Source organism: Pseudomonas sp. DVZ6, from assembly GCF_024259445.1.
Lineage (GTDB): Bacteria > Pseudomonadota > Gammaproteobacteria > Pseudomonadales > Pseudomonadaceae > Aquipseudomonas > Aquipseudomonas peradeniyensis.
Genome location: NZ_JANCLM010000030.1, coordinates 1 through 56,139, shown reverse-complemented (window position 1 = coordinate 56,139; position 56,139 = coordinate 1). Strand labels below are relative to the sequence as shown.

General features: G+C 62.3%; 54 protein-coding genes, 2 tRNA genes and 2 pseudogenes (1 of these 58 only partly in view). 20 read left to right on the top strand and 38 right to left on the bottom strand.

From position 1 onward, the window contains the following. From NMG10_RS17630 to NMG10_RS17600, 7 genes are all read left to right on the top strand, one after another. Positions 1-664: the 3' portion of a sugar ABC transporter substrate-binding protein gene (locus tag NMG10_RS17630; protein WP_254464816.1), read on the top strand. The gene continues 647 nt to the left of window position 1, outside the view; 664 of the gene's 1,311 nt are visible here — the last part of the coding sequence; its start codon lies beyond the left edge, outside the window; the stop codon is at positions 662-664. 70 nt (positions 665-734) lie between these two features. Continuing rightward, positions 735-1,658, top strand: a complete 924-nt coding sequence (locus NMG10_RS17625) for a carbohydrate ABC transporter permease (protein ID WP_203647207.1) — start codon at positions 735-737, stop codon at positions 1,656-1,658. A 10-nt stretch (positions 1,659-1,668) separates the two neighbouring features. Further along, a complete protein-coding gene (locus NMG10_RS17620) occupies positions 1,669-2,502 on the top strand; it encodes a carbohydrate ABC transporter permease (RefSeq protein ID WP_011533227.1) in 834 nt (277 codons plus the stop codon). A 180-nt stretch (positions 2,503-2,682) separates the two neighbouring features. Next, positions 2,683-3,795, top strand: a complete 1,113-nt coding sequence (locus tag NMG10_RS17615; protein WP_254464815.1) for an ABC transporter ATP-binding protein — start codon at positions 2,683-2,685, stop codon at positions 3,793-3,795. A gap of 365 nt (positions 3,796-4,160) precedes the next feature. Further along, entirely contained in the window at positions 4,161-5,636 is a 1,476-nt protein-coding gene (locus tag NMG10_RS17610; protein WP_254464814.1) for a mannitol dehydrogenase family protein, read from the top strand. A gap of 16 nt (positions 5,637-5,652) precedes the next feature. Further along, positions 5,653-7,143: a xylulokinase gene (xylB, locus tag NMG10_RS17605; RefSeq protein ID WP_254464813.1), complete on the top strand. Its 1,491-nt coding sequence runs from the start codon at positions 5,653-5,655 to the stop codon at positions 7,141-7,143. A 41-nt stretch (positions 7,144-7,184) separates the two neighbouring features. Further along, positions 7,185-8,132, top strand: a complete 948-nt coding sequence (locus tag NMG10_RS17600; RefSeq protein ID WP_254464812.1) for a carbohydrate kinase — start codon at positions 7,185-7,187, stop codon at positions 8,130-8,132. Positions 8,133-8,196: 64 nt separating this feature from the next. On the opposite strand, the gene NMG10_RS17595 is transcribed toward NMG10_RS17600, so the two are convergent. The 14 genes and pseudogenes from NMG10_RS17595 to NMG10_RS17530 all read right to left on the bottom strand — a co-directional run bounded on the left by NMG10_RS17595 (position 8,197) and on the right by NMG10_RS17530 (position 21,570). Continuing rightward, complete coding sequence (locus NMG10_RS17595; RefSeq protein ID WP_232857126.1) at positions 8,197-8,610, bottom strand: hypothetical protein; 414 nt, start codon at positions 8,608-8,610, stop codon at positions 8,197-8,199. Beyond that, positions 8,611-10,389, bottom strand: coding sequence for an FAD-dependent oxidoreductase (locus NMG10_RS17590; protein WP_232857127.1), 1,779 nt, complete (start codon positions 10,387-10,389; stop codon positions 8,611-8,613). It lies immediately after the preceding gene. A 41-nt stretch (positions 10,390-10,430) separates the two neighbouring features. Beyond that, positions 10,431-11,222, bottom strand: coding sequence for an SDR family NAD(P)-dependent oxidoreductase (locus NMG10_RS17585; protein ID WP_254464811.1), 792 nt, complete (start codon positions 11,220-11,222; stop codon positions 10,431-10,433). After that, positions 11,219-12,988: an FAD-dependent monooxygenase gene (locus tag NMG10_RS17580; RefSeq protein WP_203647219.1), complete on the bottom strand. Its 1,770-nt coding sequence runs from the start codon at positions 12,986-12,988 to the stop codon at positions 11,219-11,221. The genes NMG10_RS17585 and NMG10_RS17580 overlap by 4 nt, the downstream gene beginning before the upstream one ends. Positions 12,989-13,045: 57 nt before the next feature. Continuing rightward, complete coding sequence (locus NMG10_RS17575) at positions 13,046-14,464, bottom strand: 3-deoxy-7-phosphoheptulonate synthase class II (RefSeq protein ID WP_203647221.1); 1,419 nt, start codon at positions 14,462-14,464, stop codon at positions 13,046-13,048. Between the two features lie 41 nt (positions 14,465-14,505). Beyond that, a complete protein-coding gene (locus tag NMG10_RS17570) occupies positions 14,506-15,105 on the bottom strand; it encodes a chorismate lyase (RefSeq protein ID WP_232857128.1) in 600 nt (199 codons plus the stop codon). A 36-nt stretch (positions 15,106-15,141) separates the two neighbouring features. Continuing rightward, on the bottom strand, positions 15,142-16,377 hold the full coding sequence (locus tag NMG10_RS17565; protein WP_232857157.1) for an FAD-dependent monooxygenase: 1,236 nt from the start codon (positions 16,375-16,377) through the stop codon (positions 15,142-15,144). 368 nt (positions 16,378-16,745) lie between these two features. Next, complete coding sequence (locus tag NMG10_RS17560) at positions 16,746-17,669, bottom strand: LysR substrate-binding domain-containing protein (protein ID WP_203647229.1); 924 nt, start codon at positions 17,667-17,669, stop codon at positions 16,746-16,748. A gap of 155 nt (positions 17,670-17,824) precedes the next feature. Continuing rightward, positions 17,825-18,769, bottom strand: a complete 945-nt coding sequence (locus NMG10_RS17555) for an LLM class oxidoreductase (RefSeq protein ID WP_203652672.1) — start codon at positions 18,767-18,769, stop codon at positions 17,825-17,827. Between the two features lie 47 nt (positions 18,770-18,816). After that, complete coding sequence (locus NMG10_RS17550) at positions 18,817-20,049, bottom strand: MFS transporter (protein ID WP_254464810.1); 1,233 nt, start codon at positions 20,047-20,049, stop codon at positions 18,817-18,819. A 188-nt stretch (positions 20,050-20,237) separates the two neighbouring features. Next, positions 20,238-20,401, bottom strand: a pseudogene (locus tag NMG10_RS26030) (IS21 family transposase); the annotation flags it as partial. 110 nt (positions 20,402-20,511) lie between these two features. After that, positions 20,512-21,018: a HipA domain-containing protein gene (locus tag NMG10_RS17540; RefSeq protein WP_254464809.1), complete on the bottom strand. Its 507-nt coding sequence runs from the start codon at positions 21,016-21,018 to the stop codon at positions 20,512-20,514. Continuing rightward, positions 20,945-21,307, bottom strand: a complete 363-nt coding sequence (locus tag NMG10_RS17535; protein WP_254464808.1) for a HipA N-terminal domain-containing protein — start codon at positions 21,305-21,307, stop codon at positions 20,945-20,947. The genes NMG10_RS17540 and NMG10_RS17535 overlap by 74 nt, the downstream gene beginning before the upstream one ends. A 2-nt stretch (positions 21,308-21,309) precedes the next feature. Continuing rightward, entirely contained in the window at positions 21,310-21,570 is a 261-nt protein-coding gene (locus NMG10_RS17530; RefSeq protein ID WP_254464807.1) for a helix-turn-helix transcriptional regulator, read from the bottom strand. Between the two features lie 623 nt (positions 21,571-22,193). Between NMG10_RS17530 and NMG10_RS17525 the strand changes: the two genes are divergently transcribed. After that, entirely contained in the window at positions 22,194-22,757 is a 564-nt protein-coding gene (locus NMG10_RS17525; RefSeq protein WP_028692035.1) for a hypothetical protein, read from the top strand. Then, on the top strand, positions 22,754-23,143 hold the full coding sequence (locus tag NMG10_RS17520; protein WP_254464806.1) for a hypothetical protein: 390 nt from the start codon (positions 22,754-22,756) through the stop codon (positions 23,141-23,143). Before NMG10_RS17525 ends, NMG10_RS17520 begins: the two co-directional genes overlap by 4 nt. Before the next feature lie 110 nt (positions 23,144-23,253). On the opposite strand, the gene NMG10_RS17515 is transcribed toward NMG10_RS17520, so the two are convergent. Both NMG10_RS17515 and NMG10_RS17510 read right to left on the bottom strand, forming a co-directional pair. After that, positions 23,254-23,562 carry a DUF3077 domain-containing protein gene (locus NMG10_RS17515; RefSeq protein ID WP_203647240.1) on the bottom strand — a complete coding sequence of 103 codons (309 nt, stop codon included), beginning with the start codon at positions 23,560-23,562 and terminating at the stop codon, positions 23,254-23,256. A 76-nt stretch (positions 23,563-23,638) separates the two neighbouring features. Further along, the gene (locus NMG10_RS17510) at positions 23,639-23,875 is read right to left on the bottom strand and encodes a hypothetical protein (RefSeq protein WP_028688843.1); all 237 of its coding nucleotides are present in this window, start codon (positions 23,873-23,875) and stop codon (positions 23,639-23,641) included. Positions 23,876-24,347: 472 nt separating this feature from the next. On the opposite strand from NMG10_RS17510, the gene NMG10_RS17505 reads away from it, so the two are divergent. Next, positions 24,348-25,439 (top strand): HNH endonuclease signature motif containing protein, encoded by a 1,092-nt coding sequence (locus NMG10_RS17505; RefSeq protein ID WP_254464805.1) that lies wholly within the window; start codon positions 24,348-24,350, stop codon positions 25,437-25,439. A gap of 350 nt (positions 25,440-25,789) precedes the next feature. After that, a pseudogene (locus NMG10_RS25965) lies at positions 25,790-25,921 on the top strand (transcriptional regulator); the annotation flags it as partial. Between the two features lie 82 nt (positions 25,922-26,003). Here NMG10_RS25965 and NMG10_RS17495 read toward each other — a convergent pair. Together NMG10_RS17495 and NMG10_RS17490 are read right to left on the bottom strand one after the other, a co-directional pair. Further along, on the bottom strand, positions 26,004-29,807 hold the full coding sequence (locus NMG10_RS17495; protein WP_254464804.1) for an SIR2 family protein: 3,804 nt from the start codon (positions 29,805-29,807) through the stop codon (positions 26,004-26,006). Positions 29,808-30,604: 797 nt separating this feature from the next. Continuing rightward, positions 30,605-30,817 (bottom strand): DUF2158 domain-containing protein, encoded by a 213-nt coding sequence (locus NMG10_RS17490; protein WP_254464803.1) that lies wholly within the window; start codon positions 30,815-30,817, stop codon positions 30,605-30,607. A gap of 334 nt (positions 30,818-31,151) precedes the next feature. On the opposite strand from NMG10_RS17490, the gene NMG10_RS17485 reads away from it, so the two are divergent. Then, positions 31,152-31,598, top strand: a complete 447-nt coding sequence (locus NMG10_RS17485) for an integrase core domain-containing protein (protein WP_254464802.1) — start codon at positions 31,152-31,154, stop codon at positions 31,596-31,598. A 326-nt stretch (positions 31,599-31,924) separates the two neighbouring features. Here NMG10_RS17485 and NMG10_RS17480 read toward each other — a convergent pair. From NMG10_RS17480 to thrS, 9 genes are all read right to left on the bottom strand, one after another. After that, positions 31,925-32,001: transfer RNA gene (locus tag NMG10_RS17480), tRNA-Pro, on the bottom strand. A gap of 99 nt (positions 32,002-32,100) precedes the next feature. Next, complete coding sequence (locus NMG10_RS17475; protein WP_011533210.1) at positions 32,101-32,457, bottom strand: MerR family transcriptional regulator; 357 nt, start codon at positions 32,455-32,457, stop codon at positions 32,101-32,103. Beyond that, positions 32,438-32,740, bottom strand: coding sequence for an integration host factor subunit alpha (ihfA, locus tag NMG10_RS17470; protein ID WP_009394049.1), 303 nt, complete (start codon positions 32,738-32,740; stop codon positions 32,438-32,440). The genes NMG10_RS17475 and ihfA overlap by 20 nt, the downstream gene beginning before the upstream one ends. Positions 32,741-32,744: 4 nt before the next feature. Then, complete coding sequence (gene pheT / locus NMG10_RS17465) at positions 32,745-35,126, bottom strand: phenylalanine--tRNA ligase subunit beta (RefSeq protein ID WP_254464801.1); 2,382 nt, start codon at positions 35,124-35,126, stop codon at positions 32,745-32,747. A 31-nt stretch (positions 35,127-35,157) separates the two neighbouring features. Next, complete coding sequence (gene pheS / locus NMG10_RS17460; RefSeq protein WP_028691467.1) at positions 35,158-36,174, bottom strand: phenylalanine--tRNA ligase subunit alpha; 1,017 nt, start codon at positions 36,172-36,174, stop codon at positions 35,158-35,160. Between the two features lie 111 nt (positions 36,175-36,285). Then, on the bottom strand, positions 36,286-36,642 hold the full coding sequence (gene rplT / locus NMG10_RS17455) for a 50S ribosomal protein L20 (protein WP_003250671.1): 357 nt from the start codon (positions 36,640-36,642) through the stop codon (positions 36,286-36,288). Between the two features lie 27 nt (positions 36,643-36,669). Continuing rightward, positions 36,670-36,864: a 50S ribosomal protein L35 gene (gene rpmI / locus NMG10_RS17450; RefSeq protein ID WP_003250667.1), complete on the bottom strand. Its 195-nt coding sequence runs from the start codon at positions 36,862-36,864 to the stop codon at positions 36,670-36,672. A gap of 63 nt (positions 36,865-36,927) precedes the next feature. After that, positions 36,928-37,479 carry a translation initiation factor IF-3 gene (gene infC, locus NMG10_RS17445; RefSeq protein ID WP_172670897.1) on the bottom strand — a complete coding sequence of 184 codons (552 nt, stop codon included), beginning with the start codon at positions 37,477-37,479 and terminating at the stop codon, positions 36,928-36,930. Next, a complete protein-coding gene (gene thrS, locus NMG10_RS17440; protein WP_254464800.1) occupies positions 37,479-39,401 on the bottom strand; it encodes a threonine--tRNA ligase in 1,923 nt (640 codons plus the stop codon). The genes infC and thrS overlap by 1 nt, the downstream gene beginning before the upstream one ends. 333 nt (positions 39,402-39,734) lie before the next feature. Between thrS and NMG10_RS17435 the strand changes: the two genes are divergently transcribed. Next, the gene (locus tag NMG10_RS17435) at positions 39,735-40,040 is read left to right on the top strand and encodes a hypothetical protein (protein WP_110738971.1); all 306 of its coding nucleotides are present in this window, start codon (positions 39,735-39,737) and stop codon (positions 40,038-40,040) included. A gap of 163 nt (positions 40,041-40,203) precedes the next feature. Further along, positions 40,204-40,416: a cold-shock protein gene (locus NMG10_RS17430; protein ID WP_007956027.1), complete on the top strand. Its 213-nt coding sequence runs from the start codon at positions 40,204-40,206 to the stop codon at positions 40,414-40,416. 211 nt (positions 40,417-40,627) lie between these two features. Here the strand turns inward: NMG10_RS17430 and NMG10_RS17425 are convergent, their stop codons facing one another. Continuing rightward, positions 40,628-40,948 carry an I78 family peptidase inhibitor gene (locus NMG10_RS17425; RefSeq protein ID WP_186732542.1) on the bottom strand — a complete coding sequence of 107 codons (321 nt, stop codon included), beginning with the start codon at positions 40,946-40,948 and terminating at the stop codon, positions 40,628-40,630. Positions 40,949-41,235: 287 nt separating this feature from the next. Between NMG10_RS17425 and NMG10_RS17420 the strand changes: the two genes are divergently transcribed. Continuing rightward, positions 41,236-41,448 (top strand): hypothetical protein, encoded by a 213-nt coding sequence (locus NMG10_RS17420; RefSeq protein WP_232857148.1) that lies wholly within the window; start codon positions 41,236-41,238, stop codon positions 41,446-41,448. Here NMG10_RS17420 and NMG10_RS17415 read toward each other — a convergent pair. The 7 genes from NMG10_RS17415 to NMG10_RS17385 all read right to left on the bottom strand — a co-directional run bounded on the left by NMG10_RS17415 (position 41,420) and on the right by NMG10_RS17385 (position 48,545). Next, entirely contained in the window at positions 41,420-42,430 is a 1,011-nt protein-coding gene (locus tag NMG10_RS17415; RefSeq protein ID WP_232857149.1) for a nucleoside hydrolase, read from the bottom strand. The genes NMG10_RS17420 and NMG10_RS17415 overlap by 29 nt on opposite strands. 147 nt (positions 42,431-42,577) lie before the next feature. Further along, the gene (gene rbsD, locus NMG10_RS17410) at positions 42,578-42,982 is read right to left on the bottom strand and encodes a D-ribose pyranase (protein WP_254464799.1); all 405 of its coding nucleotides are present in this window, start codon (positions 42,980-42,982) and stop codon (positions 42,578-42,580) included. Continuing rightward, positions 42,979-43,887 carry a ribokinase gene (gene rbsK / locus NMG10_RS17405; protein WP_254464798.1) on the bottom strand — a complete coding sequence of 303 codons (909 nt, stop codon included), beginning with the start codon at positions 43,885-43,887 and terminating at the stop codon, positions 42,979-42,981. The genes rbsD and rbsK overlap by 4 nt, the downstream gene beginning before the upstream one ends. Positions 43,888-43,896: 9 nt before the next feature. Further along, a complete protein-coding gene (locus tag NMG10_RS17400; protein ID WP_254464797.1) occupies positions 43,897-44,922 on the bottom strand; it encodes a LacI family DNA-binding transcriptional regulator in 1,026 nt (341 codons plus the stop codon). Between the two features lie 4 nt (positions 44,923-44,926). Next, positions 44,927-45,919 carry an ABC transporter permease gene (locus NMG10_RS17395; RefSeq protein WP_254464796.1) on the bottom strand — a complete coding sequence of 331 codons (993 nt, stop codon included), beginning with the start codon at positions 45,917-45,919 and terminating at the stop codon, positions 44,927-44,929. Next, complete coding sequence (locus NMG10_RS17390; protein ID WP_254464795.1) at positions 45,916-47,469, bottom strand: sugar ABC transporter ATP-binding protein; 1,554 nt, start codon at positions 47,467-47,469, stop codon at positions 45,916-45,918. The genes NMG10_RS17395 and NMG10_RS17390 overlap by 4 nt, the downstream gene beginning before the upstream one ends. A gap of 131 nt (positions 47,470-47,600) precedes the next feature. Beyond that, positions 47,601-48,545: a sugar ABC transporter substrate-binding protein gene (locus NMG10_RS17385; RefSeq protein WP_254464794.1), complete on the bottom strand. Its 945-nt coding sequence runs from the start codon at positions 48,543-48,545 to the stop codon at positions 47,601-47,603. A gap of 341 nt (positions 48,546-48,886) precedes the next feature. Between NMG10_RS17385 and NMG10_RS17380 the strand changes: the two genes are divergently transcribed. The 3 genes from NMG10_RS17380 to NMG10_RS17370 all read left to right on the top strand — a co-directional run bounded on the left by NMG10_RS17380 (position 48,887) and on the right by NMG10_RS17370 (position 51,141). Beyond that, the gene (locus NMG10_RS17380; RefSeq protein ID WP_050705237.1) at positions 48,887-49,975 is read left to right on the top strand and encodes an asparaginase; all 1,089 of its coding nucleotides are present in this window, start codon (positions 48,887-48,889) and stop codon (positions 49,973-49,975) included. Between the two features lie 227 nt (positions 49,976-50,202). Continuing rightward, positions 50,203-50,445, top strand: a complete 243-nt coding sequence (locus NMG10_RS17375) for a DUF1654 domain-containing protein (RefSeq protein WP_050705218.1) — start codon at positions 50,203-50,205, stop codon at positions 50,443-50,445. A 6-nt stretch (positions 50,446-50,451) separates the two neighbouring features. Next, on the top strand, positions 50,452-51,141 hold the full coding sequence (locus NMG10_RS17370; RefSeq protein ID WP_050705217.1) for an endonuclease: 690 nt from the start codon (positions 50,452-50,454) through the stop codon (positions 51,139-51,141). Between the two features lie 6 nt (positions 51,142-51,147). Here the strand turns inward: NMG10_RS17370 and NMG10_RS17365 are convergent, their stop codons facing one another. Then, on the bottom strand, positions 51,148-51,573 hold the full coding sequence (locus NMG10_RS17365; RefSeq protein ID WP_203647254.1) for a bifunctional (p)ppGpp synthetase/guanosine-3',5'-bis(diphosphate) 3'-pyrophosphohydrolase: 426 nt from the start codon (positions 51,571-51,573) through the stop codon (positions 51,148-51,150). A 136-nt stretch (positions 51,574-51,709) separates the two neighbouring features. After that, positions 51,710-52,279 (bottom strand): SPOR domain-containing protein, encoded by a 570-nt coding sequence (locus NMG10_RS17360; RefSeq protein ID WP_203647255.1) that lies wholly within the window; start codon positions 52,277-52,279, stop codon positions 51,710-51,712. A gap of 158 nt (positions 52,280-52,437) precedes the next feature. On the opposite strand from NMG10_RS17360, the gene NMG10_RS17355 reads away from it, so the two are divergent. Continuing rightward, the gene (locus NMG10_RS17355) at positions 52,438-54,495 is read left to right on the top strand and encodes a hypothetical protein (RefSeq protein ID WP_254464793.1); all 2,058 of its coding nucleotides are present in this window, start codon (positions 52,438-52,440) and stop codon (positions 54,493-54,495) included. A gap of 70 nt (positions 54,496-54,565) precedes the next feature. On the opposite strand, the gene NMG10_RS17350 is transcribed toward NMG10_RS17355, so the two are convergent. Further along, positions 54,566-54,642: transfer RNA gene (locus NMG10_RS17350), tRNA-Val, on the bottom strand. A 203-nt stretch (positions 54,643-54,845) separates the two neighbouring features. Here NMG10_RS17350 and NMG10_RS17345 point away from each other — a divergent pair. Further along, the gene (locus NMG10_RS17345; RefSeq protein ID WP_203647257.1) at positions 54,846-56,129 is read left to right on the top strand and encodes an FAD-binding oxidoreductase; all 1,284 of its coding nucleotides are present in this window, start codon (positions 54,846-54,848) and stop codon (positions 56,127-56,129) included. Positions 56,130-56,139: the final 10 nt, after the last annotated feature.

Here is a 56,139-nt window from a genome sequence, read left to right as displayed (position 1 = left end):
CGGCAGCGAGTGGAAGAACGCGCTGAATTTCTATGTGAACACCCTCAAGCAATACGGCCCGCCCGGCGCCTCCAGCAACGGCTTCAACGAAAACCTCGCGCTGTTCAACAGCGGCAAGTGCGCGATGTGGGTCGATGCCAGCGTCGCCGGCTCGTTCGTCACCGACAAGACCCAGAGCAAGGTCGCCGACCAGGTCGGCTTCACCTTCGCGCCCAAGGAAGTCACCGACAAGGGCGCCACCTGGCTGTATTCCTGGGCGCTGGCGATCCCCACCAGCTCCAAGGCCAAGGACGCCGCCAGGACCTTCGCCACCTGGGCCACCTCCGAGGCCTACGGCAAGCTGGTGGCCGAGCAGGAAGGCGTGGCCAACGTGCCACCGGGCACCCGCGCCTCGACCTACAGCGACGCGTACCTGGCCGCCGCGCCGTTCGCCAAGGTCACGCTGGAATCGCTCAAGCGCGTCGACCCCAACCACCCCACCCTCAAGCCCGTGCCTTACGTGGGCATCCAGCTGGTGACCATCCCCGAGTTCCAGGCCATCGGCACCCAGGTCGGCAAGCTGTTCGCCGCCGCGCTCACCGGGCAGATGAAAGTGGACCAGGTGCTGGCCTCGGCCCAGCAGTCCACCGAACGCGAGATGAAACGCGCCGGTTACCCCAAGTAGCTCGCACCGCCGTAGACCGCGCCAGCCTGCGGCGCGGTGACCGCCCCTTTCCGAAGCACACGGAGTCGCCATGAATACCTCGGCCCTCGACACCCCGAGCCTCGCCACCGCGCGCCCCGGCAAACGCCGCGTCGGCCCCGGCTGGTTCCTGGTCAGCCCTTCGGTGGCGCTGCTGCTGTTGTGGATGATCGTGCCCCTGGGCATGACCCTGTATTTCTCGCTGATCCGCTACAACCTGCTGTACCCGGGCGAAAACCAGTTCGTGGGCCTTGAGAACTTCGCCTTCTTCGTCACCGACGCCGGCTTCATGCCCGGCGCCCTCAACACCCTGACCCTGGTCGGCAGCGTGCTGGCGATCAGCGTGGTGCTCGGCGTGCTGATCGCCGCGCTGCTGGAGGCCGGCGAGTTCTGGGGCCGCGGCGTGGTGCGGGTGCTGCTGATCTCGCCGTTCTTCATCATGCCCACGGTCAGCGCGCTGCTGTGGAAGAACCTGATCTTCCACCCGGTGTCGGGCATCCTCGCCGCCGTGTGGCGCCTGTTCGGCGCGCAACCGGTGGACTGGCTGGCGCACTACCCGCTGCTGTCGATCATCCTGATCGTGTCGTGGCAGTGGCTGCCATTCGCCATCCTGATTCTGATGACCGCCATGCAGTCGCTGGACCAGGAACAGAAGGAAGCCGCGCGCCTGGATGGCGCAGGCCCCTTGGCGATCTTCTGGCACCTGACCCTGCCGCACCTGGCGCGGCCGATCGCCGTGGTGGTGATGATCGAGACCATCTTCCTGCTGTCGGTGTTCGCCGAGATCTTCACCACCACCAGCGGCGGCCCCGGATACGCGTCCACCAACCTCGCCTACCTGATCTACAACCAGGCGCTGCTGCAGTTCGACGTCGGCATGGCCTCGGCCGGTGGCCTGATCGCCGTGCTGATCGCCAATATCGCCGCCATCGTGCTGGTTCGCATGATCGGCAAGAACCTCACCGCGCGCAGCTGAGGAGCCCGCCATGCTGACACTCAAGCAAACCCGCACCCTGAAGAACGCGCTGCTCGGCCTGCTGTGCTGGGCCATCGCCCTGGTGATCTTCTTCCCGATCTTCTGGATGTTGCTGACCAGCTTCAAGACCGAGCTGGACGCCTTCGCCACGCCGCCGCAGTTCATCTTTGCGCCGACGCTGGAGAACTACCTGCACATCAACGAGCGCAGCGACTACTTCGCCTACGCCTGGAACTCGGTGCTGATTTCGTTCTCCGCCACCTTGCTATGCATGCTGATCGCGGTGCCTGCGGCCTACTCGATGGCCTTCTTCGAGACCCGCCACACCAAGCGCACGCTGCTGTGGATGCTGTCGACCAAGATGCTGCCGCCGGTGGGCGTCTTGATGCCGATCTACCTGCTGGCCAAGCAGTTCGGCCTGCTGGATTCGCGCCTGGCGCTGATCATCGTCTACACCCTGATCAACCTGCCGATCGTGGTGTGGATGGTGTACACCTACTTCAAGGACATCCCCGTGGACATCCTCGAAGCCGCGCGGCTGGATGGCGCCGGCACCTGGCAGGAGATCGTCCGCGTGCTGCTGCCGATCGCCCGCGGCGGGCTGGCTTCGACCCTGCTGCTGTCGCTGATCCTGTGCTGGAACGAGGCGTTCTGGTCGCTGAACCTGACCTCGTCCGCCGCCGCGCCGTTGACGGCGCTGGTGGCTTCCTATTCGAGCCCTGAAGGGCTGTTCTGGGCCAAGCTCTCGGCCGTCTCGACCCTGGCCTGCGCGCCGATCCTGATCTTTGGCTGGATCAGCCAGAAGCAGTTGGTGCGCGGGCTTTCGTTTGGGGCTGTCAAATGATCCCGCTATCTGGGGCTGCTTTGCAGCCCTTTCGCGGCACAAGGCCGCTCCTACAACAGGGGCGCGCGATCTCCTGTAGGAGCGGCCTTGCGCCGCGAAAGGACCGCGAAGCGGTCCCAGCATCAGCAGCCTTCATACATGCCCAAAGGCCTTACCCCACTCCCCTGAAGGACACCCCCCATGGCTGACCTGAAAATCCGCAACCTGCACAAAGGCTTCGATGGCCACGCCATCATCAAGGGCATTGACCTGGACGTGCGCGACCGCGAGTTCGTGGTGTTCGTCGGCCCCTCCGGCTGCGGCAAGTCCACCCTGCTGCGCCTGATCGCCGGTCTCGAGGAGGTCAGCAGCGGCAGCATCACCCTCGACGGCGCCGACATCACCGACACCGCCCCGGCCAAGCGCGACCTGGCCATGGTGTTCCAGACCTACGCCCTGTATCCGCACATGACCGTGCGCAAGAACCTGTCGTTCGCCCTGGACCTGGCCGGGGTCGGCAAGCAGGAAGTCAGCGCCAAGGTCGACAACGCCGCGCGCATCCTCGAACTGCAACCGCTGCTCGAACGCAAGCCCCGCCAGCTCTCCGGCGGCCAGCGCCAGCGGGTGGCGATCGGCCGGGCGATCGTGCGCAATCCGAAGATCTTCCTGTTCGACGAGCCATTGTCCAACCTCGACGCCGCCCTGCGCGTGCAGATGCGCCTGGAACTGGCGCGGCTGCATCAGGAGCTGGCCGCGACCATGATCTACGTGACCCATGACCAGGTCGAGGCGATGACCCTGGCCGACAAGGTGGTGGTGCTCAACGGCGGGCGCATCGAGCAGGTCGGCTCGCCGCTGGAGCTGTACCACCATCCGGCCAATCTGTTTGTCGCGGGGTTTCTGGGGACACCGAAGATGGGCTTTTTGCGTGGGCACCTGAGTCGCAACCAGGGTAAACAGTGCGAGGTGGCGCTGGAGTGCGGCGCTCGCATCGCCTTGCCGCTGTGCGCGGGGGAGTTGCATACCGGCAGCCAGGTGACGCTGGGGATTCGTCCCGAGCATCTGAACATTGATCGCGCCGGGCAAGGTACCCAGGGCTCGTTGCAGGTGACTGCCGATGTCAGCGAACGACTGGGCAGCGACAGTTATTGCCATGTGCGCGCGGCCTCCGGAGAGATGCTGACCGTGCGGGTGCGCGGGGACTTTGCGCCGGGGTTTGGTGAGGGGTTGGAACTGAGCTTCGATCCGGGCCATTGCCATCTGTTTGATAGCAATGGGCAGGCGATCGACAAGCGATTGCGGCAGGTGGCCTGAGGTGTTCGGCGGGAGGGTTGTGGCGCCTATGAGATCGAGCGCCGCCCGCGCGGCGCATCGCGGCACAAGGCCGCTCCTACATCTGTTTCGGGCCAGTGAGTCCTGTAAGGGTACCTCTGCCCGCCTTGGCGCATGCCTTGAGACAGGTGGAGCGGCAGTGGTGCCCACGCTGAAAGCGCGTCGAGCCAACAAGGCGGACCAGGCAATGGCGCAGGATTGACTGGCCCGAAACAGATGTAGGAGCGGCCTTGTGCCGCGATGCGCCGCGCGGGCGGCGCTCGATCTCAAGAACGCCACAAGGCTCCCGCCAGGCACATCGCCGCCATCACGCGATCCACACATGACCTCCAAAGGGATGCTCCAGGATGAAATTGAACCACCCCAACCTCACCCAATTGCCCCCCTCCGTCGCCCGCCCCAGCTACGACCCAACCCAACTACGCCAGGGCATCGCCCACATCGGCGTCGGCGGCTTCCACCGCGCCCACCAGGCCGCCTACACCGACGCCCTGATGAACTGCGGCGAAGGCCTCGACTGGGCCATCTGCGGCGTCGGTTTGCGCAGTGAAGACCGCGCCATGCGCGACGCCCTGGCCGGCCAGGACCACCTCTACACCCTGTTCGAACTGGGCGACCAGCCCGACACCAAGGTACGCGCAATCGCCGCCATCAACGGCATGCTGCTGGCCGAGGACGGCGCCGAACCGCTGCTCGCCAAACTGGCCGAACCCGGCATCCGCATCGTCTCGCTGACCATCACCGAAGGCGGCTACTGCATCGACGACAGCACCGGCGAGTTCCGCGCCGACCTGCCACAGATCCAGCACGACCTGGCCAACCCGCAATCCCCGCAAAGCGTGTTCGGCTACCTCTGCGAAGCCCTGCGCCGCCGCCGCGAATCTGGCACCGGCCCGTTCACCGTAATGTCCTGCGACAACCTCCCGCACAACGGCGACGTCGCCCGCAAGGCCCTGTTGGCCTTCGCCCAGCGCCTCGACCCCGACCTGGCCGACTGGATCGCCAGCCACGTCAGCTTCCCCAACGCCATGGTCGACCGCATCACCCCGATGACCAGCCCCGCCCACTGCCAGCAACTGCGCGAGCGCCACGGCGTCGACGATGCCTGGCCGGTGGTGTGCGAGCCTTTTCTGCAATGGGTGGTGGAAGATAACTTCGTCGCCGGTCGCCCGGCCTGGGAAAAGGTCGGCGTGCAGTTCACCCGCGACGTCACCCCCTATGAAGAGATGAAGATCAAGCTGCTCAATGGCAGCCACCTGGCCCTCACCTACCTGGGCTTCCTGCAAGGCTACCGTTTCGTCCACGAAACCCTCGCCGACCCGCTGCTGCGCCGCTACATGCGCACCTTCATGGACCAGGACGTAACCCCGCAACTGGCCCCGGTGCCCGGCATTGATCTTGAGCGCTACAAGCAAAGCCTCGGCGAACGCTTCGCCAACCGCGCCATCGCCGACCAGCTGGAGCGCGTGTGCTCCGACGGCTCGTCGAAGTTCCCCAAGTTCATCGTGCCCACCGCCAACCGCCTGATCGCCGACGGCAAGCCGCTGGAGCGCGTGGCCCTGGTGGTGGCCGCCTGGGCCCTGTACCTGCGCGGCGAAGACGAGCACGGCAACCGCTACAGCATCCCCGACCCCCGCGCCGCCGACTGCCAGGCCCGGGTGGTGCAGCGCGACGGCCTGGCCGCCCGGGTACTGGGCGACGAGGCGATCTTCGGTAGCGCCATCCCTGCGTCCAAGGCTTTTGTCAGCGCCTTCGAGCGCCTGTACGACAGCTTGCGCGAAGTCGGCGTGGGTGAAACCCTGCGCCAGGTCCTCGGTGACTGATACGGAGTGTTTCGAAATGGACGGATTGTTCCTCGGCATCGACTGCGGCACCCAGGGCACCAAGGTCCTGGCGCTGGACGCCGGCAACGGCCAGGTGCTCGGCCTGGGCAGCGCCGCCCATGCGCCGCCCCAAGGCCGCGATGGCAGGCGCGAGCAGGCCCCCGCCGACTGGCTGGAGGCCCTGCGTGGGGCGGTGTCCGCTGCCTTGCGAGAAGCCCGTGTGGATGGCCAGGCGATCCGCGCACTGGCGGTGTCCGGCCAGCAGCACGGCCTGGTGATGCTCGACGCCCAGGGCCAGGTGCTGCGCCCGGCCAAGCTCTGGTGCGACACCGAGAGCGCGCCCGAGAACCAGACACTGCTCGATGCCCTCGGCGGCGCCCAAGGCTCGCTCGAACGCCTCGGGTTGGTGATCGCGCCGGGCTATACCCTGTCCAAATTACTGTGGACCAAGCGCAAACACCCCGAGCTGTTCGCCCGCCTCGCCCATGTCCTGCTGCCCCACGACTACCTGAATTACTGGCTGACCGGTCGTGCCTGCACGGAGCCCGGCGACGCCTCCGGCACCGGCTACTACGATGTGCGCCAAAGAACCTGGGCGCCCGATGTCCTTCAGCACATCGAGCCCGGCGAGCGTCTTTTGGCGGCGCTACCTGAGCTGGTCGAATCAGGCGATTGCATCGGCACCCTGCGCGAACAGATCGCCACTGCACTCGGCCTGAGCCCACAGACCTGGGTGGCCACGGGCGGCGGCGACAACATGCTCGGCGCCATCGGCACCGGCAATATCGCCCCCGGCATGATCACCCTGAGCCTCGGCACCTCCGGCACCCTGGCCGCCTACGCCGACCAGCCCCACGTCAGCGCCCAGGGCGAAGTCGCGACCTTCTGCGCCTCCAGCGGCGGCTGGCTGCCGTTGATCTGCACCATGAACCTCACCAGCGCCTGCGCCCTGGTGCGCGACCTGCTGGAGCTCGACCTCGACCGTTTCAGCGCCCTCGCCACCCAAGCCCCGATCGGCGCCGACGGCCTGCTGATGCTGCCCTTCTTCGACGGCGAACGCGTGCCCGCCTTGCCCGAAGCCACGGCCAGCCTGCACGGCATGACCAGCGCCAACCTGACCCGCGCCAACCTCTGCCGCGCCGTGCTCGAAGGCACCTGCTTCAGCCTGCGTTACGGCCTCGACCTGCTGCGCGCCAGCGGCCTGCCAGGCAGCGAAATCCGCCTGGTCGGCGGCGCGGCGAAAAGCCCGCTGTGGCGCCAGACACTGGCCGACCTGCTGGGCCTGCCGGTGGTATGCCCCCAACAGACCGAAGCCGCCGCCCTGGGCGCCGCGATCCAGGCCGCCTGGAGCCTCGGTCGCCAACTGGGCCAGGGCGACAGCCTCGAAACCCTGTGCAAACGCTGCGTCGCCCTCGACGAAAGCACCCGAACCCTGCCCCGCCCGGCGCAACAGGCCGAGTACGAGGCCGCCTATCAACGCTATCGGGAGCAACTGCCTGCACGCTGAGTGCGGGTATCCTTCCCTAATCTTTCGTTCTGGAGAACTGCATGTACCTGGTGTGTGGCGAGGCCCTGTTCGATGTCTTCAGCGTGGAAAACAGCAGCCGCAGCAGCGAGCTGGGGTTTACCGCGATTGCCGGCGGATCGCCGTTCAACGTGGCCGTCGGCCTGCGCCGGTTGGGCGTGGCGTCGGCGTTGTTTGGCGGGTTGTCCAGCGACTACCTCGGTGCCCGGCTACGCCGGGTGCTGGACGAGGAACGGGTGGACTGCCGCTACGTGGTGACCAGCGATGCACCGACCACCCTGGCCATGGTCGGGCTGGATGCCAATGGCTCGGCGCAGTATCAGTTTCGCGGTGAAGGGTGTGCGGACCGGCAGGTGACGCTGGCGCATCTGCCGGAGCTGGATGAGCGTGTGCGGGGGTTGCATGTGGGCTCCTACACCCTGGTGGTGAAGCCCGTGGCCGATACCCTGATGACGCTGGTAGAGCGCGAGCGGGACCGGCGGCTGATCAGCCTGGATCCGAATGTGCGGCTTGATCCGCAGCCGGATGTAGCGCTGTGGCGGCGGCAGGTGGAGGCTTTTGCCGGCCATGCGCATGTGATCAAGGCCAGTGAGGAAGACATCGCCTTGCTCTATCCGGGGCGGGAGACTCGTGATGTGGCGCGAGGCTGGCTTAACGAACGCTGCCGGTTGGTTTTTGTCACTCACGGTGCTGACGGTGCCAGTGTGCATTGCGCACAGGGTTCATGGCAGCGCCCGGCGGATACCTCATTGCCGGTACACGACACCGTTGGCGCCGGTGACACCTTCCAAGCCGCCGTGCTCGCCCACCTGGCTCGCCTCGGTGCAGACAGCCCGGCCGGTGTGGCGAAGCTCCCCCATGAAACCATTGATGCAATCCTCGCCTACGCGATCCATGCCGCCGCGATCACCTGCTCACGGGCAGGCCCGGATCTGCCTTTCGAACGCGAACTGCCGCCCATGCGCTCATGATGCCAGCAGCCTGGGCTGGCCCCGCGATGAGGCACGCCCAGGCTGTCCATGAGCGCCAGCGCTCTCAGTTGTTCGGTGCGCCACTGGCGATCCAGGCCTGCACGGCCTGTATCAGCTGGGTGTCGGCTTGCGCCTGGCCGAAAGGCATCGCCACACCCTTGCCCCCCACCGACAACTGGTCGCCTGTGAGTTTGTGCAGCAGATAGCTGGCCTGCGGATCGCCGGGCACGACACGCTTGAGCGTGCTTTGTACCGAAGCGATGCCCACCAGCTGCCGATAGGCGCTACCGCGCTGCAACACCAGATCTTCCGGGGCCGAACCCTGCAGATGGCAAGACACGCAATAGGTGTCGAGCATGGGCTGGATAGTCTTCCTGAAACTCGGCACCTCGTCGGCCAGCACCGGCGAGGCAGACGTCACCAGTGCACACAGCCATGCCACGCGCCAACGCCGCGCGCAAACGCCGATGCCGTCCATTCATGCCTCCCTGATCGGTTCGCGGGCCGCGTGGTCGCCGGCCAGGCGACCGAACGTCATGGCCGTGCCAAGGGTCGCCCCCGCCGCCCAGTAGGTATCGTGGGCGGGGCTGGCGATGCAGTTGCCGGCACCATACAGGCCAGGGATGGGCTGGTCATCGTAGCCGAGCACACGGCCATGGCTGTCGATTACCGGACCGCCATTGGTATCCAGCGTCACCGGGCACATGATGATCGCGTAGTACGGCCCCTTGCCCGCCAGCGGAAACATGGTGAAGTTTTCCTTTTCGTTGGCCGGGTGGCGCGGGTCCTTGCGCGGGGGGCTGGGGTAGAAATACATGTAGTCGCGGTCGTAGGCGAACTTGCCGCGCTGGTGGTCCTCGTCGCTGCCGCTCTCGGCGAAGCGGTTGAAACGCGCCAAGGTCTCCTTCATCTGCGTGGCGAAGCCCGGGTCCAGGCGCAAGCCACCAGTGTGACTGGCCAGCGAGGCCAGGCGTTCATCGAGGGCCTTGGCCAGCTCGGCGAAAGTCTCGCCGCGCAGCACATAACGCTCGGTGGTACCCGGCGCCGGAATGGGGGGATGACCGGCAAACAGGTCGGCCGTGCGCTGGTCGTAGACCATGAACATCAGCAGGTTGGGATAGCTGGCGGTGCTCGGGTCCCAGGTGAAATGAACCTTCGAGCGGTCATGGTAGTTGCGCTTCTCGTTGACCACGCGACGCCCGTAGCGGTTGACCAGGATCATGCTGTCGCCTGGCGGTACCCAGATTTCCCGAGGTACGCTGGGGAAGGCGATGGCTTCCTCGAGCAGGGTCTGGGCACGCCAGGCGCCACCCATGTTGCCCAGCTGTGCACCGATGGCACCGCCGATGCGGATGAAATCGCCCGTGCAGGTGGGGATGCCGCAGCCACCGAACACCGGGTTGACCTGATACTGGGCGCGCAACTGGCGGTTGGCGGTATAGCCGCCCGTACCGAAGACGACCCCTCGGCGCGCACGCAGCAGCACCTGGCGTGGCTCGTCGTTGTCGTCCAGGGTGGACACCTGCAGGCCAATGACTTCGCCACGGGCGTTGGTCAGCAGGCGTTCGGCGCTGCTGGCCAGGCGCACCGGGATTGCGCGGCTGTCGAGCGCGCCACGCAGTTGGCGCATGAGCTCCGCTCCCAGGCCGAGACTGTTGTCCGGCTGCTTCGGCCCCAGCGCCCGGCCGCGCAGGCCAACCGAGCCGGCGATGACGTCACCGTAGTCGGGCTGGTCAGGCACATCGTCCGGGAAGATCGAGTAACGCATCGACTGCAGCGCATTCATCTGCGCGAGCTTGTCGATGGTCGGCGACGCTTCGCGATAGAAGGTGCGCATCAGCTCATACGTGGCTTGCGGGATGCCCAGGGTGGGATGATCCGGGTTGAACAGCTGGGGGTAGCTGTAGCGGGCCATGTAGGCCAGGCAGGCGGCCTCGCTGTCCGCAAGTCCCTTGGCCTTCATGTGGAAGTTGTCGGGAATCCAGTAGGCGCCGCCCGACTTGGCCGAGGTGCCACCGAAGAACGGAGCTTTCTCCAGCACCACGACCTTGGCACCGGCCTCATGGGCAAACAGTGCGGCGCTGACACCGGCGGCACCACTGCCGACGACGATGACATCGAACTCCTCGTGCCACTGCGGGGATTGTGGCGTGGCCGCCCGGGCGCTGGCGGCCATGCCCAGGGAGGAGACGGCGGCACCGGCGGCGCTGGCCTTGAGCAGCGAGCGCCGGGAAATACGCGAAGCATTCTTGGACATGCGGGTTGTTCCTTGATTCGAGAGCTGCGACGTGAGCGCGATCAGAAGCAGGCGCGTACCACACCACCGTCCACGCGTAGGGCGGATCCATTGATCGAGGCGGCCTGCTCGCTGCAGACGAAGGCCACCGCCGAGCCGATCTCGGCCGGCTCCTGGAAGCGCTGGATCAGCGAGCTGGGGCGCAGGGTGCGGAAGTATTCCTCGGTGAAGGCTTCCAGGTTGCCGCCGCCCAGGCCCTGGACGAAATCGCGCACACCGTCGGTCAGGGTCGGTCCGGGCAGCACGGAGTTGACCGTGACACCGGTGGCGGCGCAGGTCTCGGCCAGGCCGCGGGCAATGGCCAGCTGGGCGGTCTTGGTCATGCCATAGTGGATCATTTCCCTGGGAATCTGGATGGCGCTTTCACTGCTGATGAACACGATCCGCCCCCAGTTGCGCTGCTTCATGCCGGCCAGGTACTGACGCGACAGACGCACTCCGCTTAGCACGTTGATGTCGAAGATCTCCTGCCATTGCTCGTCGCTGATCTCGTCGAACTCGGCGGCTCCGTACACCCCCAGGTTGTTGACCACGATGTCGACCTGAGGATGCGCCTGGTGCAGGCGCTGAACCGCATTGGCACGACTGAGGTCCGCAACGAACGGGATCAGTTCGGCCTGGTGCTCGCCGACGCGTTGGCGAAGGCCGGCAATGGCGGTATGCACAGCATCGGCGTCACGGCCATTGATGATCACGTTGACGCCTTCGGCATACAGTGCCTCGGCAATGGCCAGGCCGATGCCTTTGCTCGATCCGGAGACGACGGCCAGGCGGGGTTGACTGAACAGTTTCATGCAAGCTCCTTGTGCAGGTGTTCGTGAGTGCTGTGGGTGCGCGCCGTGGGCAGGAGTTGCTCGAGCACCTGCGCCAGTACCTGGCGCGGCGTCCCTTCGGCCTTGGCGGCCCAGGCGACATGGCCGTCCGGGCGGACCAGGGCCAGGTCGGTGTCGGTGAAGCCCACGCGGTTACGCAGGTCGAAGTAGATATCGTCGAAGCCGTCGGCTGCGCTCAGGCGCAGCCCGTGCAGGGGTATGCCGCGCGCTCGGGCCAGCTCGCCCGCCGCCTCGACCCAGGCACCTGCCTGACTGCCGGCAATCAGGGTGAAGCGGCCCTTGCCCAGCAGGGCCAGGGTCGACACGCGCTCGCCCCGACGCGTCACCCAGGCATGGGGGAAGCGTGCGCCGGCGACCACCTGCGAATGGTAGGCGCCCGCCAGTTCGTCGAGCGGTTCGGGCGGCGCGTCGGCCGCTTCGAGGATGGCGGCGGAGCGATAACGCAGATTGCTTTCGACGCCGAGACAGTTGAACTCGTAGTTCTTTTGCCAGATGGCCTGGGCCAGACGCTCACGGACCTGAGCACCGCCGACGTCGTCAGCGAATACCGCCTGCAGGTCCAACTGCCCCTGCTGGCCGTCCGGCTCGAGCACCGCCAGCAGCTCACGGGTCTGACCGATGCTGCGGATCGCCCGGGTGACGATCTGGCGGCCGATCGGCGCACGCTCATCACTGTAGCTGTGAAGCAGGCGTGGAGCGGCGATGCCCTTGAGCACGTAGGCAAGCTTCCAGGCCAGGTTGTAGGCGTCCTGGATCGAGGTGTTCGAGCCCAGGCCGTTGTTCGGTGGATGCCGGTGCACCGAGTCGCCGGCACAGAACACCCGCCCGCTGGCGTACTCGGTGGCATAGGCGCGGTTGACGGTCCAGGTGGAAATCGAGCTGATGTCCGGCTCGACATCGTCGGTCCCCAGGACCTTGCGAATGATGTCCGCCGCTTCGGCATTGCCCAGGCGCGGGGCCGGCTGGTTGATGTCGTAGCTCCAGACGCACAGCCATTCATTCCACGGGCGCACCATGCGCAGCAGGCCGACCCCCAGCCCGCCGATACGGGCTTCCGGGTTGAGCATCCAGAAAAGGGCGCTGGGGCGGTGGGCGACGTAGCGGCTGAGGTCGGCCTTGAACAGGATGTTGATGCTGCCGGCCAGGCCCATCTCGCCGGACATCGGTAGCCCGATGGCTTCGGCCACACGACTGCGGCCGCCATCGGCACCGATCAGGTACTTGGCGCGAATGGCGAACTGCTCGCCGGTCAGGTGGTCGAGCACCTGGGCCGTGACGCCCTCCTCGTCCTGCTCGAGCGAGAGGAACTCGCTGCTGAAACGGATTTTCGCCCCGGCCTTGACCGCGTTGGCCACCAGCACCGGCTCCAGGAAATTCTGCGGGATATCGCAGATTTCGTGGGGGCTGGTGAGGCGGTATTCCGACAGACGCTCGGGGGCCGCGCCCCAGGAGCGGATGCGTCCGATCTCGCGTCCGGTCAGCGACTCGCAGAGGATGCTGTCACCGATCAGGTGATTGGGCACGGCATCGCGCAGTGCTTCCTCGACCACTCCGGCGTCGTCGAGGATCTCCATGGTGCGCTGGTTCATGATGTGCGCGCGTGGGGTATCGGCCAGCCAGGGGTATTTGGTCACCACCAGGGTCTGGATACCGTGGCGGGCGAGAAACAGCGCGGCCGAGGCGCCGGCCGGGCCGCTGCCGATGACGAGGACTTCGGTTTCAATCATGGTCTCTTCCTTGAACGTGTGGGCACTGCCCGCACGCGACAGGCTTCAGGGGCGTGGTCAAGCGAACTTCTGTGCCAGGCGCAGGGCCAGTTCCAGCGATTGCTCACGATTCAGGCGTGGATCCACGCTGCTGCGGTAGTTGCGCGGCAGGTCGGCTTCGGTGAGGTTGCCCGCGCCGCCCAGGCATTCGGTGACGGCTTCGCCGGACATCTCCAGATGCACGCCACCCAGGTGACTGCCGTGGGCGGCATGCAACTCGGCGGCCTGTTCCAGCTCGGCGAGAATGTGCTCGAAGTAGCGGGTCTTGTAGCCGTTGCCGAGACTGCAGGTATTGCCGTGCATCGGGTCACACACCCACAACACGCGACGTCCCTCGCGACGCACCGCGTCGATCAGCGCAGGCAAGGCGTTGCCAATGGTTTGTGCGCCCATGCGGGTGATCAGGGTGAGACGGCCAGGTTCGTCGTCCGGATTGAGGCGTTCGATCAGGCGTAGCAACTGGTCGCTGCCGGTTGCCGGCCCAACCTTGACCGCGATCGGGTTTTCGATGCCGCGCAGGTATTCGACATGGGCCCCCTCGAGGTCGGCGGTACGCACACCGATCCACGGGAAGTGGGTCGACAGGTTGAACCAGCCATGATGGGACGGCACGTAGTGCGTCAGTGCCTGTTCATAGGGCAGCAGCAGGGCTTCATGGGAGATATGCAGGTGCGCCGATGGCTCGCTGCCGCCACCCTCCTGGCGCAAGGCCTCGAGCAGTTGCAAGGCTTCGCGCAGGGAGCCCAGCAAGCGTTCCTGGGCATCGGCCCGGGGGCTCTGGCGCAGCCAGTCGAAGGCCCAGCGCGACGGCTGGTACAGGTCGGCAAAGCCTTTGCGCATCAGCGCGCGGGCCAGGTTCAGGGTCAGTGCCGAGCGGGCATGAGCCTGCAGCATGCGCTGCGGATCGGGTTCGCGCGCACTGGCTTCGAAACGGTGCCCGTTGACGATATCGCCGCGGTACACCGGCAGTTCGACGCCATCGATGCATTCGCTGTCGGCCGAGCGTGGCTTGGCATATTGGCCTGCCAGACGCCCGACACGGATGATCGGGCGACGCAGGCCATGGGTCAGCAGCAGCCCCATTTGCTCCATATGTTCCAGGCGCGTGTGTATCGCCGCGCCGGTGCAGTCCTCGAAGCGTTCGGCACAATCGCCGCCTTGCAGCAGGAACAGCTTGCCTTCCTGGGCTCGCGCCAGCGCCTGCTTGAGCTGGACCACTTCCTCGGCCATGACCAGCGCCGGCTGCCGGGCGAGCTCCTCCAGGGCCTGCTCCATGGCCTGGCGGTCGGCATAGCGGGGTTGCTGCAGGGCGACCCGTTGTTGCCACGACGCCGGTGACCAGTCGGGATCACGGCGTGGTTCAGCGATATCGGCAGTGAACGGCACCGTTGCGCTGCGCGAAGGAGGAACAGCGTCTTGCAGATTCAGAGAAACCATGGGGATCCTGCTCTCAAGTTGGGTGGACGAAGGCACTGCACTCACAGATGTTGCGTCAGCGCTCCGGCAGGCCGGGCAAGGGGCCGTGCAGCGGGAGACGGGGCACGGCCCTCGTGGTGCCAGAAGCCTGACAGGAAGCACTCGGCAATCAGCAGCGGCGCGCCGTGACGGTGGAACAGCGAGCGTCGCGCCAGCCAAGGACCGCTGTCGTCAAGGCAGCGCGACAGCCTGCCCAAGGGCTCGTCCAGGGCCAGCACGCCCCATTCGAACGGCCCTCGGACGATGTCCGGGTCCTGATACAGCATCATGCCCAGAGGCTGGGAGCCGTAACCGTCAAGCACCGCCCAACCCTGGTCGAGGGCACCGAGCGGAGCGATGCTGCGCGCCAGCACACAGGGGCGTTGATCAAGGCGCATCAGCACCGTGCGCACCCACAGCGGGGTGCCGGCGGCGATGCCCAACGCCTGGGCATCGGCGACGCAGGCCTGGGTCGGGTACTGATCGATCAGCTCGAGGCGATATTGGCCCAGCGCCTTGAGGTGCAGGGTCAGCGAGCCGGGCAGGAACAGCCAGTGGCATTGTTCGGTGGAAAGCCAGGGCAAGGGCGCACGCTGCCACTGGGTGCACGAGTCGGTGTTCATCACTTGAATCCCTTCAAGAGGCGCGCAAGGCGGTGGTCAGGCGCAGGTAGTCCGTGGAGTGTTCGTCTGGGTCACGCTGGCATAGTCCGGCAAGGCCAGGCGGCGGGCTTCGGCAAAACTCATCAAGGCGTCAAAGTCGGCGAACGGCAGGCCATCGGCACGCCGGTCGGCCTCGTGGATCAGCGCGTCGGGCAGCTCTTGGCGGTCGCCGAGCACGATGGCCGAGGTCAGCGGTTTGCGCTGGGCCTCGTACTGCTGCAGGGCCTGCTCCAGTGAATCGCCGCTGGCCAGTGCCTCTGCCAGGCAGTGGGCATCGAGAATGGCCTGGCCGGCACCGTTGGAGCCCACCGGCACCATGGGGTGCGCGGCGTCGCCGATCAGGGTGATGCGCCCCACCGTCCAGCGTGGCAGCGGATCGCGGTCGGCCATCGGTGTCTGGATGATCGGCTGGTTGCTGCGCATGAGCAATTGCGGGATGTCCAGCCAGTCGAAACTGCGCGAAGCGAAGAAACGCGCCAGGTCCTCGAGGCGGTCGGGGGCGAACTCCGGGTCGTGCTCGAACAGCGCACGGTCCAGTTCGGCGACCCAGTTGATCAGTTGCTCGCCACGTTCGTTGACCTGGTCGCGAATGGGGTAGATCACCAGCTTGCCATGTGCTGGCACACCGATGCGCACCATGCTGGCACCGCTCAGGAACGGCGGCGCCACCGTCACCCCGCGCCACATGTGCACGGCCCGGTCGACCGGGGCCAGGTGCTCGCCGAACAGGCTGCGACAGACCTGCGAACGCACGCCGTCCGCACCGATCAGCGCACTGCAGTGCACCTGGACCAGGGGGGCCTGCGGCCCTTGGGAAAAGGTTGCGATCACACCCTGGTCATCCTGGACGACATCGCGCAGCGTGTGCCCGGTCAGCAGGAAGTCGGCGCCCAGGCGTTGGCGGGCGGCGTCCAGCAGGGTCTGCTGAAGCACCCCGCGGTGAATGGACAGCTGCGGCACCGAGTGACCGTTGCGCAGCCCCAGCGGCAGGCTGTGCAGGCGTTGGCCATATCGGTTGAAGAACACCATCTCCTGGGTGGTGACGGCATTTTCCTGCAACTTTTCCAGCAAGCCAAGTTCGGCAAACACTTTCATCGCATAGGGCTGAAGGTTCAAACCTACGCCCAGCGGCTCAATGGTTTTTGCCGACTCGTAAACTTTTACCCGGAAGCCTTTTTTATGCAGTGAGAGTGCGAGCGTAAGCCCTGCTATCCCCGCGCCGACAATAATCATTTGATTCATGACGTGCTCTACGCGCTGTATGGAGTTTAAGTATTGAATTGTTCTATTTGTTCCCAGGAATCCTAGCATGTGCATTTTTTTATAATCAAGGCGTTGATTTCAGTTGTTTATTCCAGTGATTTTTGAATATTTTTCCACAATTTAGGCGTTTCCAGGCCGGCCGTTGCGGAAACGACAAAACTGTTTCAATTTTCAGGCAACAATTGGAAATACAACCAAATGAGAACGCAATGAGCAGCACACACACTCAATTGCAGGCGCGGGAAAAGTGACTGAAGAGTCAGCGATAACAGGCGGGCACAAAAAAGCCAGCGGCCTAACTTAAAGTTCTGGGCGCCGGCAGTAATGAAATAATTGAATTAATTATGATCGAGGAACAAGGGCGTCAAATGCCGGGAAAGAAAGCGCAGCATGATGTCGACCTTGGGCAGCAGTTGCCGACTGCGTGGCCAGATGAGGTGTACCGGCAGCCCGGGTGTCGAGAGGTGCGGCATGATTTCCACCAGATCACCGCGCTGCAGTTCGTCGCGGATCATCCAGGTCGCCAGCTGCGAAATGCCATAGCCGCCCTTCACCGCCTGCACCTGGGCCTCGCCGCTGCCGACGATGATCCTGCCATTCATGGTGCGCCGTTCGATCTGGCCATCGGGGCCACTGAACATCCAGGGGCTGACACTGCCATCGGCGCGGCCATACATCACGCAGTCGAACTGGTCGAGTTCATGTCCGTGCTGGATGTTCAGATGCTGGCGCAGGTACTGCGGCGCCCCGCAGAAGATCAGGCGCTCCTGGCCGATCTGCTGGTGCGCCAGCAAGTTCGACAGCTGGTCGACGCTGCCAATGCGCACCGCCAGGTCGATCCCCTCCTCTATCACATCGACGAAGCGGTCGGTGAACGAGGCATGCAGGCGCAAGCGTGGATTGTGCTCGGTGAAGTTCAGCAGCAACGGCAGCACATGTTGCTTGCCGAAGGTCACCGGCACATCGATGCGCAGGCGTCCGGCCGGTTCCTGGCGCTCTGCGGCCAGGACCGTCTCGGCCTCCTCCAGCTCGGCCAGGATACGTGCGCAGGTGCGATAGAAGGCCTCGCCCGTGTCGGTCAGGGAAAGGCTGCGGGTCGTGCGCTCGAACAGTCGGGTGCCCAGCCGGCCTTCAAGGCGGGCAACCCCCTTGCTCACAGCCGAGGTCGAAAGGTTGAGTTGCGCGGCGGCGGCGGTGAAGCTGCCGGCGTCCGCAGTGGTGACGAAAACTTCGATGCCTTTGAGGTGCTCGGTAAGCCTCATTGAAAATCCTTTTACTGCCGCGCCCGCGATGGGCGCACACGCTTCATGCGTAGATTGCGAGGGGCTCGCCATCCGCCCTGCGAGGGCGGACAGCGTAGTGACGGCGGTCAGGGTAGCAGCAAGCGCAACAGGTCGAAACCGAACTGCCCTCCTCGTCAGGCGAACTGGGGCAGCACATGCTCGGCGAGTTCATCCAGAACCGCCTGTACAGGGCGTCGACTGATGCGCAGGTTCAGGGCGATGTGCGAAACGCCCTGCTCGCGCTGGCGCAGCCAGAGATCGAGCAGGGCCTGCCGTCCGCCACGCAGCCCCCGCCCCGCTCGCAAGGGTGCACCCGGGTCCTGCTCCAGATCGAAGAACGCGCCGTAGCCATACGGCTTGAACTGCCCCGGCTCCTGGCAGGCGCGCCATTGCTCGAGGACCCAGGGCAAGGCCTGGGCATCGCTCTGGTGCCAGATCCAGCCATCGGTGTGCTGGGCCAGCCAGGAAAGCTCCTGACCGCAGCGACCCACGGCCAACGTTGGCAACCTGCCAGTGACCGGTTTGGGGACCAGGTCCAGGGTGCCGTCCAGCGTGCCGTGGAAGTGCGAGTAATGCACCGGGTAGTCCTGGCTCACCACGCTCTGCAGCATCTGGTAGGCATCCCGGTAGCGCTCGGCACGCTGCTGGTAGTCCACGCCGAACGCCGGGTACTCGCTGGGTCGGTCGCCTGTGGACAAGCCCAGCAGGAAACGCCCTTGCAGCAGCTGGTCGACACTGCAGGCCTGCTTGGCGACCAGCAGCGGGTTGCGCAAGGCCAGGATGATCCCGGCAGTGCCAATGGCGATGCGCTGGGTATGCGCCGCCAGCCAGCCGGCATAGACCATCGGATCATGGACCTGGGCGACGTCCCCGAAATCCGGGTCGTGAAACGGCACGTCGCGCAACCAGATGGCGGAAAAGCCCAGGGCCTCGGCATGCTGAACCAGCTGCAGGTGCTGGCGCAGCGGCGGAACGGCACTGTCGGGATAGGCCTCCAGCGGCGCGATCAGGCCGAAGGTCAGTTGCCCCGGGCGGAACACCCGGGCATACGCAGGGTGAGCGGCCAACGCAGCGTCCATTCCAGGGTACGCCGGCGTGCCGTGGGCCGGCAGGGTGTGCGGCGCGGTCATCGGCGCAGCGTCCCGGCGCGCTCGAGGCCCGCATCGGTGGTGCGGCGCTCCTTGAACTGCACCAGCAGCAGGCAGATCACCGCGGCGGCCAGGGCAATCGTGGCGGCGATGTAGCCGAGGCTGGCCAGGCCGGTCTGCTCGATGCTGTAGCCCCCGATGATGGCACCCAGGCCGATGCCGGCGTTGGCGGCAGAGACGTTCAGGGTGCCGGCCAGGGCCTGGGCGTGGCTGGCGGCTTTCATCACGCGTACCTGGCACACCGGATACAGCGCGGTGTAGGCGATGCCCCAGACGGTCAGCGCCACCGCCAGGCCGACATACGAACCGGCCAGGGGAATGCTCATGGACATGCCTGCGGCCAGGATCAACACGAACACCGCCGTGGCGCCCAGCGGGTTGCGGTCGACGAAGTGGCCGCCCAGCCAGTTGCCAACCAGGCCGATGGCACCAAAGCCCATCAGCCACCAACCCACTGCCACCGGCGCGATACCGGCCAGGCGTTCGAGCATGTCAGCCAGGTAGGTGTAGGCGGTGAACATGGCGGTAAACACCACCACCGAGAGCACGATGTTGCCGATGAAGCGGCCATCGCGCAGGATGCGCATCTGCTGGCCGATGCTGCTGCGCTCCGGACGGGCCAGGGTCGGCATGTACAGCGCCAGCATCAGCAGCATCAGCAGCGACAGCGCGGACAGCCCCCAGAACGCGCCACGCCAGCCGATCAGGTTGGCGAACACCGTGCCCAGCGGGATACCGAACAGCGTGGCCGCAGCGATGCCCAGGTAGACCTGGGCGACGGCGCGACCGGCCCGATCGGGGCCAACCAGTTGGCTGGCCGTTTCACTGGCCGTGCCCCAGAACACCGGCAACAGCAGTGCCGGGATGAACCGGGCAATGCACAGCACCCAGATGTTCGGTGCCACGGCCGCCAGGGCGTTGGAGGCGGCGAAAATCAGCATGATCACCATGAACAGCCGCTTGCGCTCGAAATGGGCCAGGGCGGCAGTCAGGGGCGGGCCGAACAGCATCACGGTAAAGGCGAACAGCGTCACCAACTGGCCGGCGGCGGAAATGGAAATGTCCAGGTCCCGAGCGAGTGCCGGCAGCAGCCCGATGATCAGAAATTCGGTGGTGACGATCACGAAGGCGGCGATGGCCAGCAGCGTGATAGAGAAGGCGCTGTGTCGCGACCCCGAAGCGGACGTGGGAGACGTAGTGGCGTGTGTCATGGCAATGCGATCCAGGCAAGGTAGATCGCGCTAGTCTAGGAAAGCAAAAAATTCCTATCTCGGGTAATTATTCCTCTGATTGTTTCCCCAATTTCCACAATCTCCCTTGCCCTTGTGCAAACCTGAGCCACGCAGCACTTGCTGACCGATCACCCCAGCCAAAGCCGAACAGGGCGGCCATCCTGAGGCGGTATCAGACGCTGTTCGCTCGGCGCCGGCGTTGTCGGCGGCACAGGCGACGACTCAGTTCCGCATCAGATATCTCGATGGGCCACTGGAGCCCACTTGCTGCAAAACGGTACAGGTAGTCTCCCGCACTTGAATGATGTTCGCTGAGTTGTCCAGCAACTATCGTGGTGCCCGGCTACGCCGGGTGCTGGAATAGGAGCAGGTGGATTGCACTAGGGGGAGCATGATCTTTCGCAATGCGCCTGAAGCCTTACCCGGCAACCCCGAGCGGCATCACCTTTTGCCCAGCAATTCAGAACGGCCAATCACCTCACCGCTGCGTTGGGGGCTGCCCGGCCCAGAAAAGCCAGCGCCCGCAATAGCGGCATCCAAACCTCGAAAATGTGGAGCCGCTTTCGGGCTGCGCAAGGCTTCCATGCCGACGTTCCAGGCATGCACCATGTTCTTGGCAACCTCACGCCACGCAGGTTCGTTTTTCGACGCTTCGATGACTTCCTTTGCAACCTCCACGGCAGACTCGCAAAGCTGCTCGATCATCGCCGCGTACTGCCGTGGCGAGATGCTCAGAACACCTTTGAAAAATGACTCCAGTGAGCGCCCAGGTGTCCAGGTCTGCCTTCCACCAACGGAGAGTCCAGGCGGATTGTTGGCGAAGCGAGGGTAGGCTTGCGTGGTAACCAGATCAAAGACTGGCGTGAATGCCACATCAGTCAGCGAGGTGTAAAGCAGCGCAATATTCTTCGAGTGGCAGTCCGCATTGCGCACCACATAGTTGGTCAATAGCTGCCAGCCACGTACCCCCCACCAAGCCCAGCATCGACAGATCGGTACCATCGAGCTGCGGGCCGAACGCTTCGCGGATGACGTTCAGCAAATACCCTTCAGGAAGGTTCTGCCGGAAGAAAGGAAACAAATCACGGGGCCAGCGCCAAGGCGCTTCACGAACAGGCAGGGCCAAGCTGACAAAGTCCTCCCGGGCTGTTCCGGGAAGATAGTGCAGTACATATTCGTCACGGTCCCGATAAAGCTTGGCCACGTGCCTTGAACGGACATGGACGTCAAGGATCATGGTCAAGCAACCCCAGACCGTTGGTCCTTGAGGATGTCCTCGGCCGTACGTGCGTGACCAGCCTTCACCAGCTTCAAGTCATAGCCTGCGGCTTCCAGGAGCCGGACAAGCGCCAAGACACTCATGTCCCCCTTGGCCAGGGTCTCCATCCTCGCCACTGTGGAACGGGAAACACCCGCGCGGCTGGCCAACGCATCTTGGCTTAGCTTTGCTTCACGCCGGACGGTTTTAAGCATTTCAGCGACATCATAGAGAGAGGACATTTGTAGCTCCGGGCATCAAAAAGAAGCGTTTCTCCGAATGATGTAGCCCTTGAGCCACATAGCGACAACCTCTCATCCAGATAGCTTTGTGTCACATAGGCTACAAAATTTGTAGAGATCCTCACTTTAGTAGCTCAGGGGCCACAATATTAGAGAGACGCTCAAGATTAGCTTGCGCCCGGGCCCGAAGATGAGCCGTCCGATTCAGCAACGATGCCGGGATGGGCTGGATACGTTCCGGGTGCTCGGTAATGTCAGCGTGCACAAGCTCGAGAAAGGCTTTTTTAGTCTCCTGCGCTTCGTGCTCGGCTAGAAGAGCCACTTCACCCTTGATTTGGACATGGTTTGCTCCTTAATCCGGCCCCTGCGACAACTGCCACCTGTGCGGTCTGACCAAGGGAATGTACAGCAGAATGAGTTGAGGGAAATGAGGCACAAGCCCACCGCTACATGTTTCAGAACAGGACTACATACCCATTGCCGATCGATCGGCACAGGCGCTTGCTCTAAACCGCACCTGAACGCCGCAGGCCTTTAGCCATTAGCACAACCGCCCTAATCGACCCTACTCACCCAGCGCTCGTATAGTCCCTTCTTGATTACAAAAACCAGGAAAGGACACCATGGGTCACAAACTTCCCCCCCTCTGCCAATGGCTGGCCATCCTGGCCCTCACCTGCAGCACCCCAGCCCTCGCCGCCCCCGCCTCAGGCGACTACTGGATTATCTACGGCAAAGGCGAACGCCTGCACAACGAGGTCTACGTCGCCGATGCCGCTGGCATCCTGCAAAAGCCCGGCGGCGTGCAATCGGCCCAGGTCATGCAGCTGTTCGAAGATCCAGCCTTCCCGACCCTCGCCGCCTACGAGGTGCAGGTCAAATGCAAACAGCGCCAGATCCGCCTGGACAGCGCCCGGGCGATTCGTCGCTTCGACGGCGCCGTGCGCGATGTGAAAACCAACGCTAAAGACTGGGCCGCACCAAAGGACTACTGGCTGCAGCGCACCTTCGCCTTCGTCTGCGCCCCCGACAACCGCGCGCGCAACCAGATGTTGTCGATCGGCAAGATGCCGGCGGCGAAGATGGTCGCCACCATCCAGGCCATGTTCATCCAGTTGATCGGCGTGCAGGCCAACAGCCAGGCGGTGCAGGAGCTGGACGACATGCTGGCGAACACCCCACGATGAACACGCGCCCTCTGCTGGTCCTTGGCCTGTTATTGCCTGCGCTGGCCGGCTGCATCCCGACCCTGCCGGAGCTGATGGCGGGCAACCAATGGCAAGGGCGCGACGCCAAGCAGGCCATCGACTTCTTCGGCCCGCCCATGCGCATGGAGCCGTTGCCCGGCGGCGCTGGGGTGCAGTTGGGCTGGTACCGCGATACCACCTACGTGCAAAAGGAGGTGGTCGGCAGCACCGCCGAGATGCAAGGCAACGTGATGGTCCATACCAACTACTGGGACGACGTGGCCCATCCTGGCGGCTGCACGATCCTGATGTCGGTGGACAAGGCGCGGCAGATCAACGACTTCTCCACCAAGGGCCGGTGTAACGGCGTGAACCTGGCGCCATAGCGGCTAGCCGAAACGCGGCAGTGAACTTGTTGGAGCGGGATCGTGGGAGCGGGCTTGCCCCGCGATAGCGTCCACCCAGACAACCAAGCCCCCAGCCAGATACCCTCCCCCTACTCAGCCCCCCGCCCAACCATCAACCCATGATTCACATCCTGGGCCAACGCCTTGGCCATGCCACTGAGGTAATGCACCGCCGTCAGCAGCGTAGGCAGATGATCAGTCTCCACCATCGCCAGATCACTGATCTTGTGCACCGCACACATCAGCACGGTCGCCTGCTCCACCGCATGGTCCAGCGGATGCCCCGCCACCACGCGGAACAGCGGGTCTTGCACACTCACCTGCGCGCCTTCGCCGAAATGCCCGACGCCGGTGGTGGCGAGTTTCTTGATGCGCGGGATTTGCAATTCCTTATCCATACCATACCTCCTGCGGCCCCGCGAACGGCGCGGGGCCTGATCGGTGAACATCAAGTGCGAGCCCAGGCTCGCCAGGTCAGTGCCGGGATTGCACGCGGCTCAGCGCCACTTCCACCAGGGTGCGGGCGCTGTCGATTTCGTGCATGGCGGCGAGGGTCAGGACCTGGCCTGGGGGTTTGGCGTGGAGCAGGACGGTCTGCTGGCTGACGGTCAGGGCGCAGACGAGGTATTCGGAGATCTGGACCAGGAGGTCTTCGAGGGTGTGGGTGGTGTATTTGTCGTGTAGGGGTGGGTCGGGGACTATTTTCAGCATGGTAGAGCTCCTATTTTCAAATGGAGCTACCGTTCTCTGCTGTCAAACAGAAAGGTGGCAGCTGTACGCGGGTTGACAGACCGGGAAAATAGGAAACCGGCGCACCGAAGTGCCCCACGTACAGCCACCATAGACGGCCATGCACGCGCGTTACTATCTTCCCGGTCTGTCAAAACCGGTCGCTGAATTGGCAGCGACTTGGCGAGACTAGATGGGTGATGCAGCGGCTGCAACGGGCTGTAAGGGGCTAGAAGTATGTTTCGGAAACGGACTACAGAGAAGAGGGAAAATCCGATTCCGTAGACCCTGGGCACGCCTGCTGCCACAACGAATATGGACCTGAAACCCATACGAACTCTCGTGCGGACGCTACGATTGCAGTGGCGCTTTGCCAGTTTTTCTTGAACCGTTTGATCACTTTGGCGACGATGGGGAAATTTCCTACATACATCGGCGACAAAGGGCAACGCACGTGGCGATCAAAGCTGTATCGAAGGAACGTATTGACGAGGCTTTGCTGGAATTTGACCGCGATTTTAGGGGGCGACGAGAGTGGTTTGGTTGGGAGACGAACCCCGCCCACCGCTACGCGATTGCTGTAGGGGGTACATCGTACCCAGTAAAGAAAATAGTCTCCTTGGCTACCGAAATCGCAGTTAGCCAGTTCCCGGGTGGACACCTCACAAACCGCTATTTAGAAAAGCGTGGATTTACCATCATCGAGCTGCAGGGCACTGGTTTAGAACCAGTCCTGCAGTTCGAGCCTGGGGCCATTTACGATCGAGTGACTGAAATCAACGGACCATTCGGGGGTAGCCGGCAGAGCGGCATAGCGGCATCCGCTACCTACCCGGCGATTTTTTTGTTTACAGGCGATAGTGGCGAGCAATACGGCTATGCCGACCGCTGGGACAACGGTGCATTTCTCTACACCGGAGAGGGGCAGCGTGGGCCGATGACATTGAACCGTGGCAACAGAGCTGTCGCTGAGCATGCAGAGACAGGTCGTGCGCTTCATCTGTTCACATCGCTCGGTAAAGGAAAAGGTAACCGCTATGTAGGTGAGTTCAGTTGCGCCGATGTCTTTGAACGAACCCAGCCGGATATTGATGGCGAGGATCGTACTGCTCTTGTATTCAGATTGGTACCTGTGGGTAGTCCAGAGCTGAATATCGAAACTGAGTTGGAGACAGAGGTTGAACTTGCAGATTCGTTAGCGGCTGCTCGGATAGCTGCGCTGGCTGCCTGTAGGCCGGTAACGGATGCAATGGACCAATCGGCGCATCGCAAAATTTACCAGCGCAGCCGGAAGGTCGCTCACTACGTCCTCATGCGTGCCAAAGGCATGTGTGAAAGCTGTGAAAAGCCAGCCCCCTTCATTAAGAAGGATGGAACCCCGTACCTCGAACCGCATCATGTAAATCGGCTCTCCGACGGGGGCCTTGACCACCCTCGGTACGTAGGCGCTGTCTGCCCATCTTGCCATCGCGAGATACACTCAGGTGTACATGGTGTGTCGCTTAATGCGCGGTTGAAGCAGCGACTTGAAGCAATTGAAGGCTGAGTTTAATTTGTCAAACTGAAATTCCCCTAGATTCGTAGACACCCTCGAATAGCTGCTTCTAGCCGATTACCACCCTTCTCAAGCGGCAACTTTGGATCGGAAGCGGTCGGTCGCGAGTGGCGGCTATCGACCCCAATGTAGACCATTGATCGGGCTGCTACGGCCATAAATGGTTGTGGTAACTGCGCTTCACACATTACGAACCAAAGGGATTGCCCACATCTGCTATGAACGCCCTCTTCATTCTCTGGACTGAGTTGGAGACTTATGACCTGCACAATGTCGCCGCGACTCTTGACCCTCAAGCTAGCCACCGCCGTATTTAAGCCGTACCTGAGGCTAAAGGCAATCGCAAGCCGCGCCAAGTCAAACGATAAAAATATCCCCATAGTAGTGAGATTAAAGACGGAAACCATAAAGTGCTTAAGGAATGGAAGGTTGAGTTCAGGGTCGATGCAGTAGAGTCCTGGTTAGCTCAGTAGTGCAGGTCGGTTGAGACCTCAGCCTAACCCCCAAGATCGAAAACACTCCATGCTTCCGACCCTAGGTCATTTCTCCTGTATCTCAGCTTGCCTCTACAAGTTCAATTAGCCGCAAATAGCGCGTATCCGATTGAAGGCTAGGAGCGCTCTCGACTATCAACGCAAGTACGTTCGGTAACTCGGAAGGAGGTCGGGTGAGCACCTGTGGCGTAACTGCGTGTATTAGATCAAGCGTAACCTCAGGATGAAGAACGGCAATCGGCTTCTCCTCCCCAACATCCTGGGTAAACCGGTAAAATGGATGGTCACTTATCTCCACCGGCACCAAAAACCTCTTCACAGCCTTGTATACCTTTGGAAAATTATCGCCCGCATCATCAAGCAGTCCGATCCATGCTTTAATGGACGCTGAGGTTCTATATTTGCGCTCTCTTGGCCAATCATCATTGATAAAAGGGATAACATGCTCAATCCAACCGTTTTCGTTTTGTCGTCCAACTAGCCCCAACCAAAAAATAAACTGATTCCGCTCATCGTCGGACATACCTCGGAGTACCGAACGCATTTCGCCCCGCGTTAGCCCACTTGGTCTATCCGAATTGAAGACTCTCATCAACCCCAACCATTGAGAGGCCGCCCGAGAGAAATCACGATCCCAAGACAACCCATTGATCCAAGGGATAACATTAAGTAACTGTGGCTTTATGATTTCAGCTAAATTAGGCGAAGGCATTTCTTCATGAAGAAAGCCGTTCCAAGCTGGTTCTGAGGAAGTATGATCGAAAGACAACATCGGGATAAGCCTCTCCTTAGCCCAATCGGGATCGACAAACATGAGCCAATTCAATCTACGAGCCGTGACAGAAATAGCGTGATCCGCTCCCTCTCCTTGGGCAGAAAAAAGGCGCTCGACACGAGACTTTATATTATCCGGAATTAATGAATTAGCTTCCTGTTGCTTTCCTGGCACCGCATGAAAAAGCGCTGACGCACAAATACCTACGGGACCATTGATTGCATGACTGTAAGTGCGACGTGACTGTTCAACAATCTTACCTGCTCGGCGAATCTCACCAAGGCCACTCTTAGTTGTATTTGCTTCGCCACTCAAGATCCCATCAATAATATGATCATACACCACCCAAGCAAGCTCGGCATCGAAGTCTAAAACAGGCTCAAGATTTTGCTCCAGCCATCTAGCCAACGTATGACGTAGCTCTCGAATAGCGGCATTTGGAAGGCGGGCAAGCCTTTTAAGAAATACTCGTTTCAACCGAGGAGAAACATCATCTGGAATGTCATTGACCATAGAACTCCAGAACGCACTTGGGTACTCACCACGTTTACCTTCAAGTACTAGCGCAGAAAGCGCCTTCCTAGGATTGGCCTTCACCAAACCTGCAAAAGGTCGCTTATCAGTGAAGCTACCAAACTCGCGCTTATGGTCTTCTTTAGCCTTGGAGATCACTTCATTAATAGGAACTTCCATAAGCTTATCAGGAGTTTCGTCAGTGCCCACCCAGCCGACATGCGAACCATGTATGGTAACAGTAGAAATCGCCCATCCATCGCACCATCCGGAAATTCCGCCAACCATTGATTTAAGCCGCTCGCTTAGATCATCCGTAAGATTACAACCCTGAATTTCGAGATACCGCGCATATTTCGCTGAAATCCTATCTCTGATTTCATGAAATTCTTCACCAGACCAGTGAGACTGCTGATCGGGCCCTGAGAAAATCCGCTCTGCAATGCCTCTCTGACTTTCTTGTGAAAATTCGGCCCACCGATCACTTAGCAAGTAAAGTAACTCACGGACCACCTCAGCATCCCAAAATGCCTCCTGGCTAAAGCCCAAAACCTCTTTTGCCACATAGTCTGCATCAAAGACGTTACTCTTATTAAATGCGTACAACTTTAACTTCCGAAAGAAAAAGTGCTCACCCATTGACCAGGTAGTAGCGTGTGCTCTTGCAGTCTCGGGCCAGATAGCGGCCATTCGGTCAAAAAGCTGAACGAACCAAGTCATGGCCTCTGCTGTGCTTGTGACGCGCTCCCGCCCGCCGACATCACGCCCAGGATAACAGGTAGGTGTATCGAAAAAATCAACTTCTATATCTTCCAACAGACTGGAAACAACAGCCAACTGCTCTTCCAAAATGCTAAGCACCTGACCCAATCGACAATCTGGGACCTCAATATCTTCGTTATGCCGCTCAAGAAATGCGACTTCAAACCGTCCTAATTGCTCAAAGCCAATTTCATCCCAAGAGGAGGATGGAGGCATCGATTTACCTAAGCCAAACGGGAGATCAATTTTTAATCTTGGCGTCGCTACCCTTCGAAAATCGCGAAGGGCACTGGGGGTCCAACCTTCTTCATTAATAAAGCTTTTAAACTCAAACCACTCGCTATTCCATCGCCGATTTCGAGGATCTTGATGATGCTCAACAATTAGCCGCCATATCTGACGAGCACGTCCAGCGAGGTCCTTCGAATGCGTCATGTGCCACTGAATCTGCTGAAGCAATCTAGGGTGCAATCCGTTCTGGCGCGCTGCCCACCAAGCTAAAACAGGACTATTGATAGACTTACAAATCCAAGATATTAGGTGGCCGAGCCGTGTAGGCGTGCTCTCCAAGCCCTCCACCTGCCGCCCGCCCAAACTATGGGAGTCAGCTGGATTATCATCTTCTTCACGCCACACAAGAAGATTGTCATTTCTCACCCCTTGCCTTCGCTCACTCTCAGATATATCTGCTAGATCATCATCAAGCCCGTAATGAGCGATTGGATTGAAGTTCTTTCCCTCTCTACCATAACCGCTACTTTCTTCACCTGAGCGGACATTAGCATCCATCACGCATATCCATTCAGGATGTGGAACCGGCTCAGCTTCTGAGAATGCTCTCGCTCCCTGCACTGAGCGTAGGACATGAGCAACTTGACCTCGCTCATGAGGAGTTAGGTCCTTTGGGTCCTTCTGACTCATTGCAATAGTGGATAAACGCCACTTGCGAGGATTATCGGAACGCTCTGCCCAAGCCTCCATACTCTTCCATAAATCTGAGTGTTCAGAATAGGCGATACCTGTAACCCCCCGATCACGCCATTTAACCTCAACTTCTTCAGTTGCTCCCCGATCAAATGCGTAAAGCTTGGAGCGATCGTATTGACCATCATGATTTAGCCCCTGAAGAAGATACTTCACCGGAGGATCTTCAGCCTGGTAACCAACCAAAACGACTGTATAACGTTCAAGGAGATGCCTGATGAAGCTCGTGGCCCATCCTTCGGAGAGATACGCACGTCCGAAATCCGCACTACTCAAAACGTAGGGATGACTTTCCGCGCCTGCATCCACTAGCCGCCCGTGCAAATATGTGATGCCCTCTATATTTAGACCAAAACTCAAGTCAGGAAAAGCAGGAGGAACATAAAGTTTCAACACTCCATCACCAGGCAACTCAAACAACCGATCAAAATTTGTCGTTACAACTTGAGGAACCCCACCCCGACTAGAAGAGATCCGCTTAATCAGACCATGTTCGCGCCCACAATTATTTACCCCCTGAAATGCCCCCAATCGCTCTGTGACCAGCGCATTGACTTCATCTTTTCCATATTCCAAATGGAGCAGGTTGAAAATTTGATCTAGCGGCACATTCGAAGGCGATTGACCATTCAGCCACGGCAGAAAAGCCACCATGATTTCAGAGTCGACTGGCGGATCAAAGAATTCGATAACGTGCTTGGTCAATCCAATAAAGGTGGGCATTCCAGACGGAAGCGAAACTCCCGCACCACATAAGAACACCACTCGACCAGCATCGCAGCGCTCTAGTAGAACATCTGGTATCGAAGGACCATCGGGATAAAATTTCATGAGTTTAACTCTTCACTAAATGGAATATTTTTTATCGCTAAAAGTAGTATAGCTAATAGATTACACATATAGCTATCCTTCGGTCAAAGCCAATAACATCTTCTCACGCAGCCATTAGCTTGCTGTTTTACTCCCGTTTCGTACACGGTAAAAGACCTTGGGGTATAACGCGGGGTGTCAAACGGGGCTGGATAGATTTCAAGCGGAGCTGCACTGCTCAACTGGACAGCTGCCCTGCAAGACAATGTGATAAGTAGGTCGGTGTTGGAGCCGATCAAAAGGGTGGCCATCACGCTCGGCAAAGCGACCGCTCGTAACAAGTGTCTCTCGGCCCAAAACAGGTCATGGACATACTATTAGCGACTTCGTAAGCTATGTGAGGTCCATGTCGTGTTTTTTCTCCATACTCGTGGCACGCTTCCAGCGCTCAAGCCGCCTGAGGTTTTGCATGAGGGCGCGAAACAGAGGTGCCGCAAGTAGTCACCAGATGTCTCGCCTACTTATTGTTGAGTATCAGCAGGAGGTATGTATGCCTAGAGCCGGAGAACATCGCCGGATTGAGCCCAGTCAAAAAGCGAGCATTTGCAGTGGCGGCTGCTTTGGAAGTCATAGAGGCAAAGGCCGGTAGCGCCGAAGGTGCAACGCTCTCGCACGAGTTCGCGCAGCTTTCAACTTATGCTGACCAGATTCAAGCTGCATTGCGAGGCCAGTATGCGACAGTGCCGCACTCACCTGCGGCACACCTAATCCACGGCACGGCTGGGATAGAAAGCACCCCGATTGGGGTGCTTCGCTAACTACACTGAGAAGACCCCTCCAATATCCCCATCATCGAGCTCAAGCTGCTCCCGACGATAGGTAATCGATTGAGGCTTGCCCGCACCATCCACCCAGTCGCACTTCACAACAAGTCCATCACCATCCGTTTGATAGTCTGAAATGTCGCCGATAGTCATCAGCGGACCGCCCGACTTAAGCCGCACAGTCATACCAATTGCATATGCGCTCATAAAACTACTCCGTGTTGTAGAAGCACTAATCATTGGGGCGCATGATAGCTATTCAATAGCCCGACGAATTTTATTCGAGCAGCACATCTATCAGCCTTTGTTCTGCCAGGCAGAGCATCGCCAGAGATTGCAAGTCGTCAGCCATCGGGCCGAACGCGGAAAGCTCCACTAACCCTGACGCTTCACGCATGGCCATGAACACCAATGCAGCACGCTGACAGCTCTCCGCCACCCAGTTGGTCTGCAATCCTGTGCAGCGTACGAAAGGCGTCGCACCAGTTCTCTCGATGGAACTTTGATCGCCATCCTGTGCGTCTCAACGTGTCCGTGCAGGATGGAAACAATCAGGCCATGGGGTAGCCCTGTATTGGTCCAGGAGCACCTGACCGATCTGTTCAGGCGATACGGGCTTCCTTTGCAAATCAACGCAGACAACGGCGCGCCCTGGGGCGCACCACGAAATCCGGGCGAACTGACACCGCTAGGGATCTGGATCGTGCGGCTAGGCATACGCCTGACGTTCAGCCGGCCAGGACACCCGCAAACCAACGGCAAGGACGAGCGCTTCCATCGTACGCTCAAGGCTGAGGTGCTCAAGGGTCGTACTTTCCGTGATCTGCGAGAAGCCCAGGAAGCGTTTGATCTCTGGCGTGGTGTCTACAACTACAAGCGTCCTCATCAGCAGTTGGGTTACCAATTGCCAATCGATCGCTATCAGATGAGCAAACGACCATTTCCCAGCCGGCTGCAGGACTTTGATACGGCCCCGATGACATCCTGATCAAGCCCTACTGCAGCCAGTTCCGCTACAAGAAGCGCTCATTCCGAATAGCCAAGGCGCTAGGAGGACATATCGTGGCCCTGCGTCAGAGCGAGCAAGGACCTGATCACTTCGACGTCTACTTCTGTCGCCACAAGCTGAGAACCATCGATTTCAACAACCCGGATGGCAGACGATAATGTGTCAACCATGTCTCCGTACGTGTGTCCACCATGTGTCCGGTCCATACAGGGGGCAAAAAGTGGGGTAAATTTCTATCAGCGCCAAAATTCGAAGGCATAAAAAAATCCAGTCACCGCTAAGTGACTGGATTCTTTGGAGTATTTTGGTCGGGACGGAGTGATTCGAACACTCGACCCCTTGCACCCCATGCAAGTGCGCTACCGGGCTGCGCTACGCCCCGACATCATTCTCGATACCGCTGAGAACGTTGAAGAATTTAACCTAACCTTTTGAATAATGGAAGCTTTTTTTCAAAAATTTCCACTCGTCGCCAACCAGGTCACTTCTTCAGCACCACCAACACATCCTCCAACTCCGCAATCATCTGCCGAATCAGCTGCTTGTACTGGCTGGACTCATCCTTGACCTCATCACTGGAGAGCCGCAACCGCGCCCCGCCAATGGTAAAGCCCTGGTCATACAGCAAAGCGCGGATCTGGCGGATCATCAGCACGTCCTGGCGCTGATAATACCGCCGGTTGCCACGGCGCTTCACCGGGTTGAGCTGCGGAAATTCCTGCTCCCAGTAGCGCAGCACGTGCGGTTTTACCGCACAGAGCTCGCTGACTTCACCGATGGTGAAGTAGCGTTTGCCCGGGATGGGGGGCAGCTCGTCGTTATGGCTTGGTTCCAGCATAGGCCTCTACCCGGGCTTTCAGCTTCTGCCCTGGACGAAAGGTGACGACGCGGCGCGCAGTGATCGGGATCTCTTCCCCTGTTTTAGGGTTGCGGCCCGGCCGCTGGCGTTTGTCGCGAAGGTCGAAGTTGCCGAAACCGGACAACTTCACCTGCTCGTTGTCTTCAAGCGCGTGCCGAATTTCTTCGAAAAACAGCTCGACCAGCTCCTTGGCCTCACGCTTGTTAAGCCCCAGCTCCTCGTACAGCCTTTCGGCCATCTCAGCTTTCGTCAGAGCACCCATGCCGTTATTTCCTTAACGTGGTGTTCAACCTTTGTTCAAGCGAGGTGAGGATAGTCTGCAGGGTTTCATTCACCTCATCGTCGTTAAGAGTGCGCGATGGATGTTGCCAGGTCAAGCCGACGGCCAGGCTTTTTCTATCAGGATCAATGCCTTTACCCTGGTAGACGTCAAACAGCCTGAGGTCTGTGAGCCATTCGCCTGCATTGTCACGAATTACTTCAAGCACGGCGCTCGAAGCGACATCACGACCTGCGATCAAGGCCAGGTCACGGCGGGTTTCCGGGAACTTGGACAGCTCGCTGAACTTCGGCAGACGGCCTTCGACTACATCACCAAGCACCAGCTCGAAGACGAATACCGGACGGTCCAGGCCGAGGGTCTTGGCCAGCTCCGGGTGGATGGCGCCGAGGTAGCCGACTTCCTTGCCGTCGCGCTCGATGCGGGCGGTCTGGCCTGGGTGCAGGGCTGGGTGCTTGCCGGCGACGAAGCTGAAGTCGCTCAGGGCACCGGAGTAGCCCAGCAGGGCTTCCACGTCGGCTTTGACATCGAAGAAGTCGATGCCGTCGCGACCGTTTGCCCAGCCTTCTGGCTGGCGGCTGCCGGTGACGACGCCGGCGATCATTGGCTGCTGCTTGAGGTCACCGAGCTGGCCGACGAAGCGCAGGCCGCTTTCGAACAGGCGCACGCGGTCTTGCTGGCGGTTGAGGTTGTGCTGCATCGCCCTGACCAGGCCCGGCCACAGCGAGGCGCGCATGGCGGCCATGTCGCTGGAGATGGGGTTGGCCAGCAGCAGCGGCTCGACGCCTGGGGTGAACAGCTCGAACAGTTTCGGGTCGATGAAGCTGTAGGTGATGGCTTCCTGGTAGCCGCGGGCGACCAGCAGCCGGCGCAGGTTCGGCAGTTCGCCGCGGGTTTCCGGGCGGGCTTGCGGGGCCAGGCGGGCCTGCGGGTAGCGCACCGGCAGGTTGTTGTAGCCGTACAGGCGGGCCAGCTCTTCGATCAGGTCGACTTCCAGGCTGACGTCGAAACGATGGCTTGGGACGGTGACCGTCCACTCCCCTGCCCCGTTTGCGCTGGTCTTCAGCTCCAGGGCGTTGAGCAATTGCTCGACCTGGGCGGCGTCCATCTGCATGCCGAGCATCTGGGTGATGCGTTCGGCGCGCAGGGTGATCGGCGCGATGTTCGGCAGGTGCTGCTCGCTCACGGTCTCGATTACGGGGCCTGCTTCGCCGCCGACGATCTCGAGGATCAGGGCGGTGGCGCGCTCCATGGCTTCACGGGCCAGTTGCGAATCCACGCCGCGCTCGTAACGGTGCGAGGCGTCGGTGTGCAGGCCGTAGGAACGGGCCTTGCCAGCAACGGAGATCGGCTCGAAGAAGGCGCTTTCGAGGAACAGGTCGCGGGTCTTCTCGGTGTTGACGCCGCTGTGCTCGCCACCCATCACGCCGGCAATGGCCAGGGCGCGGGTGTGGTCGGCGATCACCAGGGTGTCGGCGCGCAGGGCGACTTCCTGGCCGTCCAGCAGGACGAGCTTCTCGCCCTCCTCGGCCATGCGTACGCGGATGCCGCCGTTGATTTCGGCGAGGTCGAAGGCGTGCATCGGCTGGCCGAGTTCGAGCATCACGTAGTTGGTGATGTCGACGGCGGCGTCGATGCTGCGCACGTCGCTGCGGCGCAGGCGCTCGACCATCCACAGCGGGGTCGGCTTGCTCAGGTCGACGTTGCGGATCACGCGGCCCAGGTAGCGTGGGCAGGCGACCGGGGCGCTGACTTCGACCGGGCGCACTTCGTCGTGGGCGGCCGGTACGGCCGGCACCACCGGGCGGGTGACCGGTACGTCGTACAGGGCGCTGACGTCACGAGCCAGACCGGCCAGGGACAGGCAGTCGCCACGGTTCGGGGTCAGGCCGATCTCGATGCTGGCGTCGTCCAGGTTCAGGTACTGACGGATGTCCTGGCCCACCGGGGCGTCGGCGGCCAGTTCCAGCAGGCCGTCGTTCTCTTCGGTGATCTGCAGTTCAGCCGCCGAGCAGAGCATGCCGAACGACTCGACGCCGCGCAGCTTGGCCTTCTTGATCTTGAAGTCGCCCGGCAGTTCGGCGCCGATCATGGCGAACGGGATCTTGATGCCTGGGCGGGCATTGGGGGCGCCGCAGACCACCTGGAAGGTCTCTGCGCCGTTGCTCACCTGGCACACGCGCAGCTTGTCGGCGTCCGGGTGTTGTTCGGTGGTGAGGATCTCGCCCACCACGATGCCGCTGAACTGGCCGGCAGCGGGGGTCACGCTGTCGACTTCGAGGCCGGCCATGGACAGGCGGGCGACCAGTTCGTCACGGGAGACTTGCGGGTTTACCCAACCGCGCAGCCACTGTTCACTGAATTTCATGCTGTTCTCCTGAAAGTTGCGTCGATTGGGCCTAGCGGAATTGAGCCAAGAACCGCAGGTCGTTGTCGAAGAACAGACGCAAATCGTTGACGCCATAGCGCAGCATGGCCAGGCGCTCGGCGCCCATGCCGAAGGCGAAGCCCTGGAACTCTTCCGGGTCGATGCCGGACATGCGCAGCACGTTCGGGTGGACCATGCCGCAGCCCATCACTTCCAGCCAGCCGGTCTGCTTGCACACGCGGCAGCCTTTGCCGGAACACATCACGCACTGGATGTCGACTTCGGCGGAAGGCTCGGTGAAGGGGAAGAACGACGGGCGGAAGCGCACGGCCAGTTCTTTCTCGAAGAACACCCGCAGGAACTCTTCGATGGTGCCCTTGAGGTCGGCGAAGTTGATGCCGCGGTCGATCAGCAGGCCTTCGACCTGGTGGAACATCGGCGAGTGGGTGATATCCGAGTCGCAACGGTACACACGGCCTGGGCAGACGATGCGGATCGGCGGCTGGGTGCTTTCCATGGTGCGCACCTGGACCGGCGAGGTGTGGGTGCGCAGCAGCATGTTGGCGTTGAAATAGAAGGTGTCGTGCATCGCCCGGGCCGGGTGGTGGCCGGGGATGTTGAGCGCTTCGAAGTTGTGGTAGTCGTCTTCGACCTCGGGGCCTTCGGCGATGCCGTAGCCGATGTGGGTGAAGAACTGCTCGATGCGCTCGAGGGTACGGGTGATCGGGTGCAGCCCACCGGTGGTCTGGCCACGGCCTGGCAGGGTGACGTCGATGCATTCGGCGGCCAGGCGAGCGTTGAGCTCAGCCTCTTCAAAACCGGCCTTGCGTGCGTTGAGCACGTCGGTGACGCGTTCCTTGGCGTCGTTGATCAGCGCGCCAACCTTGGGGCGCTCTTCGGCTGGCAGGTTGCCCAGGGTCTTCATCACCTGGGTCAGCTCGCCTTTCTTGCCGAGGAATTGGACCCGGATCTGTTCCAGGGTAGTGATGTCTTCAGCGCGTTCCACGGCCTCGAGGGCTTGGGCGACCAGCGCGTCCAGGTTTTCCATGTACAGACTCCAGATACGAAAATAGGGGAAGAGCTTTTGAAGGCTCTTCCCCTATCCGATGACGTTTTACACCCGACGGCGCAGGCGCCGCCGGATGATTGTCGTGGGTACTTAAGCCAGTACGGCTTTAGCCTTCTCGACAATCGCAGCAAACGCCGCTTTTTCGTTCACTGCCAGATCGGCCAGAACCTTACGGTCGATTTCGATCGACGCCTTTTTCAGGCCAGCAATCAGACGGCTGTACGACAGACCGTTGGTGCGGGCACCGGCGTTGATACGAGCGATCCACAGTGCGCGGAACTGACGCTTCTTCTGGCGACGGTCGCGGTAGGCGTATTGGCCTGCCTTGATGACCGCTTGCTTGGCAACACGGAATACGCGCGAACGTGCACCGTAGTAACCTTTAGCCAGTTTCAGAATTTTTTTGTGACGCTTACGAGCGATAACGCCGCGCTTAACACGAGCCATGAGTAACTTCCTCTATCTTAACCAGAATTAACGAACGCGCAGCATGCGCTCGACTTTTGCCACGTCAGACGGGTGCAGCAGGCTGGCACCGCGCAGTTGACGCTTACGCTTGGTCGACATTTTGGTCAGGATGTGGCTCTTGAAAGCGTGCTTGTGCTTGAAGCCGGAAGCCGTCTTCAGGAAGCGCTTCGCAGCACCGCTCTTGGTTTTCATTTTTGGCATGTTGGAACTCCGCATTCGAATAAAAATTACACAATAATCATCAGGCCTGCCGTGCCCGGGAGATTACTTCTTCTTTTTGGGGGCGATGACCATCATAAGCTGGCGTCCTTCCATCTTCGGATGCTGCTCAACGGTGCCGTATTCCACGAGGTCAGCTTCGACCCGCTTCAACAGCTCCATGCCCAGCTCCTGGTGGGCCATCTCACGGCCGCGGAATCTCAGAGAGATCTTGGCCTTGTCCCCATCGCTAAGGAAACGTACCAGGTTGCGTAGTTTTACCTGGTAATCCCCTTCTTCCGTCCCTGGACGAAACTTGATTTCTTTGATCTGGATCTGCTTCTGGTTCTTCTTGGCTTCGTTGGCCTGCTTCTTCTTCTCGAAGAGGTGCTTGCCGTAGTCCATCACCTTGCAGACGGGCGGTACCGCGTCTGCAGAGATTTCCACCAGATCCAGCTTCGCTTCATCAGCGATACGCAGCGCTTCATCAATCGAGACGATGCCAATCTGCTCGCCGTCAGCACCAATTAACCGAACCTCGCGTGCCGAGATATTCTCGTTGATCGGGGCTTTCGGTGCAGTTCGTTTATCGTTTCTCATTTCACGCTTAATAGTCATTACTCCGATTCTTGGCGACCACGCCGGGAAACCGCTTGCGACAGCAGCTCAGCGAACTGCGCGACGGGCATCGAGCCCAGGTCTGCGCCTTCGCGGGTGCGCACAGCGACGGTTTGCGTTTCGACTTCGCGATCCCCTATAACCAAAAGATAAGGGACCCGCAGCAACGTATGCTCGCGGATTTTAAAGCCGATCTTCTCATTTCTCAAGTCCGACTTGGCACGGAATCCGCTACCGTTCAGGTCTTTTTCCACCTCGAGGGCGAAATCGGCCTGCTTGTCGGTGATGTTCATGATCACCGCCTGGGTCGGCGCGAGCCAGGCCGGGAACACGCCGGCGTAGTGCTCGATCAGCATGCCGATGAAGCGCTCGAACGAACCGAGGATGGCGCGGTGCAGCATCACCGGGCGCACGCGGCTGTTGTCTTCGGCGATGTAGCTGGCGTCCAGGCGCTCAGGCAGGTTCGGGTCGTACTGCAGGGTGCCGCACTGCCAGTTACGGCCGAGGCAGTCGCGCAGGGTGAACTCGATCTTCGGACCGTAGAACGCGCCCTCGCCCGGTTGGTATTCCCACTCCAGGCCCGACTCGTTCAGGGCGTCGGCCAGGGCGCCTTCGGCGCGGTCCCACAGCTCTTCGGAGCCCACGCGCTTGGCGGGGCGGGTCGAGAGCTTCATGGCGACGTCGGTGAAACCGAAGTCCTTGTACACATCCAGGGTCAGCTTGATGAAGTCGGCGGCTTCTTTCTTCACCTGTTCTTCGGTGCAGAAGATGTGCGCGTCGTCCTGCACGAAGCCACGCACGCGCATGATGCCGTGCAGGGCGCCGGATGGCTCGTTGCGGTGGCAGGCACCGAACTCGGCCAGGCGCAGCGGCAGGTCGCGGTACGACTTGAGGCCCTGGTTGAACACCTGCACGTGGCACGGGCAGTTCATCGGTTTTACCGCGTAGTCGCGGTTTTCCGACGAAGTGGTGAACATGTTCTCGGCGTAGTTGGACCAGTGGCCGGAACGCTCCCAGAGGATGCGGTCGACGACCTGCGGGGTCTTGATTTCCTGGTAGCCGTTTTCACGCTGGACCTGGCGCATGTACTGCTCGAGCACCTGGTACACGGTCCAGCCGTTGGCGTGCCAGAACACCATGCCCGGCGCTTCTTCCTGCAGGTGGAACAGGTCGAGTTGCTTGCCGATCTTGCGGTGGTCGCGTTTTTCGGCTTCTTCGATGCGCTGGATGTAGGCGGCCAGCTGCTTCTTGTCGGCCCAGGCGGTGCCGTACACACGCTGCAGCTGCTCGTTCTTGGCATCGCCGCGCCAGTAGGCGCCGCTCAGCTTGGTCAGCTTGAACGCTTTGAGGAAACGCGTGTTCGGCACGTGCGGGCCACGGCACATGTCGACGTATTCTTCGTGGTAGTACAGGCCCATGGCCTGTTCATCCGGCATGTCCTCGACCAGGCGCAGCTTGTAGTCTTCGCCACGCTGGGTGAACACGTCGATGACTTCGGCGCGCGGGGTCATCTTCTTGACGACGTCGTAGTCCGTGTCGATCAGCTGCTGCATGCGCTTTTCGATGGCGGCGAGGTCGTCCGGGGTGAAGGGACGCTCGTAGGCGATGTCGTAATAGAAGCCTTCGTCGATCACCGGGCCGATCACCATGCGGGCGGTCGGGTACAGCTGCTTCACCGCGTGGCCGATCAGGTGGGCGCACGAGTGACGGATGATCTCCAGTCCCTCTTCATCTTTAGGGGTGATGATCTGCAGGGTGGCGTCGTGGTCGATCTTGTCGCAGGCATCGACGAGCTTGCCGTCGACCTTGCCGGCCAGGGTGGCCTTGGCCAGGCCCGCGCCAATCGAGGCGGCGACTTCGGCTACGGATACCGGCTGGTCGAACGTGCGTTGACTGCCATCGGGAAGAGTAATAACGGGCATGGCGCCTCCTCTCCTAGTGGTGACCCCTACCAAAGGTCACGTGGGTTGGGATGAGCCAGTACAAGATCCGCCCTGCCTTTCCCGCGGGAAAGCCTGCCTCACAGTGGCAGAGACCTTTCGGCCTGCCAGGGACGAACCAGAGTGACTGGAAGGTAAAAGTTGCAGGCCGCCAGTGGCGAGCCGCAAGCCGAGCATGCTAGCACGCGGGTTGCACCCGGTCGCAGAAATATTTGGAAATTACGCCGCCGGGGTGAACTTGTGCAGAAAATTTCCTATCAGACCTTCTGAAGCAACCTACTCTTGATGAGACCTTTACCCAAGGAGTGTTCGGTTATGCGACTTCAGTCCCTTCTGGCTGCCTGCGCCGCAAGCGCCCTGCTGCTGCCGCTGGCTGCCAACGCAGGCAATTTTCCCGCCGGCAAGGAGGCGCCCTACATGGCTCAATGCCAACAGGTGGCAAGCGGCCAGGGCGTGGACGCGGCGACGGCGAAGAAGCACTGCGAATGTGGCGCCAAAGTGATCAAGGAGAAATTCACCGACAAGGAAATCAATGACCTCACCACCGCGGAGGATGGCGTTGACGCCAATCTGATGCAGAAGGCCCAGCAGGCAGTACGGGCCACCTGCACCGCAAAATAGGCAGGGTTGACTGGCCATTGCACGCATCTTTTGCGCTGGATCAACATCCTGCGAAGGTAAAAGGCGCTAGATACGCAGAAATGGACTATAGTGTCGTCGGTGCTACTGAAGCTACGGCGACATTGCACCCCGATAAAAAATCATGTTTCTGGAGATTCACCCCATGTCCAATCGCCAAACCGGCACCGTCAAGTGGTTCAACGATGAGAAAGGCTTCGGCTTCATCACTCCTCAAGGCGGCGGCGACGACCTGTTCGTACACTTCAAGGCCATCGAAACCGACGGTTTCAAAAGCCTGAAAGAAGGCCAAACTGTTTCCTTCGTAGCCGAAAAAGGCCAGAAGGGCATGCAGGCCGCGCAGGTTCGTCCGGAGTAATTTTCGGATAGCTGCAAAAAAAACCCGCCACTTGTGGCGGGTTTTTTATTGGCTGCCAGAATCACGCAGCACCTTTGTAGGAGCGGCCTCGTGCCGCGAAAGGGCCGCAACGCGGCCCCGGCGATCTGTGTTGTGGCGAAGAACCTGGGGCCGCTTTGCGGCCCTTTCGCGGCGCAAGGCCGCTCCTACAGGGGGCGGCAGCGCCGGGGGATCAACCGCAGTTGACCCGGGTAACCACACCCTTGTCGTCGACATTCAGGTTCAGCCGCTCGGAACGGTATTCCAGGGTGATCATGTCGTGGGGCTTGAGGATGCGCGCCATCTGCGAGCCACTGGCCTTGCGCGCCTGCTCCAGCAGCTCTGGCGAGGCCAGCTTGCCGATGGTGAAGTCGGCGCCACTGGCTTCGCAGCGGCCGTCATTGCCGGCCGGGGTGGCCTGGGCACTGCTGCCGCCCGAGGAGCCACCGGTGCTGCAACCTGCCAGAACGGAAGCCACCAGCAAGGTCGCCAGGGAAGCGCGGGTACGGAACATGAATCCTCCTAAATAAATCCGGGAACTGCCTGATGCGACAATTCCTCCAGGCATTTGTTGCACAACCGCACGATTCTGCCTGACTCGGCCACTTGACGCGAAAGGCAATCGTGACCGGATTTTGCACCGAACCGTCGGTTCGGCCAACCGCGCTCCTTATGCTTAAGTCGCAGGTCCCGTCACGCAAAGGCATGATTTACTGCAAGAAGCGGAGCGCGAAACGCCTCCCCTTCGAACGCCAGGACGCGGTATTCGACCTATCACCAGGCCCCAGCGAGAACCGCCCCATGAGCAGCCACAGCATCGACGCCGATATCAAGGTCAAGTGGGACGAGGGCCAGAGCGCCTACAGCCCGAGCACACCCGAAGAACTGATGCTGATCGCCGTCGACCTGCTGGTGCGCGACCGCGGTGGTGACGCGGCGCGCAGCTTCATCGAGCAGCTGCTCGAGCGCCACGCGCCGCAGGGGGCTATTTCAATCGAGCCAGGCGGGCGCTGAGCAGGTCGAAGAAGCCCTGGGCGTTGCCCTCCTTGATCCACGTCACGTTGGCCGGTTGCTTGAGCACGCCATACCAGTCGGCGACGGTCTGGCCGAAGGTCGGGCCTTCGCGGCTGTCGACCACCATGTGCACCTGCCGGCCTTCGAACAGATCAGGCTTGAGCAGGTAGGCAATGACGCTGGCGTCGTGCACCGGGCCGCCGGGCATGCCGTAGTTGTCCATGTCGAACTTGATGTAGGCGTTGAGGATGTCCACCACCAGCTTGCTGGCGTTGTTGTTCACTGCCGCCAGCTGCTTGAGGCGGGCGTCGCTGGTGAGCACCTTGTGGGTGACGTCCAGCGGCAGGTAGGTCAGCTTGACGCCGCTGGCCAGCACCACCTCGGCGGCGTGGGGGTCGGCGAACAGGTTGAATTCGGCAGCCGGGGTGATGTTGCCGCCGTTGAAGTGGGCACCGCCCATCACCACCACTTCCTTGATGCCGTTGACGATCTCGGGCTTCTGGATCAGCGCCAGGGCCAGGTTGGTCTGCGGGCCGAGCATGGCGATGGTGATGCTGTGGGGTTCGGCGCTGCCCAGGGTGTCGATCAGGTACTGCACGGCGTTGCCGTTGGCCAGGGGCTTTTTCGGTTCGTGGACCTTGACGCCGGTCAGGCCTTCCTCGCCGTGGACGTTGGCGGCGTAGATCGGCGTGCGTACCATCGGCCGCCCTGCCCCGGCGTACACCGGGATTTCTTCGCGGCCGGCCCATTCACGGGCCAGGCGGGCGTTGCGCGAGGTCTTTTCCAGGCGCACGTTGCCGGCCACGGTGGTGATGGCGCGGATTTTCAGTTCCTCGGGCGAGGCCATGGCCAGCAGCAGGGCCACCACGTCGTCGGCGCCGGGGTCAGTGTCGATGATCAGGTCGCGGGGCGCGGCCATGACGGCGGTGGCGGCTAGCGCGGACATGAGGACGGCTCCTTGGAGCAGGGATTTGAGGGACATTCAGCACTCCTTGTTGCTAGGGGATGGATTCAACAGGGGCCGCTTTGCGGCCCTTTCGCGGCACAAGGCCGCTCCTACACGAACCGGGTTGCCCCTCTGTAGGAGCGGCCTTGCGCCGCGATCGAGGGCAAAGCCCTCGCATTCGGTCTAAAAGGTAACGCCAGCCACCAGGGCAATATTGCTATAGGGCTTGCACTCCCCCGTACGCACCACGGCCCGAGCCTGGCGACACAGGGTCTTGAAATCGGCATGGCTGAGCACCTGACGCTGGCCCAGCTCGCCGCCGGCATGCAGCCGCTCGACCTCGGCCAACCCCGGCGGCAAAGCCTGGAACACCTCTTCGGCCAGCACATGGCGCTCGACCTGCATCTCGCTCAGCACCACACGCAGCACACTGACAAAGTCCGGGATGCCCGGGGTCAGCGCCAGGTCGATCAGTTCCACGCCCGGCGGCACCGGCAAACCAGCGTCACCGATCACCAGGATGTCGCCGTGGCCCAGCCCGGCGATGGTGCGCGACAGGGCGATGTTCAACAGTGGCGTCTTCTTCATGGCGTCAGCTCCCGCAGGTAAGGAATCGACGGCTGGGCACCGGCGCGGGTGACGGACAACGCAGCCGCGCGTTGGCCGACGATGATCGCCTGCTCTTCCGGCAGCCCCCGGGCCAGGCCCGCGGCGAACCCGCCGACAAAGGTGTCGCCGGCCGCCGTGGTGTCCACCGCTTCGACCTCCGGCGCCGGAAAGTGGCGACCATCGCCATCATCGACCAGCAGCGCGCCCTGGGCACCGAGGGTGACGATCACCTTGCCCGCACCCATCCTGCGCAGGCGCCGGCCAGCCCGGCGCGCGCTGTCCAGATCGTTGACCGGCAGGCCAGCCAGGGCCTCGGCCTCGCTCTCGTTGGGGATCAGGTAATCGATGTGGGCAAACCATTCCACCGGCAGCGGCCCGCTGGCCGGCGCCGGGTTGAGGATCACCTTCTTGCCCAGCTCGCGGCCACGGGCCAGGGTCCAGGCCACGGTGGCCGTCGGCACCTCCAACTGGCAGATGATCACCTCGGCCTGCTGCAGCAGGCTGTCGAACCGGCGCACCGACTCAGGCCCGAGCAGGCCATTGCCGCCCGGGATGATGACAATGGCGTTCTGGCTGGCGGCATCCACCACGATCAGCGCCACGCCACTGGAGACGCCACTGCACACACCAACGCCCTGGCAGTCGATGCCCTCCACTTCCAGGGCTCGACGCAGCTGCTGGCCATAGGCATCGTCACCGACGTTACCGACCATCGCCACGCTGGCCCCCAGACGCGCCGCGGCCACGGCCTGGTTGGCACCCTTGCCGCCAGGCACGGTGAAGAAACTTTCGCCGGCCAGGGTCTCGCCGCCCCGGGGCAGGCGCTGGGCGCGGGCCACCAGGTCCATGTTCAGGCTGCCGACCACAACCACCTTGGCATTCATGGGTATTCCTTAACGGTAATCGTTGAACAGGTCCGGGCGCGGCCCGGTGGATTCACGCAAGACGATGCGCGGAGCGACGATGCGCTGCTCGGCGGCGCCGTCGCGCCGCGGCGTGACGATGCGCGACAGCAACAGGCTGGCGGCGCTCTCGCCCAGCTCGCGGATCGACTGGCCGACGGTGGTCAGCGACGGGTACACGTAGCGGCTCAGCTCGATGTCGTCGAAGCCGATCACCGACAGCTCGCCGGGCACGTCGATATTGCGTTCGGCGGCGGCGCGCAACACGCCGAAGCCGATCATGTCGTTGCCGGCGAAGATCGCCGTGGGCCGCTCGCCATCGAGCAGGCGCGCCGCGGCGGCATGCCCGCCGGGGCTGGTGAAGTCGCTGTGCAGCACATGGCCTGGGGCGATGCGCACATCGGCCTCGGCCATCGCCCGGCGGAAACCGGCCAGGCGCAGCTGGCTGACACCGGTGTCCACCGGGCCGCCGATGGTGGCGATCTCGCGGTGGCCCAGCTCCAGCAGGTGGCGGGTGGCCAGGTAGGCGCCCTGCTCGTGGTCGATGCGCACCAGGTCGGCCTCGACGCCGTCCAGGGCGCGGTCGACGATGACCATCGGCGTGCGCACGCCGCCGAGGCTGTCGAGCAGGTCCTGGTCCTCGCCCACCGAGGCGACGATCAGCCCGTCGATGCGCTTTTCCAGCAGCACGCGCAGGTAGCTGCGCTGCTTCTGCGGGTTGTCGTCGGAGTTGCACAGGATCACGCAGTAGCCGTTGCGCTCGCAGGCATCCTCGATACCCCGGGCCAGCTCTGCGAAGTACGGGTTGACGCTGTTGGGCACCAGCAGGCCGATGGTGGCGGTGCTGCGCGCCTTGAGCGAGCGCGCCACGGCGCTGGGCACGTAGTCGAGCTCGGCGATCGCCGCCTCGACCTTCAGGCGCACGTGCTCGCTGACCGGGCGGGTCTTGTTCAGTACATGGGACACGGTGGTGTAGGAAATCCCCGCCAGTGCCGCGACGTCTTTGATGGTTGCCATGGTTTCAGTTCCGCCGGTTCGCGCGCCGGCTGCGGTAAGTGTCGAGTACCACGGCGATGACGATCACCGCCCCGGTGATGATGCGTTTGGTCGGCTCCGAGGCGCCGATCTGGGCCAGGCCAGCGGCCAGCACCGAAATGATCAGCACGCCGAAGAAGGTGCTGATGACCGAGCCGCGCCCGCCCATCAGGCTGGTGCCGCCGATCACCACGGCGGCGATCACCTGCAGCTCGAGGCCGGAGCCGGCGTTGGGGTCGGCGGCTTCCAGACGGGATATCTGGAACAGCGCGGCGAGGCCGGCGAGCACGCCCATCAGGGCGAACACCAGGATCTTGTACGGGCGCGGGTCGATGCCAGCCAGGCGCACGGCCTCTTCGTTGGTGCCGATGCCGATCAGGTAGCGACCGAACACGGTGCGGGTCAGCACCAGCTGGGCGGCGACGATCACCAGCAAGGCAATGATGAAGGCCGGCGAGATGCCAAAGGCGATGGGGTTGGAGAACCAGGCGAAGGCATCGCCAATGTAGGCAGTGCGCGAGTCGGTGAACTGGTAGGCCAGGCCACGGGCCATCTCCAGCACGCCCAGCGAGACGATGAACGAGGGGATGCGCCAGGCCACGGTGATGCTGCCGGTGACGGTGCCGGCCAGCGCCGCCACGGCCATGCCCAGCAGCGCGGCGGGCAGCACGCTCCAGCCCCAGCCGAGGATCGCCACGCTGACCGTCGAGGCGGCCAGGGCCAGCACCGAGCCCACCGACAGGTCGATGCCGCCGATGATCAGGATGAAGGTCATGCCCACCGCCAGCACCATCAGGTCGGGGATCTGGTTGGCCAGGGTGCTGAAGGTGGCGTAGGACAGGAAGTGGCTGCTCAGCATCGAGAACAGCACGATCATCGCCAGCAAGGCGCCGGCCAGGCCCAGGTAGGTACCCAGGCCGAAATAGGTGCCGCTGCGGCGCACGGGCGCGCTGCCCGAAATGTTTGTTGTGGTTTTCATGCGTCCATCCTGGGGGCTGCGTCGTGCAGCAGGGCATCACGTTTCTGGTAGCCGGCGAAGGCGGCGGCAAGCAGTTGGTCCTGGGTCCAATGATCGCGGTCGAAGGTGTCGATCAGGCGTCCGGCGCTGAGCACGGCGATGCGGTCGCAGATCAGCATCAGCTCGCGCAGGTCGCTGGACACCACGACGATGGCCTTGCCCTGACGCGCCTGCTCGGCGAGCAGGCCATAGATGTCGAACTTGGCGCCGACATCGATGCCACGGGTGGGCTCGTCGAACAGCAGCACCTGGCAGTCGCGCTCCAGCCAGCGGCCGATCACCACCTTCTGCTGGTTGCCGCCGGACAACTCGCCCACGGCCTGGGCGGGGCTGGCACTGCGGATGCGCATGGCGCCGATCTGGCGCTCGGCCAGTTCGCGCTCGGCGTCGCGGTCGAGCACGCCGGCGCGGGACACGGCGCCGAGGTTGCCCAGGGCAATGTTGGCGCTGATCGACTGGCTCAACAGCAGGCCTTCGCCCTTGCGGTCCTCGGTGATCAGGGCGATGCCGGCCTTGACCGCGGCCTTGGGCGATTCGATGTTCAGCGGCCGCGGCGGCTGGCCGAGGGCGACCTGCCCGCTGTCGGCGCGGTCGGCGCCGTAGATCAGGCGCAGCAGCTCGGTGCGCCCGGCGCCGATCAGGCCGGAGATACCGAAGATCTCCCCTGCCCTGACCTCGAACGACACCTCGCGCACCTTGTCGCCGCGGCTGAGCTTGTCGACCCTGAGCAGCGGCGCGCCGATGCTGCGCTGGCCGAGGTCGATATGCTCGCCCAGCTCGCGGCCGACCATCAGGTTGACCAGTTGCTCGCTGTTGTAGCGCTGGATAGGCTCGGCGCACACCAGCTTGCCGTCGCGCAGCACGGCGATGCGCTGGGCCACGCGCTGCAGCTCTTCGAGACGATGGGAAATATAGACGATGGCCACGCCGCGCTGGCGCAGGCGCTCGATCTGGGTGAACAGCAGCTCCACCTCGCGAGCGGTGAGCATGGCCGTGGGCTCGTCGAAGATCAGCACATGGCAGTCGCCGATCAGGTTGCGGGCGATTTCGACCATCTGCTGGTGGCCGATGCCGAGCTCACCCACGGGGGTATCGGGGTCGATGGCGTCCAGGCCGACCTGGGCCATGGCCGCGCTGGCCAGCTGGCGCAGGCGCTTCTGGTTGACCCAGCCGAGGCGGCTGGGCAGGTTGTCGAGGAACAGGTTCTCGGCCACGGTCAGGGTGGGCAGCAGGTTGAGTTCCTGCATCACCATGCGCACGCCGAGGCGCTCGGCCTCGGCGCGGTTGCCGGGGCTGTAGGGCTGGCCGCGATAGAGCATCTGCCCGGTGGTGGGGAGCTCCAGGCCGCTGATCAGCTTGGACAGGGTCGACTTGCCCGCGCCGTTCTCGCCGGTCAGGGCCAGCACCTCGCCGCCGCGCAGCTCGAGGGTGACGTCGCCAAGCACGGGCTGGGCGTAGGTCTTGCCCAGGCCGCTGACGGCTAGCACGGTTTCATTGGCCGGTACTGACATGGCCATTCTCTCCTAGGTTGGCACAACACCCCTGTAGGAGCGGGCTTGCCCCGCGAAGCAGTCGACGCGGTGCATGGCACCGGCTACGCCGGTGATCGCGGGGCAAGCCCGCTCCTACAGGGATCGCAACATCACTGGGTAATCAGCTCGACCGGCGTCTGGATGACATTGTCGGCATCCACGCCTGGCTTCTCGCCCTTGAGCATCTTCAATGCCGCCTGGATGCCGAACACCGCCTGCTGGCTGGCCGCCTGGTCGAGGGTCGCGAGCACGCGGCCATCCTTGAGCATCGGCTTGATGGCGTTGATGTTGTCGTAGCCGACCACCTGCACCTGGCCGGTCTTGCCGGCGGCGCGCACGGCCGAGACGGCGCCCAGGGCCATGCTGTCGTTGCCGGCCAGCAGCGCCTTCAGGTCGGGGTATTCGTTGAGCATCGAGGCGGCCACGGCGTTGCCCTTGTCGATCTCCCAGTTGCCCGATTGCACCGAGACGATCTTCATCTGCGCGGCTTGCATGGCGTCCTTGAAACCGGCGGTGCGCTGCTGTGCGTTGGTGGTGGTCGGCACGCCTTCGATGATGCCGACCTGGTCACCGGCCTTAAGCTTCTTGGCCAGGTAGTCACCGACCTCACGCGCGCCCTTGCGGTTGTCCGGACCCACGAACGGCACGCTGATGTTCTTGCTCTTGAGCACGGCGGGGTCGAGGCGGTTGTCGATGTTGATCACGGTGATGCCGGCGTCCATGGCCTTCTTGATCACCGGCACCAGCGCCTTGGAGTCGGCCGGGGCGATGACCAGGGCCTTGGCGCCGGTGGCGATCATCTGCTCGACGATGCGGATCTGGTTGCCGGTGTCGGTCTCGTCCTTGATGCCGTTGGCCACCAGGGTGAAATCGTTGGGGTGCTCTTTCTGGTAGGCCTTGGCGCCGTCTTCCATGGTGCGGAAGAACTCATTGGCAAGGGACTTCATCACCAGGGCGACCTTGGGCGCTTCCTCGGCGTGGGCAGTGGACAGGGAGAAGACCAGCGAGGAGAAAACGGCGAGGGCCAGCGGACGGCCGGGGAACGGCAGTTTCATGGAAATGACTCCGAATCTTGTGGTTTTTATCGGATCGCAAACGTTTGCGGTAAGCAACTATGGAAACAGGCGTCGGTTTTGTCAAATCCATTGCGTAGGCAGCCACAGCTACGCGCGTCGGATTATCCGCAATTCGTCCGAAAAACCGAACACCTTTCCTGCAAAAATTCGGTGATCCGAACACTCGCACCGTCTCTGACCCTCTGGTCGCGTCGAGTACCCCCAGTCAAAACAGGGGTTTCAAGATGAAATACGACGAACGGTAGTTGCTGGTACGAAATCTGCCTTTACCCCAGTGCGACATAACGCACATCTCCTCCAGGAAGAGAGAAGCAGAAATGATGAAAACCGCTATCAAGACCTTCGCACCGAGCGCCCTGGCGCTGCTGCTGGTACTGCCGACCACCGTTTCCGCCAAGGAAGCCGCGCAACAACAGAAACTCGCCAACGTGGTGATCCTCGCCACCGGCGGCACCATCGCCGGCGCTGGCGCCAGCGCGGCCAACAGCGCCACCTACCAGGCGGCCAAGGTAGGCATCGACAAGCTGATCGCCGGCGTGCCAGAGCTGAAGGACCTGGCCAACGTGCGCGGCGAGCAGGTGATGCAGGTCGCCTCGGAAAGCATCGGCAACGACGACCTGCTCAAGCTGGGCAAGCGCGTCGCCGAACTGGCCGACAGCAAGGACGTCGATGGCATCGTCATCACCCACGGCACCGACACCCTGGAAGAGACCGCCTACTTCCTTAACCTGGTAGAGAAGACCGACAAGCCGATCATCGTGGTCGGCTCGATGCGTCCGGGCACCGCGATGTCCGCCGACGGCATGCTCAACCTGTACAACGCCGTGGCCGTGGCCAGCAGCAAGGACGCCCGCGGCAAGGGCGTGCTGGTGACCATGAACGACGAGATCCAGTCCGGTCGCGACGTGAGCAAGGCAGTCAACATCAAGACCGAAGCCTTCAAGAGCCAGTGGGGCCCGCTGGGCATGGTCGTGGAAGGCAAGTCGTACTTCTTCCGCCTGCCAGCCAAGCGCCACACGGTCAACTCCGAGTTCGACATCAAGACCATCAGCAAGCTGCCGGCCGTGGACATCGCCTACGGCTACGGCAACGTGACCGACACCGCCTACAAGGCGCTGGCCCAGGGTGGCGCCAAGGCGATCATCCACGCCGGCACCGGCAACGGTTCGGTGTCGTCGCGCGTAGTACCGGCGCTGCAGGAACTGCGCAAGGAAGGCGTGCAGATCATCCGTTCGTCCCACGTCAACCAGGGCGGCTTCGTGCTGCGCAACGCCGAACAGCCTGACGACAAGAACGACTGGGTCGTGGCCCACGACCTGAACCCGCAGAAGGCGCGGATCCTGGCCATGGTCGCGATGACCAAGACCCAGGACAGCAAGGAGCTGCAGCGGATCTTCTGGGAATATTGATCGGCATGCGCCTCGGGCTGGTGTGTTGAACATACCGGCCCTATCGCGGGGCAAGCCCGCTCCCACGAGAGCCAGACAGGCTTTGTGGGAGCGGGCTGGCCCCGCGATGCTTTCGATGGAACCAATCCCTCTACCACGGTCTTATACGGCTTTCATCCTACCTGCTGTTGCGAAACGGCTTACAGTGAAATACTGTATGCACATACAGCAAAACAAGGAACAGCCCCGTGGCCAAACCCGCCTCCGCGTCGCCAAGCCCTTATGAACTACTGGGTCAGCGCATCCAGAAGATCATCAACAGTCCCACCGCCCAGCGCAGCCGCGCCGCCCTGATCTTCCGCCTGGAGCACGAGTCGCCCGACGACTGGGCAACCCTGCTCGAGGAAATCGCCGAGAACGACAACGTCACCCTCGCCCACCGCGACGATGGCGGCGTGCAGATTTTCTGGACCGTGCCGAAGGAAGACTGACCGCGCATGAGAGTTTCGCTTTTCGCCGCCTGCCTGCTGCTGCTTGCCCCCCTCGCCCACGCCGACGCCCCACGCACCTTCCAGGAGGCCAAGAAGGTCGCCTGGAAGCTGTACGCGCCGCAGTCCACGGAGTTTTATTGCGGCTGCAAGTACAAGGGCAACAAGGTCGACCTGGCCTCCTGCGGCTACGCGCCACGCAAGAACCTCAACCGCGCCTCGCGCATCGAATGGGAGCACATCGTCCCGGCCTGGCAGATCGGCCACCAGCGCCAGTGCTGGCAGGACGGCGGGCGCAAGAACTGCACGCGCCACGACAAGGTCTACCAGCGCGCCGAGGCCGACCTGCACAACCTGGTGCCGAGCATCGGCGAGGTCAACGGCGACCGCAGCAACTTCAGCTTCGGCTGGCTGCCCGAGCAGCATGGCCAGTACGGCAGCTGCCTGACCCAGGTCGACTTCAAGGCCAAGAAGGTCATGCCGCGCCCGTCGATCCGTGGGATGATCGCGCGCACCTACTTCTATATGAGCAAGCAGTACGACCTGAGGCTGTCCAGGCAGGACCGCCAGCTGTTCGAGGCCTGGAACAAGACCTACCCGCCGCAGGCCTGGGAGCTGCAGCGCAACCAGCAGGTGGCGTGCGTGATGGGGCGCGGCAATGAGTTCGTCGGGCCGGTCAACCTCAAGGCCTGCGGCTGAGGCCCCTCAGGCCAGCGTCTGCAGGTAGACGCTGGCCTGCTGGTAACGGCACAGCCGGGCCAGGTCCGCCGGGCCTGGGCAAGGGATGCGCGAGAGATCGCTGTTGTCGGCCAGGTCGGCCAGCTTGACCTGGCGCGCCAGGGGGTCGACGCCCAGGCGGATGACGAAGGCCTCGTAGCTCTCGCCTTCGCGACGGCTAAGCGCCAGCAGCGCGGCGAGGATCTTCAGCGGGAAACCTTCACGGGCGAGGTCGGACAGGGTCAGCGGGGTGTCTTCCAGCACGTCGTGCAGTACCGCGACGATGCGTTGCTCCGGGGTGATCACCCGTTCCATCACCCGCAACGGGTGAAGGATGTACGCCGCACCGCCTTTGTCGAACTGCCCTTCATGTGCCTTGATGGCCATCGCAATGGCCCGCTCCAGCGTCGCCATGAGGCGCTCCCCCATTCAACCCCCACAGTAGACAGCATAGCTGCTGCTGCACGGGCTGGCCGGGAAGCAACTCCGCCTGTTCTGACGCCATCGCGGGACAAGCCCGCTCCTACAGGGATTTATATGGCCGTCGCGATCAGCGCTTGACGCCGTGCTGGATGACGATCGAGTCGGTGCCCAGCTTGGCCATTACCTCGGCCTTGCGCGCATCAGCCTCGGCCTTGGCCGGGAACGGGCCCATCAGCACCACCGGCTTGCCATCGCGGTACTCGACCCAGGACGGAATGCCCTTCTCGATCAAACGGGCAGTCATGTCGGTCAGGGCGCCCATGTTCGGCCCCTGAATCACCTCGACGTCCCAGCCCTCCGGCGCCGGCTGGTCGGCCAGCGCCTCGGCGCGGCGCTGCAGGTCGGCACCGCCGCAGATCTCGCGGATGCGCAGGTTGTTGCCGGTTTCGTCGATGAGGATTTCGTACTGGCCGTCATGCTTGATCGCCACGTAGCTGCGATAGGCCTGGTACTGCCCGGCGTCGTCCTTGCCGCGCACCTGGCCGCAGATAGAGCCCTGAGTGTCGAAACGCACGTTGGCGAACTTGGCCGTCTTGGGGTTGTTCAGGTGCTCGGCCACCTGCTTGTGCACGCCTTCGACCTCGTTGTTACAACCCGCCAGGGCCAACACCGCCATTACCACCGCCAGTTTGCGCACGCCTGTACCTCCAGATTCGAAGGGGCGGATTCTAGCATGGCCGGGAACATCCCCTCATGGCACTTCTGTCGCAGGCTTTGTCTGTTGCCTGTGGCCCTCGACCTGGCCGAAGATGTCGCCGCGCCACAATGGACAGACAGCGACACAAGGACCTCAGGTTGGAACCTTCAAACGCCACAGCCACCCCTGCCAGCACGCCCGAACTGCCGCAAGAGTGGCCCACGCACCTGCAGCCCGAAGCCAGCATCAGCCCCGACACGCGCATCTACCCGCGTACGACCTTCGTGCTTGATTTCGCGATGCCGGCGGAATCCTTCGAACAGCTGTGCTGGTGGCTGCTGAGCAAGGAACAACCGCTTGGCGGCTGCCACCGTCTCGGGAAAAGCGGCACCCGGCAAGGCGGCATCGACCTGTTCGCCCATGACGAAGAAAGCCCCGACCGACTCAACGTCTTCGAATGCAAGGCCTGGAAGGACTTCACCAGCAGCGAGCTGACGGGCGCCATCGATGCCTTCCTGAATGGTCCCTGGCCTTCGCTCACGCGCTCGTTCACCCTGATCCTGGCGCAGCGCGAGATCGGCACGCTGGCCAGTCGCTGGATCAATGAGAAACAGCGCCTGAAAGCGGCAGGCATCGAAGGGCGGCTGTGGACCGCCCATGAGCTGACGCAGAAACTGCAGCATCACCCCGACGTGCTGTCGAAGTTCTTCCCAGGCGCGCATATCGAGACGTTCGGCAACCTGTGGATGGAACGCGTGGGGTTCTCAGAGCTGGTTGCCAAATCCATCTTCGACCCGCGCCCCTACGTGGCACGCAAAGCCAGGGCATTCGTCGAACGCCCCGGCAGGCTGAGCGACCACCTGGCCGCCGCCAGGCATGCGCCCGATAGCGCCTGCAGCCCCGATGCCTTCACCCGCATCGGCCATCACGGCCGCCACTGGTACTACCGCGGCCCCTGGTTTTCGCTGAGCGTGTTCCTGCCGGACCTGACCTCGTCCCGCGCCACCGCCGCCTTCGACTTCCACCAGCACGACCTGCGCGGCGTGACCATCACCGTCAGCCACGAATGGCTGCTCGAGCGCTTTCTGTTTGCCAGCGGCGCGCCACTGGACAGCCAGTCGCGCCCGTTCATCGTCGGGCTGATGCCAGGCGACAAGGACCGTTACCTGATCGACCTGCCCAACAGCCGCCTGATACTCGAAGAGCCCGTGGTCCAGGCACTCGCCGATGTCGCCGACGCGCTCACGGTGGTGATGCGCGACACCTTGCAGGCACTGGAACGCAGCCTGTCCGCCAGCGGATTTGCGTTTATCGCCCACGGGGGCTCGCACCGGGTGAAGATCGGCTCGCTGCGCAAGCACGCCTGGCGCTACATCGCCCGCTTCTGCGAGGCGCACGACTACGCCGCAGGCACAAGCCCCTGGCACATGTTCGACGCCCACCCGAGCATGCTCAAGCCCTGCCACGCACAGGCAACCGACCGCCACGACAGCGGATACCACGCGCTGATCACCACCCATACGTCGACCGACGCGTTTTCCAGCGATTGGCTGGACCTGCTGTGGACGCCCCACGACCTCAGCGAACGCGAACCCTCGGCCAGAGGCTGGTGGCCCTGCCAGGACACCCTGGACTGGCTCGACCAGGAACTGCTGCCCGAGGTCAGGCGCTGGACCTGGGAGCGCGAATTCGGCTCACGCTGGCGCCGATTGCGCTACGCCAGGGAGGCTCGCAACTTCGCAGGCTATCTGGATTATCTGCTGACGATCGGGGATGTGCGCGAACGAGCACTGGTAGAACAAGGCAACTGGCAGGCGGACCTGCCGCACGCCATCAACCGACTCGAGCGCTACTATGCAGGCCGCTCGGCAGGACACATCGACAAGAAAGATGTCGTCAACCTGTACCGCGCAGTCGCCATGATGGCAGGCCACAAGCGAGGGCTGCCCAGGTATCTTGCCCGGTCGCTGAGCCTGGAACCGACAGACGATCACGAAGCGCTGATGGCATCGATCCACCGCCACATCGAGACGTCACAAACCGTCGTCAACAATACAGTGGTCGAATATGCGCTGAAGGCCCTGGGCGCTCAGTTCGACGGCCCAGACTGCCCTTTGCAGCCCGATGAACGCCAGCAGATGCTGGACTGGTTGCTGCCGCTTGCCCATACGTGCGATGACGGTGCACTGGTGCGACGCCACAGCAGCAAGCGCTGAGGCCGCACCGGGGCGTCTTTTCCTGCGCAAAACAAAAAGGGCGATCCTTGCGGATCGCCCTCTTCTGATTTGGTAGGCACAATTGGACTCGAACCAACGACCCCCACCATGTCAAGGTGGTGCTCTAACCAACTGAGCTATGTGCCTGTCGTGTGGGGCGCATTCTACCCGATCCAGATACCCTGTCAACACTTTTTTTCACGCTAAGCTACTGAATCTTAAACTATTTATAGGAAGGCCAGGTTTCAGGGGGGGCGTAAAGGATTTTCACCGGACGACTAGCGGGTGTTTATTATTATTGATAGCATCGGTACATTCGTTAAAAATATAAAACACGAGGTTCCTCGAGCATGGCTAACACCCCCTACCCCCAGTCCTACTACGCCGCCTCGGCCAACCCGGTGCCGCCACGTCCGGCGCTGCAGGGTGAGGTGGAAACCGATGTGTGCATCATCGGCGCCGGCTACACCGGCCTGTCCAGCGCCCTGTTCCTGCTGGAGAACGGCTTCAAGGTGAGCATCGTCGAGGCCGCCAAGGTCGGTTTCGGCGCTTCGGGCCGCAACGGCGGCCAGATCGTCAACAGCTACAGCCGCGACATCGACGTCATCGAACGCACCGTCGGCCCCAAGCAGGCGCAACTGCTGGGCCAGATGGCCTTCGAAGGCGGGCGTATCATCCGTGAGCGCGTGGCCAAGTACGACATCCAGTGCGACCTGAAGGACGGCGGCGTGTTCGCCGCGCTGACCAGCAAGCAGATGGGCCACCTGGAATCGCAAAAACGCCTGTGGGAGCGCTTCGGCCACAACCAGCTGGAACTGATGGACCAGAAGCGCATCCGTGAAGTGGTGGCTTGCGACAGCTATATCGGCGGCATGCTCGACATGAGCGGCGGCCACATCCACCCGCTGAACCTGGCCCTGGGCGAAGCCGCCGCGGTCGAGTCGCTGGGCGGCATCATTTATGAGCAAACCCCCGCCGTGCGCATCGAGCGTGGCGCCAACCCTGTCGTGCATACCCCGCAGGGCAAGGTCCGCGCCAAGTTCATCATCGTCGCAGGCAACGCCTACCTGGGCAACCTGGTACCGGAACTGGCGGCCAAGTCGATGCCGTGCGGCACCCAGGTGATCACCACCGAGCCGCTGGGCGACGAGCTGGCGCGCACCCTGCTGCCGCAGGACTACTGTGTCGAGGATTGCAACTACCTGCTCGACTACTACCGCCTGACCAGCGACAAGCGCCTGATCTTCGGCGGTGGCGTGGTGTACGGCGCGCGCGACCCGGCGAACATCGAGGCGATCATCCGTCCGAAGATGCTCAAGGCCTTCCCGCAGCTGAAGAACGTCAAGATCGACTACGCCTGGACCGGCAACTTCCTGCTGACCCTGTCGCGTCTGCCGCAGGTCGGTCGTATCGGCGACAACATCTATTACTCCCAGGGTTGCTCGGGTCACGGCGTGACCTACACCCACCTGGCGGGCAAGGTGCTGGCCGAGGCCCTGCGCGGCCAGGCCGAGCGCTTCGACGCGTTCGCCGGCCTGCCGCACTACCCGTTCCCGGGTGGCCAGATGCTGCGTGTGCCGTTCAGCGCCATTGGGGCCTGGTACTACAGCCTGCGCGATCGTCTGGGCTTCTGATGTAGATCCA

Bases quoted from the DNA above. Each gene is read 5' to 3' on its own strand.
- NMG10_RS17620 (WP_011533227.1), top strand. From the start codon at position 1,669: ATGCTGACACTCAAGCAAACCCGCACCCTGAAGAACGCGCTGCTCGGC.
- NMG10_RS17520 (WP_254464806.1), top strand. From the start codon at position 22,754: ATGAACACGCGCCCTCTGCTGGTCCTTGGCCTGTTATTGCCTGCGCTG.
- NMG10_RS17615 (WP_254464815.1), top strand. From the start codon at position 2,683: ATGGCTGACCTGAAAATCCGCAACCTGCACAAAGGCTTCGATGGCCAC.
- NMG10_RS17380 (WP_050705237.1), top strand. From the start codon at position 48,887: ATGAAAACCGCTATCAAGACCTTCGCACCGAGCGCCCTGGCGCTGCTG.
- NMG10_RS17565 (WP_232857157.1), bottom strand. From the start codon at position 16,377: ATGATTATTGTCGGCGCGGGGATAGCAGGGCTTACGCTCGCACTCTCA.
- NMG10_RS17420 (WP_232857148.1), top strand. From the start codon at position 41,236: ATGAGCAGCCACAGCATCGACGCCGATATCAAGGTCAAGTGGGACGAG.
- NMG10_RS17555 (WP_203652672.1), bottom strand. From the start codon at position 18,769: ATGGACGCTGCGTTGGCCGCTCACCCTGCGTATGCCCGGGTGTTCCGC.
- rplT (WP_003250671.1), bottom strand. From the start codon at position 36,642: ATGGCTCGTGTTAAGCGCGGCGTTATCGCTCGTAAGCGTCACAAAAAA.
- infC (WP_172670897.1), bottom strand. From the start codon at position 37,479: ATGACTATTAAGCGTGAAATGAGAAACGATAAACGAACTGCACCGAAA.
- rbsD (WP_254464799.1), bottom strand. From the start codon at position 42,982: ATGAAGAAGACGCCACTGTTGAACATCGCCCTGTCGCGCACCATCGCC.
- NMG10_RS17590 (WP_232857127.1), bottom strand. From the start codon at position 10,389: ATGTCCAAGAATGCTTCGCGTATTTCCCGGCGCTCGCTGCTCAAGGCC.
- NMG10_RS17425 (WP_186732542.1), bottom strand. From the start codon at position 40,948: ATGTTCCGTACCCGCGCTTCCCTGGCGACCTTGCTGGTGGCTTCCGTT.
- NMG10_RS17560 (WP_203647229.1), bottom strand. From the start codon at position 17,669: ATGAGGCTTACCGAGCACCTCAAAGGCATCGAAGTTTTCGTCACCACT.
- xylB (WP_254464813.1), top strand. From the start codon at position 5,653: ATGGACGGATTGTTCCTCGGCATCGACTGCGGCACCCAGGGCACCAAG.
- NMG10_RS17515 (WP_203647240.1), bottom strand. From the start codon at position 23,562: ATGGATAAGGAATTGCAAATCCCGCGCATCAAGAAACTCGCCACCACC.
- NMG10_RS17400 (WP_254464797.1), bottom strand. From the start codon at position 44,922: ATGGCAACCATCAAAGACGTCGCGGCACTGGCGGGGATTTCCTACACC.
- NMG10_RS17610 (WP_254464814.1), top strand. From the start codon at position 4,161: ATGAAATTGAACCACCCCAACCTCACCCAATTGCCCCCCTCCGTCGCC.
- ihfA (WP_009394049.1), bottom strand. From the start codon at position 32,740: ATGGGTGCTCTGACGAAAGCTGAGATGGCCGAAAGGCTGTACGAGGAG.
- NMG10_RS17525 (WP_028692035.1), top strand. From the start codon at position 22,194: ATGGGTCACAAACTTCCCCCCCTCTGCCAATGGCTGGCCATCCTGGCC.
- NMG10_RS17535 (WP_254464808.1), bottom strand. From the start codon at position 21,307: ATGATCCTTGACGTCCATGTCCGTTCAAGGCACGTGGCCAAGCTTTAT.
- pheT (WP_254464801.1), bottom strand. From the start codon at position 35,126: ATGAAATTCAGTGAACAGTGGCTGCGCGGTTGGGTAAACCCGCAAGTC.
- rbsK (WP_254464798.1), bottom strand. From the start codon at position 43,887: ATGAATGCCAAGGTGGTTGTGGTCGGCAGCCTGAACATGGACCTGGTG.
- NMG10_RS17415 (WP_232857149.1), bottom strand. From the start codon at position 42,430: ATGTCCCTCAAATCCCTGCTCCAAGGAGCCGTCCTCATGTCCGCGCTA.
- NMG10_RS17370 (WP_050705217.1), top strand. From the start codon at position 50,452: ATGAGAGTTTCGCTTTTCGCCGCCTGCCTGCTGCTGCTTGCCCCCCTC.
- NMG10_RS17510 (WP_028688843.1), bottom strand. From the start codon at position 23,875: ATGCTGAAAATAGTCCCCGACCCACCCCTACACGACAAATACACCACC.
- NMG10_RS17550 (WP_254464810.1), bottom strand. From the start codon at position 20,049: ATGACACACGCCACTACGTCTCCCACGTCCGCTTCGGGGTCGCGACAC.
- rpmI (WP_003250667.1), bottom strand. From the start codon at position 36,864: ATGCCAAAAATGAAAACCAAGAGCGGTGCTGCGAAGCGCTTCCTGAAG.
- pheS (WP_028691467.1), bottom strand. From the start codon at position 36,174: ATGGAAAACCTGGACGCGCTGGTCGCCCAAGCCCTCGAGGCCGTGGAA.
- NMG10_RS17625 (WP_203647207.1), top strand. From the start codon at position 735: ATGAATACCTCGGCCCTCGACACCCCGAGCCTCGCCACCGCGCGCCCC.
- NMG10_RS17475 (WP_011533210.1), bottom strand. From the start codon at position 32,457: ATGCTGGAACCAAGCCATAACGACGAGCTGCCCCCCATCCCGGGCAAA.
- NMG10_RS17365 (WP_203647254.1), bottom strand. From the start codon at position 51,573: ATGGCGACGCTGGAGCGGGCCATTGCGATGGCCATCAAGGCACATGAA.
- NMG10_RS17530 (WP_254464807.1), bottom strand. From the start codon at position 21,570: ATGTCCTCTCTCTATGATGTCGCTGAAATGCTTAAAACCGTCCGGCGT.
- NMG10_RS17430 (WP_007956027.1), top strand. From the start codon at position 40,204: ATGTCCAATCGCCAAACCGGCACCGTCAAGTGGTTCAACGATGAGAAA.
- NMG10_RS17495 (WP_254464804.1), bottom strand. From the start codon at position 29,807: ATGAAATTTTATCCCGATGGTCCTTCGATACCAGATGTTCTACTAGAG.
- NMG10_RS17595 (WP_232857126.1), bottom strand. From the start codon at position 8,610: ATGGACGGCATCGGCGTTTGCGCGCGGCGTTGGCGCGTGGCATGGCTG.
- NMG10_RS17600 (WP_254464812.1), top strand. From the start codon at position 7,185: ATGTACCTGGTGTGTGGCGAGGCCCTGTTCGATGTCTTCAGCGTGGAA.
- NMG10_RS17485 (WP_254464802.1), top strand. From the start codon at position 31,152: ATGGAAACAATCAGGCCATGGGGTAGCCCTGTATTGGTCCAGGAGCAC.
- NMG10_RS17570 (WP_232857128.1), bottom strand. From the start codon at position 15,105: ATGAACACCGACTCGTGCACCCAGTGGCAGCGTGCGCCCTTGCCCTGG.
- NMG10_RS17435 (WP_110738971.1), top strand. From the start codon at position 39,735: ATGCGACTTCAGTCCCTTCTGGCTGCCTGCGCCGCAAGCGCCCTGCTG.
- NMG10_RS17575 (WP_203647221.1), bottom strand. From the start codon at position 14,464: ATGGTTTCTCTGAATCTGCAAGACGCTGTTCCTCCTTCGCGCAGCGCA.
- NMG10_RS17585 (WP_254464811.1), bottom strand. From the start codon at position 11,222: ATGAAACTGTTCAGTCAACCCCGCCTGGCCGTCGTCTCCGGATCGAGC.
- NMG10_RS17490 (WP_254464803.1), bottom strand. From the start codon at position 30,817: ATGAGCGCATATGCAATTGGTATGACTGTGCGGCTTAAGTCGGGCGGT.
- thrS (WP_254464800.1), bottom strand. From the start codon at position 39,401: ATGCCCGTTATTACTCTTCCCGATGGCAGTCAACGCACGTTCGACCAG.
- NMG10_RS17345 (WP_203647257.1), top strand. From the start codon at position 54,846: ATGGCTAACACCCCCTACCCCCAGTCCTACTACGCCGCCTCGGCCAAC.
- NMG10_RS17395 (WP_254464796.1), bottom strand. From the start codon at position 45,919: ATGAAAACCACAACAAACATTTCGGGCAGCGCGCCCGTGCGCCGCAGC.
- NMG10_RS17580 (WP_203647219.1), bottom strand. From the start codon at position 12,988: ATGATTGAAACCGAAGTCCTCGTCATCGGCAGCGGCCCGGCCGGCGCC.
- NMG10_RS17390 (WP_254464795.1), bottom strand. From the start codon at position 47,469: ATGTCAGTACCGGCCAATGAAACCGTGCTAGCCGTCAGCGGCCTGGGC.
- NMG10_RS17385 (WP_254464794.1), bottom strand. From the start codon at position 48,545: ATGAAACTGCCGTTCCCCGGCCGTCCGCTGGCCCTCGCCGTTTTCTCC.